The organism is Streptomyces sp. NPDC006314 (assembly GCF_040613075.1).
GTDB lineage: Bacteria > Actinomycetota > Actinomycetes > Streptomycetales > Streptomycetaceae > Streptomyces.
Map to the genome: position 1 here is coordinate 1 of NZ_JBEXRL010000007.1, position 56,306 is coordinate 56,306.

Genomic DNA, 56,306 nt, shown 5'->3' on the forward strand with positions numbered 1-56,306 from the left:
ACGAGATCGGCATGGGCGACAACATCTGGCTCGGTGACCGCGACGCGGTGCGCACCCCCATGCAGTGGACCCCCGACCGCAACGCGGGCTTCTCGACGTGCGATCCGGGACGCCTCTCCCTGCCGGCGATCATGGACCCGGTCTACGGCTACCAGGTCACCAACGTCGAGGCCTCCATGTCCTCCCCGTCCAGCCTGCTGCACTGGACCCGCCGCATGATCGAGATCCGCAAGCAGAATCCCGCCTTCGGGCTCGGCTCGTTCACGGAACTGCAGTCCTCCAACCCGGCGGTCCTGGCGTTCCTGCGCGAGTACGGCGACGACCTGGTGCTGTGCGTGAACAACTTCTCCCGGTTCGCACAGCCCACCGAACTCGATCTGCGGGCCTACGACGGACGGCATCCGGTCGAGCTGATCGGCGGGGTGCGCTTCCCCGCCATCGGTGAACTGCCCTACCTGCTGACCCTGCAAGGTCACGGCTTCTACTGGTTCCGGCTCACCCGAGTCGCATCCCGCATCGGCCGCCGCCGCTGACCTCCCGGCGCCGAGGAAAGGACGCGTCACCATGCCGAAGACCATCACTCCCCGACCGAGAACCGCTGCCGGCGTCGACGGCCTCCTGGTCTCACTCGGTGCGCTGTTGCGTGAGTGGTTGCCGAGGCAACGCTGGTTCGCGGGCAAGGACCGGCCCGTCACCGATCTGTCGGTGCTGTCCGTGACCGAGTTGTTCCCCGCGTGTCTGCATCTGCTGGTGCACGCCTCGCACGCGCCCGTGCCCACACCGGGCGGCACTCCCCCGCCCGGGGACTGCTACCAGTTGCTGCTGGGCCTGCGCGAGCACCTGGCGCCGCGGCTCGAGCGGGCGTTCATCGGGCGGGCGAGCGAGGGTCCGCTGGCCGGGCTGGCGGTCTACGACGCGCTGCACGACCCGCGCGCGGCCCATCTGCTGCTGGAGCGGCTGCGGCAGCCCGGTGCTGCCGGCCCGCTGCGCTTCGAGGCGGATCCGGCCGCTCTGCTGCCCGGAGGGCTGCCGCCGCGCCTGCTGGACGCAGAGCAGTCCAACACCTCGATCGTGTACGGCGACGCGTACATCCTGAAGCTCTTCCGCCGCATCCAGTCGGGCGTCAACCCGGACCTGGAGGTGTCGGCCGCGCTGGCCGCGCAGGGCTGCACGCGGGTGCCCGCGCCGGTGGCCTGGTTCGGGACGACGGCGCCCAGCCCGGCCACACTCGGAGTACTGCAGCCGTTCCTGCCGGACGCCACCGACGGCTGGACGCTGGCGTTGCGGGCCCTCGCCGCCGGCGACCACTTCACCGCGGAGGCCCGCGAACTGGGCCGGGCCATGGCCGAGGTGCACCTGGCGCTGGCCGAGGCGTTCCCGCCGGCCGGACCGGGCGAGAACGGCCGTACGGCCGACGCGATGTGCGTGCGGCTGGACGCCGCCGCGCACGCCGTACCCGGGCTGCGGCCCTTCGTACCCGGTCTGCGAGCCGCGTTCGGGGCACTCACCACGTGCGACACCGGGCCGCCCGCGCAGCGCATCCACGGCGATCTGCACCTCGGGCAGGTGCTGCGGGCCGGCCGCGACTGGTTCGTCATCGACTTCGAGGGCGAACCGTCCCGGCCGCTCGCCGAGCGGCGGGCCCCGCAGTCCCCGGTGCGGGACGTGGCCGGAATGCTGCGCTCCTTCGACTACGCGGCCCGGCAGCGCCGCCCCTGGCGACCCGAATGGGCGCGCCGCTGCCGGGAGGCGTTCTGCGCGGGCTACGCGGCCCGTGCCGGTTGGGATCCCCGCAAGAAGCACGCGCTGCTGCGCGCGCACGAGACGGACAGGGCGGTCTACGAGGTGCTGTACGAGGCGAGACACCGACCGGACTGGCTGCCGGTACCGATGGCGGCGATCAAGCGACTCGCCGTGTGGAGAGGCTGACGTCATGGCACTGCGCGACACCACACGTCCCGGGACCGCGGGCCCCAAGCCGCCCGCGGCCGTCCCTCCCCCGGACTTCGTCCGCGGGGACCCCCATCTCGCTGCGCTCGACCCCGCCGACCGCGGCCGCCTGCTGGGCGGCGCCCACCACGATCCGCACGCCCTGCTGGGCGCCCACCCGGTCCCGGGCGGGACCCTGTTCCGGGCGCTGCGCCCGAACGCCCGGGCGGTCAGCGTCGTGGTCGACGGCATGCCCAACAAACTCGAGTCGGAGGGCGACGGCCTCTTCGCGGCCGTCCTCCCCTACCCGGAGATCCCGTCCTACACCCTGCTGGTGGCGTACGACGACGGCGAACAGGAGGTGCACGACCCGTACCGCTTCCTGCCCGCCCTCGGCGAGCTGGACCTGCATCTGATCCGGGAGGGCCGGCACGAGCAGCTGTGGCACGCACTCGGTGCCGAGCCGATGACCCACCAGGGTGTGGCCGGTACCCGCTTCACCGTGTGGGCGCCCAACGCCCAGGGCGTGCGGGTGGCCGGGGAGTTCACGTACTGGGACGGCACGCAGTACCCGATGCGCTCGCTCGGCGCGTCCGGGGTCTGGGAGCTGTTCCTGCCCGGGATCGGCGAGGGCGCCCGGTACAAGTTCGAGATCACCTCCCGCTACGGCCACCGTTTCCTCAAGGCCGACCCGATGGCGCGGCGTACGGAGGTGCCGCCGGACACGGCGTCGATCGTGACGGCCTCGCACTACGAGTGGGGTGACGCGAAGTGGATGGCACATCGCGGTGACACGCCGGTGCACGAGGCACCGTTCTCGGTGTACGAAGTTCATCTGCCGTCCTGGCGACCCGGATCGACATACCGTCAGCTGGCGGAGGAACTTCCCCCGTACGTCGCGGAGATGGGCTTCACGCACGTCGAGCTGATGCCGGTCGCCGGGTATCCGTTCAGCGGCTCCTGGGGCTATCAGGTCACCTCCTACTACGCGCCGACGCCCCGGCTCGGTTCGCCGGACGACTTCAAGTACCTGGTGGACGCGCTGCACCGGGCCGGCATCGGCGTGATCATGGACTGGGTGCCGGCACACTTCCCGAAGGACGACTGGGCGCTGGCCCGGTTCGACGGGGAACCGCTGTACGAACCCGGGGACTGGCGGCGGGCCGAGCACCCGGACTGGGGCACGTACGAGTTCGACTACGGGCGGACCGAGGTACGCAACTTCCTCGTCGCCAACGCGGTGTACTGGTGCGAGGAGTTCCACATCGACGGCCTGCGCGTGGACGCCGTCGCCTCCATGCTGTACCTCGACTACTCGCGGGACTCCGGCCAATGGGAGCCGAACGTCTTCGGCGGGCGGGAGGACCTGGACGCGGTGGCCTTCCTGCAGGAGATGAACGCCACTGTCTATCGCCGCTGCCCCGGTGTGGTGACCATCGCCGAGGAGTCCACCGCCTGGGAGGGGGTGACCCGGCCGACGGACAGCGGCGGGCTCGGCTTCGGGCTGAAGTGGAACATGGGCTGGATGCACGACTCGCTGGAGTACGTCCAGAAGGAGCCGGTGCACCGCAAGTACCACCACAACGAGATGACCTTCTCGATGGTGTACGCCTACAGCGAGAACTACGTGCTGCCCATCTCGCACGACGAGGTCGTGCACGGCAAGCAGGCGCTGGTGTCGAAGATGCCGGGCGACTGGTGGCAGCGGCGCGCCAACCACCGCGCCTACCTCGGCTTCATGTGGGCCCACCCGGGCAAGCAACTCCTCTTCATGGGTCAGGAGTTCGCCCAGGGCGCCGAATGGTCCGAGGCGCACGGCCCGGAGTGGTGGCTGCTCGGTGACGACTACTGCTCCGCGGGCGACCACCGGGGCGTCCAGCAGCTCGTGCGGGACCTGAACGGCCGGTACCGGGCGACGCCGGCACTGTGGCAGCGGGACACCGACCCCGGTGGCTTCCGGTGGGTGCTGTGCGACGCGGCGGACGACAACGTCTTCGCGTTCCTGCGTTTCGACACCGAGGGGTCCCCGCTGCTGGCGGTGTCGAACTTCTCCCCCGTCGTCCGGCACGACTACCGGCTGTGGGTGCCCGGCGAGGTACCCGCCTGGCACGAGGAGCTGAACACGGACGACGTCCGCTACGGCGGCAGCGGGGTCGGCAACGAGGGGTCCCTCGTGCCGGCGGACGGGCTCCTGAGCCTCACGCTCCCACCGCTCGCCACGGTCTGGCTGACACCGGAGCGCTGAAAGCCGCAGGTGTCGGCGGCGGTACCAGGGGCAGTCGGGGTCTACAGACAGACCCGCGACTGCCCCTTGTGGCACGGACAGAAGGGCGGCACCACGTGCGCACCGTCGGAGTGGAGGAGGAACTCCTTCTGGTCGATCCGGACAGCGGCGACCCGAAGGCGCTGGCGGCGGCCGTACTCGCCCGGGCCGCCCATGACGATCCCGGACAGGACGTGTTCGAGAAGGAACTGTTCGGGCAGATGCTGGAGTTCGCCACGCATCCGCAGTCGGACATGGCGGCCCTCGGTGCGGAGATCGTGCGCTGCCGCAAGGAGGCGGCCCGGCACGCCGGGGAGATCGGCTGCGCCGTCGCCGCGCTCGCCACCTCCCCGCTGCCGGTCAGTCCCTCCCTCAGCATGAACGACCGCTACCGGTGGCTGGCCGAGCGGTACGGGATACCCACCTGGGAGCAGCTCGTGTGCGGCTGCCATGTCCATGTGTCGGTGGAGTCCGACGAGGAGGGCGTCGCTGTCCTCGACCGGATCCGCCCGTGGCTGGCGGTGCTCCGCGCGATCAGTGCGAACTCTCCGTTCTGGCAGGGTCAGGACACGGATTACGGCAGCTACCGCAGCCGGGTGTGGAACCGCTGGCCGTCGGCCGGCCCGACCGAGCTGTTCGAGTCCGCGGAGCGGTACCGCCGGCGGGTGTCCGACATGGTGGCCACGGGGGCCATCCTGGACGAGGCGATGGCCTACTTCGACGCGCGTCTGTCCGCCCGCTACCCGACGGTGGAGCTCCGGGTGGCCGACGTGTGCCTGCGCGCGGACACCGCCGTACTGATCGCGACGCTCAGCCGCGCGCTCGTAGAGACGGCCGCACGGGACTGGCGGGCGGGCCGCCCGGCGCACGACCACAGCGTGAGCCTCCTCAGGCTGGCCGACTGGCAGGCCGCGCGGTTCGGACTGGAGGAGAACCTCCTCGACCCGGCGACCATGCGGCCCCGGCCCGCCGCGCAGGTGCTGCGCTCCCTGCTGGAGCACACCGGGGACGCGCTGACCGACAGCGGCGACGCGGCCCGCGCCGAGCAGGCCGTCGAGGAGCTGCTGCGGACGGGCAACGGCGCGCGCGAGCAGCGCAGGCTGCTGGAACGCACCGACAGCCTGCGGGACGTGGTCACCGAATGCGTGCGGCTCACCCAGGGCTGAGCGCTCAGGTCAGAGGATCAGCATCAGGGCGTACACCAGGAAGAAGGCTGCGATCAGGGCGACGAGGACGAGGATCAGCGTCAGCGGCGCCTTGGCCCACCCTCTGCTCTGAACGTGCGGCTCGCGGGGCCCTGCCTCGGGCATGCTGCTCTCGGCGGGCGGGGTCTCGCCGGGCGGGACTCCGCCGCCGGGCTCCAGCCCGGTGGTGCGCTCCGGCTCGGGATCAGGGTTCACATGGCTCATGTCCCCCGAGTCCCCAGAACACGCCGACATCATCAGCCGATCACGACTTCCGCGTTCCAGACCCCGAACGCGCTCGCCTGGGCTACATTCGAGCACCGCCGACACCGAGCCGATCGGCGGAGTGACCCTCCGTACCCCCCGGGAGCAGTGCATGCGGGACGTCGCCCTCGCTCCAGCCGTCAGCCCGCCGCTCACCGGCGGCCTCGGCGACAGCGTCTTCCACACGGCGGACCGGAATCCGACCCTGCCACTCCTCGCGCGCCGCGCGGACCCCACCGCCACGGTGTGGGAGGAGGTGACGGCCGTCGAGGTACGGGACGAAGTGATCGACCTGGCCAAGGGGCTGATCGCCGCCGGTATCTCGCCCGGTCACCGGGTGGCCCTGATGGCACGTACCCGCTACGAGTGGACGGTGCTCAGCCACGCGCTGTGGGCCGTGGGCGCGGAGGTCGTGCCGATCCATCCGACCGCCGCGCGCGACCAGGTCGAGTGGATCCTGCGGGACGCCGGCTGCGTGGCCGTGGTCGTCGAGGACGAGCAGGGCGCGATGACCGTCGGCACCGTGTGCGTCAGGCTGCCGCGGCTGCGGCACGTCTGGCAGCTCGACGCGGGCGCGCTGCGCGAACTCGTCGAGCGGGGTGCGGTGGTGCCGTACACCACCGTGGAGTCGCTGCGCCGGATCGTGCTGCCGGACGCCACGGCGGCCGTCGTCTACACCTCCGGTACCTCGGGCCGCCCCCTGGGGTGCGCGCTGAGCCACCGCGGCCTCGCCTATCCCTGCGACACCCTGCTGGCCGGCTGGGCCCACACCGCGGCACCGCCGGGCGAACAGCCCTCCGTCCTGGCCTTCCTGCCGTTCTCCCACGTCTACGGCATCATGATCATGCTGACGTGCGTGCGCGGCGGCATCCTGATGGCGCACGAGCCGGAGATGACCGAGGCGGCGCTGGCGTCGGCGCTGTCCACGTTCCGGCCGACGTATCTGTACGGGGTGCCGTCGGTGTTCGAGAAGCTGTACAAGAATTTCCTGCGCGCCGCGGAACAGGAGGGCCGCGGCGCGCTGTTCGAGCGGGCCGCGCAGACCGCGCGGGACTTCGCCGCCGCCGAGGAACGCCGCCGGATGGGCAGCGGTGCGGGCCCGGGGTTCGACCTCAGGCTGCAACACGCCTTGTACGAGCGGACGGTGTACCGCAGACTGCGCGCGGCGCTCGGCGGCCGGGTCGTGCGCGGTACCTCCGGCGGTTCCTCGCTCAGCCGCGAACTGTCCCTCTTCTATGAGGGCATCGGCGTCTACGTCCACGACGGGTACGGGCTCACCGAGTCCTCCGGCGGGATCACCATGCAGCCGCTCGGCCGGGAGAAGTCCGGGACCGTGGGCCGGCCGCTGCCGGGCACCGCGATACAGGTGGCCGAGGACGGGGAGATCCTGGTGCGGGGGCCGTCGGTGTTCCAGGGGTACGTCAGCGACGAGGCGGCGACGCGGGCCGCGCTGCGCGGTGGCTGGCTGGCCACCGGGGACATCGGGCGGCTGGACTCCGAGGGCTATCTGACGATCACCGGACGCAAGAAGGACATCATCGTCACCAGTGGCGGCAAAAGCGTGGCCCCGGCCCCGCTGGAGGAGCGGCTGCGGATGCATCCGCTGATCCACCAGGCGGTGGTGATCGGCGACGACCGGCCCTGCGTCGGCGCCCTGATCACCCTGGATGCGGAGTTCCTCGCACACTGGCGGACCGCGCTGGCGCTGCAGGGCGACCTCCCGGGCCGCGAGACCCGGGAGGAGAACGCGCTGCGGGAGGAGCTCGCGCGGGCCGTGGCCTCGGCCAACAGCGCCGTGTCCCGCGCGGAGTCCATCAGGGTCTACCGCGTCCTCCCGGAACCGTTCGCCCCGGACAACGGGCTGCTCACGCCGTCCATGAAGCTGCGCCGGGACGCCATCGTGCGGCACTGTGCCGCCGAGATCGAGGCGATGTACCAGGCGCGCTCCCAGGCCCGGCGGGGACCGCAGGTGCCGGCCGACTGGGACGAGCCGGACGATGTCTTCCGCTGAGGGGGCGCACCCCCGCCGGAGCGACGTCCCGGAACGGACGGATAGCCTGCCGGGCTGTGGGAACCCGCCACGCACAGAGAGATCAGCAACGACGACCGTCCTGGCGGGAGGGGCCCGGGGGCCCCTCCCGGCCGGGACCGGGGAATGCGAGATGGCGACGGAGCCGCGTTGGGACGACACACCGCCCTCGGAGGAGAAGTACGAGCGTACGTTCTCCTTCGCAGGTGAGCTACGCAACGTCACGGAGGCGCGGCTCGCCGCGGAGGACTTCCTGTGCGCCCTGGCCAGAAACGCGCCGCCGGTCGCGCACGAGTACTGGGACGACATCCTGCTGGTCGTGACCGAGCTGGCCGCCAATGTGATCCAGTACGCGCCCGGCCCGTTCGACCTGCGGATGCGCCGCACCTTCGACGGCGTGCATGTGACGATGCGCGACACGAGCACCACCAAGCCGGAGCCACGGCCCTTCCACCCGCGGACGGGCGGTGGCGGGATCGGCTGGCATCTGGTGCACACGCTGTGCACCCAGGTCAGCGTGGTCGTCCACGACCGCGGCAAGGACATCCACGTGTTTCTGCCCTGGTGACGGCACACGTGGCCGGGCATGCCCGTCGCGTGTGCGACGTATGACTGTGCGAATACCGGTTACTCCATCCGGAGTGGGGGCATGTGGGTGTCCACGCGTTCGTCTGCCTGCCGCACCCAGCTGGCGGATCGGCTCCGGCCACGGTGGGATCGAAGTTGGCGCGCAGCGATCCAGGGCATGCGAACGGCGTCGAGTCGGACCGCCTGGAGCCGCAGAAAGGGATGAACACCGTGACACGACCCAGGATCCTGGTGGTTGGCGCAGGCTTCGCCGGAGTCGAGTGCGTCCGCCGCCTGGAGCGGAAACTCGCCCCCGACGAGGCCGACGTCACCCTGGTGACGCCGTTCGCCTACCAGCTCTATCTGCCTCTGCTGCCCCAGGTCGCCTCCGGCGTGCTCACGCCGCAGTCGATCGCCATCTCGCTGCGACGCAGCAGGAGGTACCGCACCCGGATCATCCCGGGCGGCGCGATCGGGGTGGACCTGAAGGCCAAGGTGTGCGTCGTCCGCACCATCACCGACAAGATCGTCAACGAGCCCTACGACTACATCGTGCTGGCACCGGGCAGCGTCACCCGCACCTTCGACATCCCGGGGCTGACCGAGCACGCCTTCGGGATGAAGACGCTCGCCGAGGCCGCCTACATCCGCGATCACGTCATCTCGCAGCTGGACCTCGCCGACGCCAGCGACGACCCGGTCGAACGGGCGGCGCGGCTGCAGTTCGTGGTCGTCGGCGGCGGATACGCCGGCACCGAGACCGCGGCCTGCCTGCAACGGCTCACGCACGCCGCCGTACAGCGCTATCCGCGTCTGGACCCGGGCCTGATCAAGTGGCACCTGATCGACGTCGCGCCCAAGCTGATGCCCGAACTGGGCGACAAGCTGGGCCGCAGCGCGCAGGAGATCCTGAAGCGGCGGGGTATCGAGGTCTCGCTGGGTGTGTCGATCGACAAGGCCGGACCGGAGGAGGTGACCTTCACCGACGGCCGGGTGGTGCCGACGCACACTCTCATCTGGACGGCGGGCGTGGTCGCCAGCCCGCTGATCGCCACGCTCGGCGCGGAGACGATCCGCGGCCGGCTGGCGGTCACGTCGCAGATGTGCCTGCCCGGCCACGACGGCGTGTTCGCGCTCGGGGACGCGGCCGCTGTGCCCGATGAGGCCAAGGGCCAGGAGGGCGCGGTCTGCCCGCCCACCGCACAGCACGCCATGCGCCAGGGCAAGAAGGTCGCCGACAACGTCATCGCGACCCTGCGCAACCAGCCGATGGAGTCGTACGTGCACAAGGACTTGGGCCTCGTCGTCGACCTCGGCGGCAAGGACGCCGTGTCCAAGCCGCTGGGCATCGAGCTGCGGGGGGTGCCCGCCCAGGCGGTGGCCCGCGGTTACCACTGGTCGGCACTGCGCACCAACGTCGCCAAGACCCGCGTGATGACCAACTGGCTGCTGAACGCCGTCGCGGGCAACGACTTCGTCCGCACCGGCTTCCAGGCCCGAAAGCCCGCCCGGCTGAAGGACTTCGAGTTCACGGACTCGTACCTGACGCCGGAGCAGGTACGGGCCCAGGTCGAGGGCAGGACCATCGAGAACCCCTGATGCGACGCGGATCACCGAGGGGCCGCCGATCACCGCCGATCATTTCTCACCGGGTCGGCGGTCTTCTCTGGTCGGCTGGCTGAAGTCCGGGCACGGCCTCGGGCACGGGCACGCCAACGCCCTGGTGGCGGCGACCCTGGCCGAAGGGAAGTAGCCCGGGCCCTCGTGCGATGCTGGGTCGGAGATCGATTTCCGGCACGGGAGAGAGCGCGGCGGCGTGAGGGCAGCGGCACGGTCGGGGCGGGTACGGATGTGGGACCGGCTGGCGGCGTCCGATCCCGGCCTGCTCCGGCTCACCGCGGGGCTGCGCACGGTCACCGCCATCGCCCTCACCCTCGCCGTTCTCGGTGTGCTGCGGGTTCCGGTGCCCCAACTGGTCGCCGGCGCCATGACGGCGATGGTCTCCACCTTCGCCATCCGGGAGAAGCAGCGCGCCCGGCAGGCCGTCACACTCGCCCTCGGTCTGCCGGTGGCACTGGCCTCGGTCTCACTGGGCGCACTCCTCGACCAGCGCGTCCTCGCCGGGGACCTGTTCTTCGTCGTCCTGATCTTCTGCGCCGTCTACAGCCGCCGGTTCGGCGACCGCGGCACGGCGCTGGGGCTGATCGGCTTCCAGATCTACTTCCTCTCCCTGTTCGTGCACGCCACCACGTCCGCGCTTCCCGGGCTGTGCGGCGTCATCTGCGTGGCGTTCGCGTGCAGCGCCACCGCCCGCTTCCTGCTGCTGCCGCAGACCCCTGCGGGCACCCTGGACCGGCTGCGGCGGGCTTTCCGCGCCCGGCTCGCCCAGCTGATCGACGTCCAGATCCAGCTGCTCGACGCCGGGCCCGAGGAGGTGGACAAGGCCCTGGAGGAGCTGCGCACCGGCACCGCGCGGCTGCACGAGACGGCGCTGATGATCCAGGGACGGTTGGAGGACGGCACCTCGGACGCGTCGGTGGCCCGGCTGCTGCAGCGCCGGATCGCGGACGCCGAGATCGCCGCCGAGCGGCTCGGTCTGCTGCTGCTCACCGCGCGCAGCGCCGAGCGGACCCACACCCTCACCCTGCATCTGCCGGGCGCTCCGCTGCCCTCGGGGGGCGAGTCGCCGGTGCGGGACGAGGCGAAGGACGCGCTGCGCCGGGACCTGCGGGCACTGCGGCTGCTGGTGCTGCGGCCGGCCGGTGAGGCCTCCGGGACGGCGCTCGCGCAGGTCCGCAACCGGCTGCTCGGCTACCGGGACGAGGAGAACCTGCCCGTGGCCTCCCCGGCGGTGCAGGACGTCTTCCGGGGCCTCGGCGAGACCGCCCGGGCCGCGCTGGGGTTGCGGCTCGTCCTCGACGGGCCGCAGGACGAGTCGGAGGACAGCCCGGCGGCCGCCCGCTCGCGCGAGGAACTGGACGCGGAGGACGCCGCGATCGAGGTCAGCGAGGAGATGAGCGGGCCGAAGGAGGCCGAGCCGGCCGGCCTGAGGCGGCCCACCACCCGGGCGGCCGTCCAGGTGGCCGTCGGCTCCTCCCTGGCCATCGCAGGTGGCGAGCCCCTGTCCGGCCAGCGCTGGTACTGGGCGGTGCTGACCTGCTGGATCGTGTTCATCAACACCGCCTCCACCGGCGAGATCCTGGTGAAGGGCTACCGGCGGCTGCTCGGCACGATACTCGGCGTGGTCGCCGGCATCGGGCTCGCCGGCCTGGTCGGGCACCACACCTGGACGGCGTTCGCGCTCGTCCTGGTGTTCGTCTTCGCCATGTTCTACACGGCGCCCCTGTCGTACACACTGATGTCGTTCTTCGTCACTGCGGCGCTGGGACTGCTGTACACACTGCTGAACACCTACAGCACGGAGGTGCTGGTGCTTCGGGTGGAGGAGACGGCGCTGGGCGCGGCCTGCGGGGTGATCGCGGCGGCGCTGGTGCTGCCGATCCACACCGACCGCCGTACCGATGAACTCCTCGTGGAGGTCCTGGACCGGCTCACCGCCGTCACCCGGGCCGCCGTCGACCAGCTGAGCGGCGGGACCGGGGCCGATCTCGTGGAGCAGGCGCGCGACCTAGACCAGGCGCTGGCCGACCTGCGCGGGGCCACCCAGCCGCTGACCCATCCGATCACCCCGCTGCGCTCCCGCCGGGACACCGCCCGGTACGTCGTGGCGCTGCTGGAGACCTGCGCGTACCACGCGCGTTCGCTCGCGGCGACGGCCGAGCTGCTGCCGACGCACCCGGCGATCGCGGCGGACCCCCGGCTGCGCGGGGCGTGCGGGCGGATCGTGCACAACATCGAGGCGATCGCCGCGCACGTCACCGATACGCGGTCCTCGGCCCGGATCGAGACCGGCCCCAGCATCGCCTCGATGCTGGAGCCGGGAACCCTGCGCACCCCGCGCTACGGGCGGGTGACCGACCGGGTGCTGCGCCATCTGCAACGCCTGGACGAGGCTGTCTCCGGTCTGGCGCGGCCGCTGGGCATCATCCCCACCGGTACGGCCGAGCCGAAGAGGTGACCCCCGGGGACCCTCGGCCTCACAGCGGTCCTGTGCCGCCCGTGCGGCGGCCCAGCACCTCGTCGCGGACGCGGGCGCAGCTGCGGCTGATCAGCCGGGAGACGTGCATCTGGGAGATGCCGAGCCGGTCGGCGATACGGCTCTGGGTCATGTCCTCGAAGAAGCGCATGTACAGGATCGCCCGTTCCCGCTCGGGCAGGCGGCGCAGCCCTTCTTTGGCGGCCTCGCGGTCGACGACGACGTCGTACGAGGCGTCCGTGGCGCCGAGGGTGTCGGCGAGGCTGTAGCCGTCGTCGCCGGCGGCGAGTTCGGCGTCCAGCGACAGGGTGCTGAAGCTCTCCAGCGCCTCCATGCCCGCGGACACCTCCTCCTCGCTGAGCCCGGTGTGCGCGGCGATGTCGGCGACGGTGGGTTCCGGGCTGCCGGGGTTCTGGGTGAGTTCCCGTCGGGCCACTCGCACCCGGTTGCGCAGCTCCTGCACCCGGCGGGGCACCCTCAGGGCCCACATCCGGTCGCGGAAGTGCCGCTTGACCTCTCCGGTGATGGTCGGCACGGCGTAGCTCTCGAACGCCCCGCGCGACGGGTCGAACCTGTCGATCGCCTTCACGAGCCCGAGCGCGGCGACCTGGCGCAGGTCCTCGACGGACTCGCCGCGGTCGCGGAAGCGACCGGCGATCCGGTGGGCCATGGGCAGCCAGGAGGTGACGAGTTCGTCGCGTACGGCGTCCCGCTCGGGGCCGTCCTCCAGTTCCGCGAGCCGGGCGAACAGCTCCGCGGTGTCGGGAGCGTCGTCATGGTTCCGTCGGGCGGGCGCCGCGGCGGCGGGGGTGGCAGGCGTGCCGTGAGGGCTGGTCGGCATGTCGGTCAGCATGCGGAATCGCTCCTGAACGTGGTTTCAGGGCACGGCCGGAACAGGGTCCCGGGTTCTGGCCCGAACGGTGGTGTCAGGGTTCGCCGCGGGGTGAACCGCCCGGCCCGCCGGTAGGGGGCCCAGGCAGCAGTCTCCCCGCTGGGCGCGCGCCTCCGGTCCGAAGCACGAGATTCCGTCTGCCCCCCGGCCCCGGGGACAAACGCCGGCAGGCGGAACTTCCAAAACCGCTTCAGTGCAGCGGTACCACGGCCGTGATGCGCTTGCCACCCCAGGGCAGCTCGGCCACCCGGACGTCCCGCGCCAGCCGGCAGACGATGGGCCAGCCGCGCCCGCCCGGCCGGGACCGGCCGCGTTCGTCCACGGGTGCGACGGCCACCGGCACGTCGTCGCTGCGGTCGCTCACCGACACCCGGACGCCGCTGGAGTCGATGTCGACGTCGAAGCCGGTGATCCCGCCGCCGTGCAGTATGGCGTTGGTGGCCAGTTCCGAAGTGACGAGCAGGGCGTCCTCCATGGCCTCGGGTGCGCACGGGAGGGCCTCGGCCCGGCACCGCTCGGCCACCACTCGCCGGACCGTTCTGCGGGCGTCGGCTGGCCCGCACGGCAGTCGGCGGCATGGTTCCCGCAGTGTCGCGGAGGAGCTGGTCCGGTGCTTGTCGAGCATCCCTTTCCTCCCTGCGCGGTGCCCGGATTGACTGGTTCTCTCCTCTTTCGGCTGACCCTTGCTGGCGTTGTCAAACACCCTCGATGCCGATGCCATCACCAGGGAACGGCCGGGTACCCGACCGTCATGACCGATGTGGTGGACGCGGACGAGTTGTTGCGGCGCCTCCGGCGGGGCAGGGAGCGCGCGGCGGAGGAGGAACGTGCCTGGCGGGAGCGCTCGCAGAGCCTGACGGCGACCGATCCGGACGGCGCGCGGGAGGCGGCGGACCGGGCGCGGGCGTACGAGGCGGTACTGATGGTGCTGGAGGAGATCGTCAACCCGGGCGGGCAGCCGGCGGCGGCGGAAGGAGTGAAACGGGTCACCTGACCTGCTTCTGGCTACACATAAGCACGCGAGCTGGTTTACCGTTCATCCATACGTGATGCCGGAGTGGACCGGAACCGTCCTTCCTCCCTCCTCGCGCGTCACCGCATACGGCCCTGGCTGGATTCCCCCGTCCAGCCAGGGCTTTTTGCCGCCCGGAACCGGTCGGCAGGCGCACGCCCACATGCTTCGAGGTGCCCGGGGCGGCGGCAGCGGCTGAAATGGGCTTAAGCACAGCATCCGGACCGCCGCCGGCGAGGAGCCCCGCGCCATGACCAAAGCGATCAAACTGCTCACCGCCCTGCCCCAGGCGCAGCGCGAGCGCCTGATGGAGCTGGCCAGGGAGGTCTCCTTCCCCGAGGACACCCGCATCTTCGAGGCGGGCGGCACGGCCGACCGGTTCTGGGTGATCCGCTCCGGCGCGGTCCACCTGGACCAGCAGGTCACCTCCCGGCAGCGGGTGACCGTGGCCACGCTCGGCGCCGGCGACCTGCTCGGCTGGTCCTGGTTGTTTCCGCCGTACGAGTGGGACTTCGGCGCGGTGGCCTTCAGCAACGTACGGGCCTACGAGTTCGACGGGCCCTCGGTGCTCGCCGTGTGCGTGGAGGACCCGCTGCTCGGCCTCTCCCTGGTCCGGACGGTGGCCGAGATTCTCGCCAGCCGCCTGGAGACGACCCGCGGCAAGCTGATGGACCAATACGCGATCCGGAGGCGCAGCGGCCCGCTCTAGGGTTCAGATCCGGTAGCGGCGCAGCGCCGGGACCGCGCAGGCCAGGGTCAGCATCACCACGACGACCAGGGCGCCGCCACCTGCCACGGCGGCCCGCGGGCCGAATACCGAGCCGGCGGTGCCGTGCAGCACGTCGGCCAGACGCGGGCCACCCGCGACGACGACCGTGAACACCCCTTGCATCCGTCCGCGCATCTCGTCGGTCGCGGCCGACAACAGGATCGCGCCCCGGAACACCATCGAGACCATGTCCGCGACACCGGCCGCGGCGAGGAAGGCCATCGCGATCCAGAGGTTGCCGCTCAGCCCGAACCCGGCGATGGCCACGCCCCAGCCGACGACCGCCCCGATGACCATCCACCCGTGCCGGCGGGCCCGCGAGAACACCCCGGAGAACAGACCGCCGAGCACCGCGCCGACCGGGATGCCGGCGAACAGCACGCCGAGCGCGAGTCCTTCGCCGTAGGAGTCGTAGGTCTGCGCGGCGAGCTGCGGGAACAGGGCGCGGGGCATGCCGAGCACCATGGCGACGATGTCGGCGAGGAAGGAAAGCAGCAGCACCTTGTGCCGGGAGACGTAGCGGAAGCCGGCCGCCACCTCCCGTACCCCGGCCCGGCGGGTGGAGGCGCCGGCGAGCGGCGGCAGCGGGGGCAGCCGGAAGACGGCCCACACCGTCGTGCACAACGCCAGGGCGTCGATGAGGTACAGCTCGGGCAGCCCGATGACCGGGATGAGCGCCCCGGCGAGGAGCGGGCCCGCCACCAGGCCGGTCTGCGTCACCGTGGAACCGAGCGCGTTGGCCGCGGCCAGTTGCCCGGCGGGCACCAGGCGGGCGATGGAGGCGTTGCGCGCCGGGGCGTTGAGGCCGAAGAAGGCCTGCTGCATCGCGAGCAGGACCATGAGGACGACGACCGAGTCGAGTCCGGTGACGGCCTGCGCACAGAACAGCAGCGAGGTCACCGCGATACCGCTGTTGGTGACCAGCAGCAGCTTGCGGCGGTCGACGGTGTCGGCGACCGCCCCGCCCCACAGCGCGAACGCCACCATGGGCACGAGACCCGCCAGGCTCGCGTAGCCGACCCAGGCCGACGAGTGCGTGATGTCGTAGATCTGCTTGGGTACGGCGACGGCGGTGAGCTGGCTGCCGACGGCGGTGACGATGGTCGAGGACCACAGCCGCCGGTAGGCGGGGATGCGCAGGGGGCGGGTGTCCATCGCCCAGCGGCGCCAGCCGCGCCGCGGCGGGGCCTCGGCCGCCGGCGCGGCCGTGCCGGTCGCGGTGGCGCTGCTCTCGCTCGTGTCCACGGGTGTCCCGGTTGCTCGATCGTCTTTTCGCTTCGCGAGCCTGACCGTCCCGGCACAGTCCGTGCACGGCCGAACGGATTGTCTCAGGATCCGGCGACGAGTGTGGCCCCCAGCGCCAGCATGGTGAGGGCGACCAGGCCGTCCAGGATCCGCCAGGCGCCGGGCCGGGCCAGGTACCGGCCGAGTAGCCGGGCGCCGAAGCCGAGCGCGGCGAACCAGCACAGGCTGGCGAGCGCGGCGCCGAGCCCGAAGGTCCAGCGCAGCGGGCCCCGGTCTGCGGCGAGCGAGCCGAGCAGAAAGACGGTGTCCAGATAGACGTGCGGGTTGAGCCAGGTCATCGCCAGGCAGGTGAGCACCGCCCGTCTGCGGGAACCGGCGGTCTCCCCCTCGGCGCGCAGCCCGGTGCCGGGTCTGAGGACGCGGCGGGCGGCGAGGGCGCCGTAGCAGAGGAGGAAGACACCGCCGACGATCCCGACCGCCCTGAGCGCGCCGGGCCAGGCCACCACCACCGCACCGACCCCGCCGACGCCGAGCGCGATGAGCACCGCGTCGGACAGGGCGCAGATGCCGACCACGGCGAGCACGGAATCACGGCGAACCCCCTGCCGCAGAACGAAGGCGTTCTGTGCGCCGATGGCGACGATGAGGGAGAGGCCGGTGCCGAATCCGGCTGCCGCGGCGGTCAGTGCGTGGTTCATGCGGTCGACGCTAGGCAAGGGCACCTACCAAGTACAGCTAAAGATTTTTACGTAGCATTAGCTGTCGTGATGATGGAACTTCCTCTGGAGCAGGTGCGGACGTTGCTCGCCGTGGTCGACGAGGGCACCTTCGACGCGGCGGCCGCGGCCCTGCACGTGACGCCGTCGGCGGTCAGCCAGCGTGTCAAGGCCCTCGAACAGCGCACCGGCCGGGTGCTGCTGCAGCGCACCAAACCGGTGCGGCCCACGGAGTCCGGCGCGGTGCTGGTGCGGTTCGCCCGGCAGCTCGCCCGGCTGGAGCGGGACGCATGGGGCGAGCTGGGGCTGAGCGGCGCCGGCGAGCCGACGCGGGTGTCGGTCGCGGTGAACGCCGACTCGCTGGCGACCTGGTTTCTGCCGGCCCTGACCCGAGTGGCGGGGCTCTGCTTCGAGCTGCACCGGGAGGACGAGGCCCACACGGCGGCCCTGCTGCGCGAGGGGCTGGTGATGGCCGCGGTGACCTCCTCGGCCGACCCGGTGCCCGGCTGCACGGTCCGACCGCTCGGGCGGATGCGCTATCTGCCGGTGGCCGCACCGGAGTTCACCCGGACCCACCTCGCGGGTCAGCCGCTGCCTGAGGCTCTCCCCCGGGCCCCCGTCGTGGTCTTCGACCGCAAGGACGACTTCCAGGACGGGTTCGTGCGCCGGCTGGGCAGCAGGTCCGCCGGTCCGCTGCGGCACCATGTGCCCACGTCGGAGGGGTTCGTGGACGCGGTCGCCGCGGGGCTGGGCTGGGGCATGGTCCCGGAGGCCCAGGCGGACCCACTGCTGGACGAGGGCCGGCTGGCCCTGCTCGCCCCCGGGGAATGGGTGGACGTCACCCTGTACTGGCAGCAGTGGAAGCTCGACTCCCCCGCGCTCTCGGCGCTGGCCGACGCGGTGACGGAGACCGCGGCACAGGCGCTGCGCCGCTGACGGCGGGCACCTCGGCACCGGCGACCGATGGCCTCCGGCGGAGTACCCGGTTGTGCCACGGTGCCGAGACGACCGGTGTTTGCGCGTGCGACGTCCCCCCAACTCCCCGCCCGCGGTGCCCGATCGGGCACGAACCGCTCGGTCGGGACGCCTCCGCCGCCCCGCCCCCTCCCCCAACCTGCCTACCGCGTACGGCTCCTCGCGGGACCGCGCGCACCTGACCGGATCGCGGTCGTCGCCCGATTCCCTGCCGGTTGCGTTGTTTCACACCGTCCCGACCGGTCACCCGAACCCGGACAACGCATTCGACAGGGCACGGACGCCTTCGATCCGAAACCAGGAGACTTCGATGGACAACTGGCGCGACCATGCCGTGTGCCGTGACGAGGACCCCGATCTGTTCTTCCCCATCGGCACCACCGGCCCCGCTCAGGTGCAGGCCCAGCAGGCGAAGGCGGTGTGCGGGCGCTGTCCCGTCCGGGAACAGTGCCTCGACTGGGCGCTGGACACCGGCCAGAGCATCGGCGTATGGGGCGGAACGACCGAACTGGAACGCCGGGCGCTGCGGCGCCGCGCGCGCTCCCGGCAGCGTTCCGGCTGACCCGGCGGCAGAAGTGGGGGGCTCAGCGGCCACCGCGGCGCAGGGCCCCCACTCCCGCTCCGGCCGGGCAACATCCGCCTTGCCCCGTCGATCACGTCGTCGGCGATCCAGCACAACGGCTCGACGCCGGCCACCAGCGGCTCGTCGCAGGGGCCCCGGCCCGTCTCCCGGCCCGCGAGGCCCAGGGCGCACACCGGGGCCCTTGGCCGTGCGGCGGACACGCATGGTCGTACAGCCGGCGCGCCACCCGCAGTTCCACGGACCGGTCCTCCCACCGGTCCTCGACGTCAAGGGGGTTGGCCGACAGGCCGGGCATGGGCACACCGTGAGTTCGTCGGTGCCGCAGACGTCGTCGGAGCCGGTGCCGGGGCCTGGACCACCACACGTACAGGCCCCGATGCCGTTCCACCGGGCGGGCCACTCGGCGAGCGTGGACACGACCGGCAGGTCCCTCCGCTGTGCCCATGACATGACCTCCCTCGACTGTACTGAGCGACCGAGTGCCCCGGCGCGCGCCGGACATGGGACCGAGCGCCTCCGCTGTCAGGGCTCCTCGCGCGGCTGCCGGCCGGCCGGCAGCCGCAGGGTGAAGACCGCGCCCGCGCCGGGCTCGCTCGCGGCCTCGGCCGTACCCCCGTGGGCCGCGACCAGGTGGCGGACGATCGGCAGGCCGAGGCCGCTGCCGCCGGTGCGGCGGCTGCGGGACTTCTCCGCACGCCAGAACCGGTCGAAGACATGCGGCAGGTCCTCGGGCGCGATCCCCGCACCGGTGTCGGTGACGGTGAGGACTAGGTCGTCCCCCTCCCGGCGGGCGGCGAGCGTGACGGCACCGCCGGCAGGGGTGTGCCGCAGCGCGTTGGAGACCAGGTTCCCGAGGACCTGCCGCATCCGCACCGGATCCGCGTCCAGCCAGGCGGCGGGGTCGGCCTCGACACCCAGGGCGACCCCGGCACCGTCGGCGGCGACGCGGTGGGCTGCCGCCGCCTGCTCGAGCAGGTCGCCGGCCCGCAGCGGCTCGCGGTGCAGGTGCAGGGTGCCGGCGTCGACGGCGGCGAGGTCCTGCAGGTCGTCGATGATCCGCTGGAGTACGAGCGCCTCCTCGTGCAGCGAGTCCAGCAGCGCCGGGTCGGGGTCGACGACGCCGTCCCGGACGACCTCCAGCCAGCCGCGGATGTTGGTCAGCGGGCTGCGCAACTCGTGCGCGATGTCACTGACCATCGCCTTGCGCTGGGCCTCCAGGCGCTCGCGGCGCCCGGTCAGGTCGTTGAAGGCCTCAGCGAGGATGCCGGTCTCGTCCCGGGTGGTCACCGGCACCCGGACATGCAACTCGGGCGGGGCCCCCGCGGCCTCGGTCAGCGCGCGCAGGGGCCGGACGAGCCGGACGGCCACGACGGCGGTCACGGCGACGGTGACGGCGAGGACAAGGCCGGCCGTGCCGACCACCTTTGCCTTGTTGGCGGGCGACATGTCGAATCGGGAGGGGTTCTGGTCGCCGATGCCGAGGAACAGCTCGGCCGCCGGGGCGACGTACGGCTCGAGCTGGATGCGGCGGGCGGCCAGGATGCAGTGCTGGGCCGCCCGAGCCGACGCGCCCTTGCCCAGCTTCGCGTACTTGGTGACCAGATAACCGCCGCCGAAGGGGTCCTTGCCGCTGGGGTCGAAGGAGAGGAACAGCCGCCCGCCGAGGTCCGTGCCCGCCTGCTCCAGACAGGGCCGGGCAAGATCCGACAGCGCGTCCAGGGCTTTCCGTTCCGTCGGCGAGGGGATGTTGAGCTGTCCGTCCTCGCACACCGTCGCGCCGTAGCCGGAGGAATCGGTGCCGTCCGGGGCGGTGACCATCGGCCGCCCGTTCGCGGCCCGCACGACCGTGGTCTGCAGGCCGTAACGCCCGTAGCATCGCTTGCGCCGGGCGGCCAGCGCGTCCAGCTTCGTGCGGTCCTTCCCTCGCAGCCGGTAGGGGCCCACCACGCGCGGGTCGATGCCGCTGAGCTGGGCGCCGGACTCGGTGTAGGTGTCGGTGCGCAGCGGGTCGACGGTGGCGGCGGGCCGGGGCGGCAGCGGCGTGCCACGGGGCGCGGAGTCGGCGACCAGGGTGCGGTCGGCGGTGGTGAGGGCGATACGGCGTCCCGTCCTGGCGGCCAGGACCCGGACGGTGTGCCGGGCGCCCGACCAGTCGGGGTGCGTGGCGGCGTACCCGCTGAGCTGGGTGAGGATGCTGTTGTCGGCGGCCAGATCCTGGCCCTGCTCCTCCTTCAGTGCGCTGGTGGTGGTGGTCACCGCGAGCCAGGCGGTCGCCGCCACCGAGCAGACCGCGATCAGAGCGGAGACGAACAGCAGGCGGACGAGGAGCCGTTTCCGCAGCGGGATCCGCCGCTTCGGTGTCCGGCCCTGCGGCATCCGGCGCTTCACGGTCGCGTGCCGCTCAGCTTGTAGCCGACGCCGAAGACGGTCAGCAGCCGTACCGGCCGGCGCGGGTCGGCCTCGATCTTGCGGCGCAGGTTCATGATGTGCACGTCGACGGCCCGCTCGGTGGAGGCCCGGTCGAAGCCGCGTGTGCACCGCAGCAGCTGGCGCCGCGTGAACACCCGGTCCGGCTCCCCGGCCATGGCCAGCAGGATCTGGAACTCGGCCGGTGTGCACTCCACCGGCACGCCGTCGCGGCGCACCTCGTGCCGTACCGGGTCGACGCTGATCCCGGCGGCCTGCACGACGGCGTCGTCGTCCCGGGCGCCGGCGCCCCGCCCGCTGCGCCGGAGGACCGTGCGGATGCGCGCCATCAGCTCGCGCGGACTGTACGGCTTGGTCATGTAGTCGTCGGCGCCCAGTTCGAGGCCGAGCAGCACGTCGTCCTCGGCGGAGCGGGCGGTGAGCATCACCACGGGGATGTCCGGGTCCCCGCCGCGGCGCAGCACCCGGCACACACCGAAGCCGTCGACGACCGGGAGCATCAGGTCGAGGACGACGAGGTCGGGCCGCAGCCGGCGGGCCGCGTCCAGCGCGGCCGCGCCGTCGTGCACCACCGTGGCGGTGTGTCCCTCGGCCAGCAGGGAGCGGCGGATCAGCTCGGCCTGCTTCTCGTCGTCCTCGGCGACCAGTACATGTGCGCACACGGGTTCGGATCCTAGGCCGCTCAGCGGGCGAGCCAGTCGGCGTACCCCATGACGACGGCCGGGTGCCGGTGCGGGTCGAGGCTGCGCAGGAGTTCCTTCATGTGGGCCCTGGCGACGCTGACACAGCCGTGCGTGGGCCCGCCGTGGTCGATGTGCAGCCAGACTCCGCCGCCCCGGCTGAGGCCGAGCGGCCGGGTCCAGTCCAGGGGCGAGGTGCCGGGCTCGCGGTTGTAGTCGATGGCGATCACGTAGTCGAAGGATCCCTCGAGCGGTTCGCCCTCGAAGCCGGTGCCGGGCGAGTGGAAACCGCCGGAGTGGTGGTACGGGAGCTTGCTGCCGGGGTCGGGGAGCAGGCCTCCGGCGTCGGAGAGGGTGTAGACGCCGAGTGGGGAGCGCAGGTCGCCGGACATGTGGTGCGCGCTCCAGCCGTGCAGCGCGTTGTGGGCGGGCCAGGAGGGTCCGGCCTGCCAGCCGGAGGAGATGCGCTCGTGCAGGACGACCGTGCAGAGCGGGGAGTTCTTCGCGCGCCCGGTGACCACGACGGCCTGCCCGCAGCGCTCCGGTATCGCAGCCGACCGCTTCGGCCCGAGGCCGGGTATGCCCTGCGGCGCCTGCTCCGTCTCGATCTCGGGAGTGGGAGTGGGGGCGGGGGCGGCCGGGGACGCCGGACGGCCGGCCGGCGTCCGGCGCTCGGTCGCCTCGGCTCCGCCGCCGCAGCCGGTGAGCAGCAGCGGGGAGGCGAGGAGTGTGACAGCGGTTCTGCGTCGGATCATGGGTCGACCTTGTCCGACGGTTGTTTGGATCCGGTCAGCGTTCAGGCGCTGTTCGGCTTGCCCTTCGCATACAGCCAGGTGTGGAACAGCCCGTCCAGCTGCTTCCCCGACTTCTGCTCGGCCAGCCGCACGAACTGTGCGGTCGTCCCGTGCCCACCGCGGTGCTCGGCCGCCCACGTGCGCAGGATCCGGAAGAAGTCCCGGTCGCCGACGGCGTTGCGCAGCTCGTGCAGGGTCATGGCGCCGCGCGCGTAGACGGGCGTGCCGAAGATGTACTTGCCGCTGCCCGGATCGCCGGGCGGGTAGGCCCACAACGCGTTGCCCGCGGGGCGGGCGTAGAGGGCGTCGAACCTCTTCTGGGCGCTGTCGCCGCCGTGCTGCTCGGCGTAGAGCCACTCGGCGTAGGTGGCGAAGCCCTCGTTGAGCCAGATGTCCTTCCATGCGGTGAGTGAGACGGAGTCGCCGAACCACTGGTGGGCGCTCTCGTGCACGAGAGTGCTCAGGCTCGGCGCGGAGTCGTAGACCGGCCGGGTCTGGGTCTCCAGGGCGTAGCCGACGCTCGGGGCGTGGTCGACGATCGCGCCGGCGGCCCGGAAGGGGTACGGGCCGAACAGCTTGCTCTCCCAGGCGAGGACGGAGGGCAGCTTCTTCAGCACCGGCGCGGCGGCCCGCGCCTCCCGCGCGTCGACGGCGTTGTAGACCTGGATGCCGTCGCGGGTGGTGTACCGCTCGACGTTGAACCGGCCGATCGTGGCGGTGGCCAGATAGGCGGCCATGGGCTGGGTCTCACGCCAGCGGAAGGTGGTGCGTCCGTGCGCGGTGCGCTGTCCGAGCAGCACCCCGTTGGCGACGGCGGTGCGCCCCTTCGGCACGGTGATGGTGAAGTCGTACGACGACTTGTCCTTGGGATGGTTGTTCGCCGGGAACCAGGTCATCGCGCCCTGCGGCTCGCCGGCGACGAAGGCGCCGTCGTCGGTGGGGATCCAGCCGTCCGCCGAGCCGTCGGGGTCGGTGACCGGCTTCGGGGTGCCGTGGTAGGCGACGGTGACGCGGAACTCCTGGCCCGCGCGCAGGCTGTGGCGCGGGGTGACGACGAGTTCCTGGCCGTCGCGCCGGAAGGCCGCCGCCCTGCGGTCGACGGTGACCGAGGTGACCTCCAGGCCCTTCAGGTCGAGGTCGAAGCGGGTGAGCTTCTGGGTGGCGCGGGCGGTGAGAACGGCCTTGCCGTCGAGGTGGCCGGCCGCGGTGCCGTAACGGAGCGTCAGGTCGTAGTGGCCGACGTGATAGCCGCCGTTGCCGCTGAGCGGGAAGTAGGGGTCGCCGGCGCCGGACGCGCCGGTGGTGCCCGCCGCCGCGGGGCCTGCGGCGGCGAGGAGCGCCGCCATGGCGACGGGCACGGTGGCGAGGACCGCCTCGCGGCGGAGGACGGCGGTAGGGCGCCGCGGGGGCTGTCTGCGGGATGGCGTCACAGGCGCTCCTCAGGGGGGTGGTGGGTGATCGACTGGCTCACAGACTAGGGCGGGCGGGGGCCCGGCTTCCCTCTTGTTCAGGTCAGTCACGTCGCGTCGCCGCCCGGTGGGCGGGGCCGGCCGCAGTACGCTCGCGGGACCGTCCGCGATCAGAGAGGGGGCCCTGCCGTGAGCGTGCGCGTGCGCCGGGTCTACGAACCGCCCGAGCCCGACGACGGCCTCCGTGTCCTGGTCGACCGGCTGTGGCCGCGCGGCGTCGCCAAGGACGCGGCCCACGTGGACGAGTGGCCCAAGGTGCTCACCCCATCGACCGAACTGCGCAAGTGGTACCACGGCGGCGAGGGCTCCTACGAGGAGTTCCGCCGCCGCTACGAGGCGGAGCTGGACGCTCCTGAGGCCGCTGAACTGCTCGACGGTCTCAGGAAGTCGGCCCGCGAGGGGCGCGTGACGCTGCTGACGGCGTCCAAGACGCCGGAGGAGAGCCACGCGCAGGTGCTGGCGGAGCTGCTGAGGGGCTGACGCCGACCCGCCCGTCACACACGAAGCCGGCGAAGCCGCACAAGGACCGGGGTCAGCCCGCCCGTCACACACGAAGTGGGCGAAGCCGCACAAGGGCCGGGGTCAGCCTGTCTGGCGGGCCGCGTGCCGGCCCGCGGCCCGTCCGGAGAACAGGCAGCCGCCGAGAAAGGTGCCTTCCAGGGCGTTGTAGCCGTGGACACCGCCACCACCGAAGCCGGCCACCTCGCCCGCCGCGTACAGCCCGTCGATCGGCGAGCCGTCCGTGCCGAGGGCGCGGGAGTCGAGGTCGGTCTGGATGCCGCCGAGGGTCTTGCGGGTCAGCATGTGCAGCCGCACACCGATCAGCGGGCCTGCCGCCGGGTCCAGGATGCGGTGCGGGCCTGCCACCCGGCCGAGGCGGTCGCCGATGTAGCGGCGGGCGTTACGGATGCCCTGGACCTGGGAGTCCTTGCTGTACGGGTTGATGATCTGCAGGTCGCGGGCCTCGATCTGGCGGCGCACCTCGGCCGCGTCGAGCAGCGGCTTGCCGGTCAGGCCGTTCATCTTCCCGACCAGCTGCTCCACGGTGTGCGCGGTGACGAAGTCCGCGCCCTTGTCGAGGAAGGCCCGCACCGGTGCGGGGGCGCCCTTGCCGAGCAGCCGGTCGCGCAGCACGGCCTTGCGGTCCTTGGCGGTGATGTCGGGGTTCTGCTCGGAGCCGGAGAGCGCGAACTCCTTCTCGATGATCTTCCGGGTGAGGATGAACCAGGAGTGGTCGTAGCCGGCGATGTCCTCGGTGGTGCGCAGGTACTTGAGCGTGCTCAGGGTGTCGTAGCCGGGCAGGCAGGGATCGGGCAGCCGGCGGCCGAGGGCATCGAGCCAGATGGAGGACGGGCCGGGCAGGATGCGGATGCCGTGGCCGGGCCAGACGGGGTTCCAGTTCTGCAGGCCTTCGGTGTAGTGCCACATGCGGTCGCGGTTGACCAGCCGTACGCCGGCCCGGGCGCTGATGTCGAGCATGCGGCCGTCGACGTAGGCGGGGACGCCGGTGACCATCTCGGCGGGAGGCGTGCCGAGCCGCTCGGGCCAGTAGCGGCGGACGATGTCGTGGTTGGCTCCGATACCGCCGGTCGTGACGATCACGGCCTGCGCGGTGAGTTCGAAGTCGCCGATCCGGTCGCGGCGGGAGGCGACACCGCGCGGTGACTCGTCGGCGGCGAGGACGGTGCCGCGCACCCCGCGTGCCGTGCCGTCCTCGATGACCAGCTCGTCCACCTGGTGGCGGTGGTGGAAGGTCAGCAGTCCGTCCCGGGCGGCCTGCCGGGCGTACCGGACGAAGGGTTCGACGACTCCGGTGCCGGTGCCCCAGGCGATGTGGAAGCGGGGTACGGAGTTGCCGTGCCCGTCGGCCCTCAGGTCACCGCGTTCGGCCCAGCCGACGGTCGGCAGCAACTCGACGCCGTGCCGCTGGAGCCAGGTCCGCTTCTCGCCGGCCGCGAACTCGACGTAGGCGCGGGCCCAGCGCACCGCCCAGGAGTCCTCGTCCGCCGGCCGGTCGAACTGGGCGCTGCCACGCCAGTCGTTCCAGGCGAGGGCGAAGGAGTCCTTGATGCCGAGCCGGCGCTGCTCCGGGGAGTCGACGAGGAAGAGCCCGCCGAAAGACCAGAACGCCTGGCCGCCGAGGTTGGCGGCGTTCTCCTGGTCGACCAGGGCCACGCGGCGGCCCCGGCTGGTGAGTTCGTGCGCCGCGACCAGGCCGGCGAGACCCGCTCCGACGACGATGACGTCCGCGTCCATGGCGACTGTGTCCTTCCTGACGGTGCTCATAGCTGGGCCGTGTCGGTGCTCACGGGGGTCCGGCCGCCGCCGGTCAGCAGCGCGGTGAGCAGTTGCCTGAGCCAGCCCCGGGCGGCCTCGATGTCCCTGTCCAGCAGCAGTTGGGTGGTGACCCCGTCGTACGCGGCGACCACGGCGTGCGCGGCGCCGTCGACGCCACCGAGCACGACGGGCAGTTCGGTGTGACCCCGGGCCCGGAGAAGCCGGTCGGCGATGGCCTCCCGGAGTCTGGCCCGGTGGTCGAGGAGGGCCCGGGCGACGGCCGGGTCGCGGGCCGCGTGCACCAGGAAGTCGGTCTTCACCAGCAGCCAGTCCACGTCGAGCAGCAGCACCTCGGTGACCCGGTCCACCGAGGCGGGTACGTCGAGGTCGGGGCCCTCCTGGGCGAGGGCGTCGGCCACCTGGGAGGCGATGAGATCGGCACGCTCCCGGTAGAGCGCGAAGAACAGCTCGTCCAGGGTCGCGAAGTTCGAGTAGAAGGCGCCTCGGCTGAACCCGGCCGCTTCACAGATCTCCTCGATGGAGACCCGCCCGAAGCCCTTGGCGGCGAACACCTCGAACGCGGCGTCGAGCAGCCTGGCCCGGGTGCGGACCCGGCGCCGGGTGACGCGCTTGGGTGTCTCTTCCATCGGCACCGGCCTCCCCGTTCGATACGTGAATGTATCCGATACACCAACGTATCGAAAGAGGGCTCCTCAGGCACCGGACTCACCCATGGGAACGAACTTTCGATTGCGGAGTACGCTGGGTTCATGGCCACGCACCTCCAGGGCTCCCTGTTCGACCAGACCGACGAGCTGCGGCTCGGCCCCCTGGACGGGCTACGCCGGACCGTCCTGGGCGCCGGCGCCTGGATCGACGTCCTGCCGGGCTGGCTGAGCGGCGCCGACGCGCTGTTCGAGAAGCTCGCGGCGGAGGTCCCGTGGCGAGCGGAGCGCCGGAAGATGTACGACAACGTGGTGGCCGTACCCCGCCTGCTCGCCTTCTACAAGACGCACGACCCACTGCCCCACCCGGTGCTGGACGAGGCGCGCACCGCCCTGTCCCGGCACTACGCGGAGGAACTGGGTGAACCGTTCACCACCGCCGGGCTGTGCTTCTACCGCGACGGCCGGGACAGCGTGGCCTGGCACGGGGACCGGATCGGGCGCGGCGCACACGAGGACACCATGGTCGCGATCCTCTCCGTCGGCACACCCCGCGACCTGCTGCTGCGCCCGGCCGGCGGAGGCGGCACGACGGTACGCCGACCGCTCGGCCACGGCGACCTCATCGTGATGGGCGGCTCCTGCCAGCGCACCTGGGAACACTGCGTACCCAAGACCACCCGCGCCACGGGCCCCCGCATCAGCATCCAGTTCCGGCCGCACGGAGTGCACTGACGCGTCCGCCACCCTCTTGCCAGGGGGGCCGCCCCGTCTGGTTGGCTGTCTTCGACGATCAGCCGTCCAGGGGCCTGGGGAGATCATGACCGCGGACGTACACCAAGTCGCCGACGGCACCTATCTGGTGCACGGCCACCACACCAACTGGGTCATCCTCAAGGACGGTGACGCCGTCACGCTGGTGGACACCGGGTACCCCGGGGACCGGCAGGGACTGCTGGAGTCCCTCGCGGCGGTGGGCAGCAGGCCCGAGGCGGTCGCCGCCGTACTGATCACACACGCGCACAACGACCACCTGGGCTCGGCCGAGTACCTGCGCGCCGCCCACGGCACCCCCGTCTATCTGCATCCGGCCGAAGTCCCGCACGCGCGACGGGAGTTCCTTCAGCAGGCCACCATCGCCGACGTGGTGCGCAACGCCTGGCGGCCGGGCGTGCTGCCCTGGGCGGTGCACGTGATCCGGGTGGGCGGCACCGAGCATCATCCCGTGACCGCGCCCGAGCCGTTCCCCAGCGGGGGCCCGCTCGACCTGCCGGGCCGGCCGGTCCCCGTGCACACTCCGGGTCACACGGACGGACACTGCGTCTTCCACCTGCCCGCTGCGGGTATCGTGATCTCCGGGGACGCCCTGGTCAGCGGGCACGCGACCTCGCGGATCGAGGGTCCGCAACTGCTGCTCGACTTCTTCCACCACGAGCGCACGCGGGCGCGGGCCTCCCTGGAGCTGATCGGCGCGCTCGACGGCGACACCCTGCTGCCCGGACACGGGCCGGTCCACCGGGGGCCGGTGCGCGCGGCGGCCGAGCTGGCCCGGGAACGAGCCGCCTCGAACACCCGCGCGGCGCCGTAAGGTTCATGCCATGGCCTTGCAGATCAACGCCACGAACCCGGAGCATCCCGCGCTCCTGCTCGCCCTGCCCTGGGACGTGCCCCTGGAGGAGTGGCCCGAGGAGTACCTCGTACCGCTCCCCCGCGGCATCTCCCGGCACGTCGTGCGTTACGCGCGCGCCGGTGACGAGGTGATCGCCGTCAAGGAGCTGGCCGAACGGCCCGCGCTGCGCGAGTACGAGCTGCTGCGCGGCCTTGACCGGCTCGGCATCCCCGCCGTCGACCCCCTCGCCGTGGTCACCGGCCGCACCGACGGCTCGGGTGCCCCCCTGGAGCCGGTGCTGATCACCCGCCATCTGCGTGGCTCGATGCCGTACCGGTCGATGTTCGAGACGACCATGCGCCCGGCGACCATGCACCGCCTGATGGACGCGCTCGCCGTGCTCCTGGTCCGGCTGCACCTGACCGGGTTCGCCTGGGGCGACTGCTCGCTGTCCAACACCCTGTTCCGGCGGGACGCCGGCGCCTACGCCGCCTACCTGGTCGACGCCGAGACCGGCGACCTGCATCCCCGGCTGAGCCCCGGGCAGCGGGAGTACGACCTCGACCTGGCCCGGGTGAACATCAGCGGGGAACTGCTGGATCTGGAGGCGTCGGGCGCGCTGCACCCGTCCGTCGACCCCATCGACTTCGGCCACGAGATCTGCACCCGCTACAACGGGCTGTGGCAGGAGCTGACCCGCACCTCGGTGTACCCGGCGGGCAAGTACCACTACATCGAGCGCCGGATCCGCCGCCTCAACGAGCTGGGCTTCGACGTGGCCGAGATGCAGATCGAGCACTCCCCCGACGGCGACACGGTCACCTTCGTGCCGAAGGTCGTCGACGCCGGCCACCACCAGCGTCAGCTGCTGCGGCTGACCGGCCTGGACGCCGAGGAGAACCAGGCGCGGCGGCTGCTCAACGACCTGGAGAGCTGGATGGCCACCCAGGACGACTACGCCCCGGGCGACCCCCTCGCCGCCCGACCCGAGGTACTGGCCCACCGCTGGGTGCGGGACGTGTTCCGGCCCACCGTCCGCGCGGTCCCGCTCGACCTGCGGGGCTCCATGGACCCGGCCGAGATCTACCACGAGCTGCTCGAACACCGCTGGTACCTGTCCGAGCGCGCCCAGCGCGACATAGGGCTCGACACGGCCGTCGAGCACTACATCGAGAACGTGCTTCCGAAGGCCCGTGCCACGCTGGAGCCGACGACCCCCGGCTAGGTCACTCGTGCGGGACCACGGCCACCGGGCAGTCGGCGTGGTGCAGCACCCCGTGCGCGACCGAGCCGATCCGGGCGCCGACGGCCGTACGGTGTGCCCGGCGTCCGACGACCATCAGCTGGGCTCGGCCGGCCATCGACAGCAGCACCTGGCCGGCGCTGCCCATCTCGATGTGCTCGGCCACGGGCACATCGGGGAACCGCTCCCGCCACGGCTGGAGCGCCTCGGCCAGCGCCTGCTTCTCGTACGGCTCCAGACCGCCCGCGTCGTCCAGGAGTCTGAGCGAGCCGGGGCTGTAGGCGAAGACCGGTGGCAGGGTCCACGCGCGTACCGCCCGGACGGTCGCGCCCCGGGCCGCCGCCGTCTCGAACGCGAACCGCAGCGCCGCCGCGCTGTCCTCGGGGCCACCCTGCTGGCCGACCACGACGTCCCGTCCGGCGGCCTCCGCCGTCGGCCGGTCGCCGGCGCGCACCAGGACCACGGGCCGGTCCGCCTCCGCGATCACCTGCTGGCCGACCGAGCCCATCAGGAACCCGACGACCGGGCCGTGCCCGCGGGAACCCAGCACCAGCATCTCGGCCTCCGCCGCCGCACCGGCCAGCGTGCGCGCGGCCCCGCCCTCGACCACGTCGACGCTCACCTCGAGCTCCGGATGCCGCTCGGAGACGGTACGCACGGCCTCCGCCGCACCATCCGACGCCCAACGCTGCTGGGTGTCCCGGTCGGCCGTGGCGAGTGCCTCGGCGTAGCGCCACGCGTGCACCACGCGCAGGGGCAGGCCCCGGCGTACGGCCTCCCGGGCCGCCCAGTCCAGCGCGGCCAGACTCTCCTCCGTACCGTCCACCCCTGCCGTGATCGGGCGTGTCATGCGTGGGCCTCCTCGTCGTCGCGCGCTCTCGTGGTGCTGGTGCCCACTATCGGGCACCGGCGCGCACCGGCACGATGATCTCGTCCACGAGCCGCCGCACAGCCCCCGGGGCAGCGCCCGCGGCCCGAGCACGATGTGCCTGCCGCGGGCGGGTTCGGCGCTGAACTACGCTGCCGGCATGACCTTGGAATGGGAACAAGTGAACGTCGACGCGGCCGACCCCGTGGCGCTCGGCCGCTGGTGGGCCGAGGCACTCGGCTGGGTCGTGGTGAACGACGCCGCCGACGAGTACGAGATACGGCCCGCGCCGGACCGGCTGCCGGGACTGCTGTTCGTGCCCGTACCCGAGACGAAGACGGTCAAGAACCGGCTGCACCTCGACTTCCGGCCGGAGGACCAGGCCGCCGAGGTGGCCCGGCTGCTCGCGCTCGGCGCCCGGCACGCGGACGTCGGACAGGGCGAACAGCCGTGGGTCGTGCTCACGGACCCCGAGGGCAACGAGTTCTGCGTGCTCGGAGAACGCGTGGGCTGACGGCGGGGCCGCCGCACGGACGTACGGCCGGGCCCCGTCCTCGCCCGCACAGCCGGGCACCTGATCCCGGCTGGCACCATGCGGCCGGTCCGCCTGATCACGGTCGTCGCCATGGCCGGTACGGCTGACCAGGGCTCCTGCCGTGTACCGGAGCGAACCAGGGCGATCGAACATACGATGGCTTCGAACCGGTGCGGTGGTCCCCACGACGCCGACCCGGGTGATCCGACTCGGGGTGGGAGACGTATGGCACAGGCCGCCGACGCTGCGCGGACCGTCATCCTGACCGTGGACGACGACCCGGGCGTCTCCCGTGCCGTCGCCCGCGATCTCAGGCGGCGCTACGGCCAGTCGTACCGGATCGTTCGCGCGGAGTCCGGCGAGTCCGCGCTGGAGGCGCTGCGCGAGCTGAAGCTGCGCGGCGACCTGGTGGCGGTGATCCTGGCCGACTACCGCATGCCGCAGATGAACGGCATCGAGTTCCTGGAGCAGGCCCTGGACGTGTATCCGGGGGCGCGGCGGGTGCTGCTGACCGCCTACGCGGACACCAACGCGGCGATCGACGCGATCAACGTGGTCGATCTGGACCACTATCTGCTCAAGCCCTGGGACCCGCCGGAGGAGAAGCTCTATCCGGTGCTGGACGACCTCCTGGAGGCCTGGCGCGCCAGCGCCTACAAGCCCGTGCCCAGCACCAAGGTCGTGGGGCACCGCTGGTCGGCGCGGTCGTCGGACGTGCGGGAGTTCCTGGCCCGCAACCAGGTGCCCTACCGCTGGTACTCCGCGGAGGAGCCGGAGGGGCAGCGGCTGCTGGCGGCCGCCGGGCAGGACGGGCAGCGACTGCCGCTGGTGATCACCCCGGACGGCACCGCCCTGGTCGAGCCCGAGGCGCCGGAACTGGCGGCGCGGGTGGGCCTGGCGACGACACCGACGGCCGACTTCTACGACCTCGTCGTCATCGGCGGCGGGCCGGCCGGGCTCGGGGCCGCCGTGTACGGGGCCTCCGAAGGCCTGCGTACCGTGCTGGTGGAGCGGTCGGCGACCGGAGGGCAGGCCGGGCAGAGCTCGCGGATCGAGAACTACCTCGGCTTCCCCGACGGCGTCTCCGGTGCCCAGCTCACCGACCGGGCGCGCCGGCAGGCCGCCAAGTTCGGCGCCGAGATCCTCACCGCGCGCGAGGTGACGGGCCTGGAGGTCAACGGCGGCGCACGCGTCATACGGTTCGCGGACGGCTCGGCCATCGCCGCGCACAGCGTGATCCTCGCGACCGGGGTGCAGTACCGGCAACTGGACGCCGCGGGCTGCACCGACCTCACCGGGTGCGGGGTGTTCTACGGCTCGGCGCTGACCGAGGCGAGCGCCTGCCAGGGGCAGGACATCTACATCGTGGGCGGTGCCAACTCGGCGGGCCAGGCCGCGATGTACCTGTCGCGGGGCGCGAAGTCGGTGACGCTGCTGGTGCGCGGCCCGGACCTGTCGGCGTCCATGTCGTACTACCTGATCCAGCAGATCAACGAGGCGCCGAACATCTCGGTGCGCGCCCACACGGTCGTGGACGCGGCCCACGGCTCGGACCGTCTGGAGCAGCTGACACTGCGTCACACGGTGACCGGCGAGACCGAACAGGTCGACGCCCAGTGGATGTTCGTGTTCATCGGTGCCGCCCCGCTGACGGACTGGCTGGGCGAGACGGTGCTGCGCGACGAGCGCGGGTTCATCCTGGCGGGCCCCGATCTGACCCGCGGCGGGCGGCCGCCGGCCGGCTGGGAGCTGGAGCGGCCGCCGTACCACCTCGAGACCAGCATTCCCGGCGTGTTCGTGGCGGGCGACGCGCGCGCCGAGTCCGCCAAACGCGTCGCGTCCGCCGTCGGAGAGGGAGCCATGGCCGTGATGCTCGTCCACCGTTATCTGGAGCAGTCATGAGCGGGCGGCTCATGCCGTGCAGCCCCCGGGAGATCAGCTCGCTGTTCCTGTTCGAGAAGCTGAGCCCCGAGCAGTTGGGGCGGCTGTGCAGCGAGGGCCGGGTGGAGCTGTTCCAGCCCGGTCCGGTGTACACCGAGGGCGACCCCGCCACCTGCTTCTTCGTGATGGTCGAGGGCACGGTGGTGCTCTCCCGCCGGGTCGGCGGTGACGATGTGGAGGTCACCCGGACCTCGCAGCCCGGGGTGTACGCGGGCGCGATGCAGGCGTACCTCGGCGACCGCGTGCAGCAGGTGTACAACAACTCGATGCGGGTCACGGAGCCGACCCGTTTCTTCGTACTGCCCGCGGACCTCTTCGCGGACGTCATGCACGAGTGGTTCCCCATGGCCGTGCACCTGCTGGAGGGCCTGTTCTTCGGTGCGAAGAACACCCAGGCCGCCATCGGGCAACGGGAACGGCTGCTCGCGCTCGGTTCGCTGTCGGCCGGGCTCACCCACGAGCTGAACAACCCGGCGGCGGCAGCGGTCCGGGCCACCGCCACCCTGCGGGAACGGGTCGCGAAGATGCGGCACAAGCTCGCCATGATCGCCGAAGGCCCGTTCTCCCGCGACGCTTTGGCGAACCTGATCGATATCCAGGAGCGCACCGCCGAGCGGGTCGCCAAGGCACCGGCGCTCAGCCCGCTGGAGGCCTCGGACCGGGAGGACATGCTCACCGACTGGCTGGAGGACCACGGCATCGGCTACGGCTGGCAGCTGTCCCCCACTTTCGTGCAGGCCGGACTCGACGTCGACTGGCTGGAGCAGGTCGCCGCGGCCGTGGACGAGGAGATCCTGCCCGGCGCGATCGGCTGGCTCAACTACACCGTCGAGACAGAGCTTCTGATGAGCGAGATCGAGGACTCCACCACCCGCATCTCGCATCTCGTCGACGCGGCCAAGCAGTACTCGCAGCTGGACCGGGCGCCCTACCGGGTGGTGGACGTGCACGAACTCCTCGACAGCACCCTGCTGATGCTGTCCGGCAAGACCGGCCCCGGCATCAAGGTCGTCAAGGAGTACGACCGCACGATCCCGCCGATCCCCGCCTACCCGGCGGAACTGAACCAGGTATGGACCAACCTCATCGACAACGCGGTCTCCGCCATCTACAGCGCGGGCGGTCAAGGCACGTTGACCGTACGGACCGCACTCGACCACGAACAGGCGCTGGTGGAGTTCCGGGACACCGGGCCCGGCGTCCCACCCGCGATCAAGGGCCGGATCTTCGACCCGTTCTTCACCACCAAACCGGTCGGCGAGGGCACGGGGCTCGGCCTGGACATCTCCTGGCGGATCGTCGTCAACAAGCACCACGGCACCCTGCGGGTCGAGTCGGTGCCCGGCGACACCCGCTTCCAGGTGCTGCTCCCCCTGACCGCCGAGGCGCCCCAAGAGGAAGCGGAGGAGCCCGTATGAGCGTCGACGGAATCGACCCGAGCGTCCCACCGAGCGGCACCGGCTGCGTGGAGTGCGAGGAGGCGGGCGGCTGGTGGTTCCATCTGCGCCGCTGCGCGCAGTGCGGGCACATCGGCTGCTGCGACGACTCCCCCGCCCAGCACGCCACCGCCCACTACCGGGAGACGGGGCACCCGGTCATCCAGAGCTTCGAGCCGGGCGAGAGCTGGTTCTGGAACTACGCCACCGGCGAGTTGTACGACTCCGGTCCGCGACTCGCTCCCCCGGCCGGCCATCCCGCGGACCAGCCGGCACCGGGCCCGGCGGGGCGGGTACCGGTGAACTGGGCGCAGACGCTGCGCTGAGACGGAACACGGGCAGCGGGTCCGGCAGCACTCACGGACCGCGGGACAAGAGCCCGCTGTCGCCCGTGTCAGGATGGGGACGTGTCGCAGATCGCCTTCACCACACCGCCGTTGATCGGCCGGGACGAGGAACTGACCCGGCTGACGGGTCTGCTGGAGCGCTCCCGGAGCGGTGAGGCGCGGGCCGTGCTGATCGCCGGGGACGCCGGGGTCGGCAAGACGCGCCTGCTGGACGAGGTCGCGGGGCGCGCGGCGCGGGCGGGGGCGACCGTGGTCACCGGGCACTGTGTGGACCTCGGGGACGTCGGACTGCCGTACCTGCCGTTCACCGAGATCCTCGGAGTGCTCGCCTCCGACGAGCGGTTCACGGCCGTGCTGGGCGCTCATCCGGCGGTGGACAGGCTGCTCGGCGCGGGCACGGACGCGGCACGGGACCCCGACGGGCGGCTCAGGCTCTTCGAGGACGTCGCCGGGCTGCTGGCCGACCTGGCCGCTGTGGCACCACTGGTGCTCGTGCTGGAGGACCTGCACTGGGCCGACCAGTCCTCCCGGGACCTGCTGCGCTTCCTGCTCAGCCGGGGCGTGCTGCACCGGCCGGGCGGCGGCGCCCCGGGCCGGCGGCTCGCCGTCCTCGCCTCCTACCGCGCCGACGATCTGCACCGCCGTCACCCGCTGCGCCCCCTGCTCGCCGAACTGGTCCGGCTGCCGGCCGTGGAGCGCCTGGAACTGCGGCCGCTGCCCGATCCCGAGGTCGCGCGCCTGGTGCGGGCCCTCGGGGTGCGCCCGCTGCCCGAGGCGGTCGTCCACGGCATCGTGGCCCGCGCGGAGGGCAACGCGTTCTACGCCGAAGAGCTGCTCGCCGCGGACGGCGCGGACGGCGTCGGTGTGCCCAGCGGGCTCGCCGACCTGCTGCTCATCCGGGTCGAGCAGGTGTCCGAGACGGCCCAGCAGGTGCTGCGGACCGCCGCCGTCGCCGGGCGCCGGGTGGAGCACGACCTGCTGCGGGAGGCGGCCGGGCTGCCCGAGGACGAGCTGGAGCGGGCGCTGCGCGAGGCCGTCGGACGGCAACTCCTCGTCCCCGGGGACGGCGACACCTACGCCTTCCGGCACGCCCTGACGCGCGAGGCGGTCTACGCCGACCTGCTGCCCGGTGAACGGTCCCGGCTGCACGGCGCGTACGCCCGGCTCCTCGCCGCCCGTGGCCGTGCCGCGGAGACCGCAGCCGAGCGCGCCCATCACTACCACGAGAGCCACGACCTGCCCGAGGCGCTCGCCGCCTGCCTGGAGGCCGCCGATCACGCCCGGCGGCTGGGCGCGCCCGCGGAGGAGCTGCGGCACCTGGAGACCGCTCTGGACCTGTGGCCGTCGGTGCCGGCCTCCGCCCGGCCCGCCGTCGAGGAGGGCCTGAACCGGGTGACCCTGACGCTGCGCGCCTCGGCCGCGGCCGCGCACGCCGGGGAGTCCCACCGCGCGGTCTCCCTGACCCGCGCGGCGCTCGCCGGGGTCGACCAGGACACCGACTCCGAGCTGGCCGCCCGGGTCCGGTACACGCTCGCCGGGAACCTGCTGACCGTGGACAGCCTGACCGCGGCATACCGCTACAGCAGCGAGGCACTGGCGATGATCCCCGCCGAGCCGCCGTCGCGGACGTGGGTGTGGGCGGCGGCCACGCATGTCACGGCTGCCCGTCAGGTCGGTGACCGGGAGACCGCGTTGCGTATCGCCGGGCAGGCCCTGCGCGTCGCCGGGGAGCTGGGCCTGACCGGGGCGCGGGCCGATCTGCTGATCTCCCTGGCCAACATCGAGGGCGGCGGCCGGAGCTCGCGGGAGGGCCGGGAACGGCTGCGCGAGGCGCGGGAAATGGCCCGCACCGGGGGGAACGCGCCCGTGGAGATGCGTGCTCTGTTCAACCTGGCCGTGGCCGCCTTCGAGTCGGGCGACCTCCACGAGTGCCCGGCCCTGCTGGCCGACGGTCTCGACCGGGCCCGCCGCGCCGGGCTGCTGTCCTCGCCGTACCCGGTGGAGATGCGCTATCTCCAGCTGCTGGTGATGTACACGCTGGGCCGCTGGGACGACTGTGTGCGCACGGCGTCCGAGGCGGCCGCCGAACTGCCTGCGGTGGGCGGCGGTTTCGCGAGAAGTCCCGCCCTGTACGTGGCGCTGGCCCGCGGCGACGAGACGGCGGCCCACCGGGCCCGCGCCCTGTTGGAGGGCCCCTTCGACTGGATGGGCACGCTCGTCGCCGGGGTCGTCCTCACCGACGCCGCCGCGCAGCGTGGCGATGTGGAGGAGGCCGTCGAGCGGATGCGGGCGGCGGTCGCGGCCCTGGGGGACGGCACGACGCGCCGTCCGGCGGTCGCGGTCCGGCTCGCCGCGCTGTGTCTGGGCGCGCTCGCGGACCGTGCCGCCGAACTGCGCCGCACCGGCCGTGACCGGGACCTCGCCCGCTGGACGGACACCGCGGCCGAGCTGGTGGAGCTGGCGCGCGCCACGGCCGGAGACGACGAGGAGGGCCGTCCGCAGGGCCCGGAGGGGCAGGCCTGGCTGGAACGCGTGGAGGCGGAGTGGGCGGCGGTCGGGGCCAGCCCGGACCCTGCGGCCTGGGAGAAGGCGGTCGCCGCGTTCGCGTATGGTGACGTGTACGAGCAGGCGCGGTGCCGACTGCGGTACGCGCAGGCGCTGCTGGCGGCCGAGCGCCGCGAAGAGGCGGCGGAGCAGGCTCGGCTGGCCCGCGAGACGGCGGCCGGGCTGGGCGCGGCGCCGCTGCTGGAGCGGATCGACGCGCTGACCGGACGCGGCCGCCTCGCGGCCACGCCCACGGCTGCGGACCACGTGACGCCGCTCACCGCACGCGAGCAGGACGTGCTGCGGCTCCTCGCGCGGGGCCGCAGCAACCGGCAGATCGGCGAGGAACTGTTCATCAGCGGCAAGACGGCCAGCGTGCACGTGTCCAACATCCTCGCCAAGCTGGGCGCCGCGAGCCGTACGGAGGCGGTGGCGATCGCCTACCGCCAGGGGCTGATAGCGCCGGAGCCGGCCGGTTCGGGGTGACCCGGCCGGTACGGCTTCAGCGGGTGCGGTCCAGACTGCCCGGGTCGACGGCGCCGGCCACGGCCTCACAAGCTCGTAGACCTTGCCGGTCTTCAGCCGGGTCCAGTACAGGGCGCGCCAGGCGTTGGCCCAGCCGCATCCCTCCATGCCGCGTGCGGTGGGCAGGGCGGTGCGCCGGTGACGGTACCGGCGGGGGTCGTGGTGCCGTGGACTCATGGTGTTCCCACCGGGAGTCGCACAGCCAGGCGTTGCCTGCCGGGTGCCACCACCGGCTGCCGGCGCCCTGGGGTTTGCTGGAGGTGGCGATCGTCCGGCCGGCGTTCTTGCCGTTGGCGTTGCGGTAGCGGTTGCGGGAGTCCTTGAAGAGCCTCCTGGGGGGTCGGTCCAGGAGAGGGGCTGAGCGACGCAGTGGTCGGTGAAGGCGTCGAAGCAGGAGGCAGGCCGACCCGGTCGGGACATGCGGATGCCCCGCGCGGGGCGGGGCATCCGGTGGTGCTGGTGTGCGCTGCCGTCCGTCAGTGGCGGGCGGCCGGCGTGTTGGCGGCGGTGACGTTGACCGCGGACCACGCCTTGTTCACCGTCTTGTACTCGGTGCTGTTCGCGCCGTACAGGTCCTTGGCCGCCTTCAGGGTCGCGATGCGCGCCTGGTGGAAGTCGGTCGTGGAGACCATGTAGCGGGTGAGCGCGCGGTAGAAGATGGCGGTGGCCTTGCTCCGGCCGATGCCCTTGACCGCGATGTTGTGGTAGGTCGGCGAGTTGTAGGTGACGCTGCCGATCTTCTTCTTGCCGCTGCCCTCGGCGAGGAGGTAGTAGGCGTGGGAGGAGACGCCGGAACCGGCGTGCACCTCGGTGCCGTACACCTCCGGCGACCAGTAGTCGATGGTGCCCTCGAGCTTGTCCAGCGACGGGTGGTCGAGGCGGCGCAGGAACTTCTGGGCGAGGCCCAGCTTCTCGCCGACGAGGTAGTCCGGGGTGTCCTTCGCGTTCTTGGCGTAGAACTCGACGTTCGAGCCGAAGATGTCCGCGAGCGACTCGTTCAGCGAGCCCGGCTCGCCGTACTGGTTCCCGGCGGAGTCGACGAAGGTCGGCTGCAGGTTCGCGGTCGCCTCCACCACGCCGTGGGTCAGCTCGTGACCGGTGACGTCGAGGACGACGAGCGGCTTCTTGAACATCTGGCCGTCGCCGTCGCCGTACAGCATGCAGTTACAGGTCGGGTCCCAGAAGGCGTTGGCGACCTTCTTGCCCCAGTGGACCATCGCCCGGGCGGCCTTGCTGTTGCCCGCGATGCCCTTGCGCTTGAAGGTGTTCTTGTAGAAGTCCAGCGTCTTGGTGACGCCGTACTGGGCGTCGGCGGCGGCGCTGGCCCGGCTGGTGGTCTTGCCGTTGCCCCACACGTTGGTCGTGTTGGTGAACTTCGTACCGGCGCTGAACTTCTCCGTGTACGAGCCCTTGGCGTCCCGCGTCTCGGTGCCGTACCGGGTCGGGTCCTTGAGCTGGTAGTGGCCGCGCGAGGTCTGCGTCGTGGTGAGGCCGACGGTGCCCACGAAGAGGGTCTTGCCGGTGCCCTTGGCGGTGGCCGGGTAGCGCGTGGCGCCGGAGACGCCCGAGCCCAGCAGCCCCGCCGGGGCGGGAGAGCCGACACCGGTCTCCGGGTCGGCGCTCTCGCCGCGCTCGCGCAGGGTCTCGAGCAGCTTCGGCGACAGGAACTCGTCGCTGACGGGGGTGTTGCTGCGCACCTTGCCGGTGACGGCGTCGACGACGACGGTGTGGGCCCCGCCCTGACCGGTCACGGTCACCTGGTAGGCGAGGGCGGAGGCGCCACCGCGGGCGTCGACGACCAGCTGGGTGCCGCTCGCGTCGCCCTTGGCGGCCTGGGCGGCCTTCGTGGCGGCCTGCTGCGCGGTCAGCTTGGCCTTCGAGGCGGCCGGCTTGACGGTGTGGTCGGCCGCGCGGGTCACGCCCGTGTAGGCCAGCTTGTGGTCGAGGTGGACGATGAGGTCGCCGCCGAGCACCGGCAGGTTGCCGTGCGTCCGGACGAAACGGACGTGCCGGGCGCCCTCGGGGTCGATCAGGACATCCTGGGCCTGGAGTTCGTCACCCTTGGACACGCCGGTCGCCGAGGCCTGGGCGAAGGCCGCGGTGCGTGCCGCCTCCACCACCGCCGTGGCGCTCGTAGGGACGGACGCGGCGGTCCGCTCCACCCCCGTGGTGGAGGGACCCGCGAAGGCCGTGCCGGCCAGGCCCGTGGCAGCCGTCGTCACCGCGACGGCGACCGCCACGGAGCGTATGTGCGGTCTACGCAATCTGATCAGGGTTCCTTCGTACGCAGGCGGCCGGGATCACCAACCGCCCAAGGACGTGGCGCAGTTGGGCGCCACGGGGACCGGTAGGGCCCCGAGGGTCACCCTTACGGATCAGTCATGTCCACGTAAAGCCGGAATGATCCATTTCGCAAATTTCTATGGCATTCCTTTACGAAAGAGCGCCACAGAGTGATCACGAGTCGACCAACTGTGTGTCGACTGTGGAGACGCCGCCCTGATCGCCTAGGTTCCGAGGTCGGAATGTGACCGATATCGCATCAGGACACGTACGGATGGGAGTGGGTGCCGGATGGTCTCAGCAACGGTGGGCCGGGGTGCGGTCCTCGGAGCGGTCGTACTGTCGCTCCTCGCGGTCCCGGCACGGGCCGCGACCTCGGAGCCGGACACCCCCACGGCAGCGGCGCTTCCGGCGCCCGACACCACGGGCCTGGCCTCGGTGCTGCGCACGGCCCTGAACCAGGGCGCACCGGGCGCGCTGGCCCGGATCGACGACCACGGCAAGACGTACCGGGTCACCAAGGGCGTCTCCGATCGCAGCACCCAGCGGGCCATCGCCACCGGCGACCGGTTCCGCATCGGCAGCGTCACCAAGACCTTCTCGGCCGTGGTCCTGCTGCAACTCGCCGACGAACACCGGCTCGTGCTCGACGCGCCGGTCAACCGCTACCTGCCGGGGCTGCTGCCCGACGACCGGATCACGGTCCGCCAGGTGCTCGGCCACCGCAGCGGTCTGTACGACTACGCCAACGATATGTTCGCCAAGAGCGTCTCCGGCTTCGAGGCGGTGCGCAAGAAGGTCTTCACCTACCGGCAGCTGGTCGAGCTCTCCCTGAAGAAGCCCCGCACCAACGCGCCCGGAGCCGCCTACTCCTACTCCAACACCAACTTCGTCATCGCCGGCCTGCTCATCGAGAAGCTCACGGGGCACTCCGTGAAGGCCGCGTACGAGAATCGCGTCTTCAAGCCGCTGAAGCTGCGCGACACGTTCTACGTCCACCCGGACACCGCGATCCCCGGCCGGTACGCCCGCGGGTACCTCACTCCGGACGCGGCCGGCGCCCAGCTGGTGGACGCGACCGCCCAGACGGTCTCCTGGGCGCAGAGCGCCGGCGCCATCATCTCCAGTGCCAGGGACCTGAACTCCTTCTACTCCGCCCTGTTCGGCGGAAAGCTGCTGTCCCCGGCACGGCTCGCCGAGATGGAGCACTTCACACAGGTCAACAGCACGACGGCCTACGGACTCGGGCTGCGACGCCGCGATCTGTCCTGCGGGGTCTCGGTGTACGGCCACACGGGTGCGGTGCAGGGCTACTACACGTACGCCTTCGCGACGAAGGACGGCAAGCGCAGTCTCACGGCCGTCACCAACACCTCCAACAACGGGAAAGTCCTGAACACGTTGGCGGGGGCGTTGGAGTCGGCGTTCTGCGGGAAGTCGGCGAAGACGCTGCGCGGCTCGGCGGTGGTGGAGCGGAACGGGGACGTCGCTTCGGCGGGCGGGTGACAGGAGTGAGCGCGGTGGCCGGGTGCGGGTGTGGGGAGCTGGTCACGCGGTCCCCCGCACCCCGTACTGGACCCGGCTGTCCGGTGGCGGAACCGGCACGTCCGGCGATCTTGGCGGAATGACATCGTCCGGGACACCATGCCCCGTATGAAGGGTGATCTCTTTTCCAGTCAGCACGTGGTGCAGCCGGCCGTGGAGCCGGGAATGTCCGCGGAGAACGCCAAGTGCCTCAAGTACGCGGTGAACGGCGAGATGCACGCGCGCCAGGGCGCGATGATCGCCTACCGCGGTGACCTCAGGTTCGAGCGCAAGGGGCAGGGCGTCGGCGGCATGCTCAAACGTGCGGTCACCGGTGAGGGACTGCCCCTCATGGCGGTACGCGGGCAGGGCGAGGCCTGGTTCGCGCACGAGGCGCAGAACTGCTTCATCGTCGAAGTCGAGCCCGGCGACCAGTTCACCGTGAACGGCCGCAACGTATTGTGTTTCGACGCCTCGCTGTCGTACGAGATCAGGACGGTGAAGGGGTCGGGCATCGCCGGCGGCGGCCTGTTCAACAGCGTGTTCAGCGGGCAGGGCCGGCTCGGTCTGGTCTGTGAGGGAAACCCGCTGGTCATTCCGGTCTCGGCACAGGCCCCGGTGTACGTCGACACGGACGCGGTGGTGGGCTGGACCGCGCATCTGCAGACCTCGCTGCACCGCTCGCAGTCCCTCGGCTCGATGCTGCGCGGCGGCTCCGGTGAGGCCGTGCAGCTGATGCTCCAGGGCGAGGGGTACGTCGTGGTGCGGCCCAGCGAGGTGACGCCCCAGAAGGCGACGCAGCACTGAACCTTCACAAGTGATCCGTGCCGCGCGGGCAACCCCCGCCGCCGTACCGGCGTCTTGATCCACAACAGACCGAGCCCCGGCCCCTCGGGCCGGGGCGTATTTCCGAGACGCTATACACGACATGTATACACTCCGTGTATAGAAGGGTACGCATGTACGGCAAGGCTTTCGCCCCGGAGTACCAGGGCACCCTGACCACCCTGTCCGTGAACTCCTCGCTGGTCGACGTGCTGGCCGAGGGCACCGAGCGGCTGCGCCAGGCCGAGCGGTCCGGGCGCCCCGGCGAGGCGGCCCGCTGCGGGCTCGCCGTCGCCGAGGCCCACCGGCGGCTCGGCCATGTGCGGGACGCGGACCGGGCCTGGAAGGCGAGTTACCGCGCGGCCCGGGAGGCCGGGGATATGGCGGCCATGGCCTGGGCGCTGTGGAGTGGCGGCACCCTGGCCCGGCAACGCGGGGCGTTCCCGCTGGCCTGGCGGCTGCTGGGGCTCGCGGCCGAGCTGGGCGAGCGCGGCGGGGACGTCGTGGTCCGCGGGTACTCGCTGGCCGGGCTCGCGGAGACCGGCCGCATCCAGGGCGACTACGAGGCGGTCGGCCGGCTGCACGAGCAGTTGCTGGCCGAGGCCCGCAAGCGGGGGGAGGCCCGGCACACGGTGTGGGCCCTGGAGGGCATCGCGCAGATGCACCGCAACACCGGCGACCACGACAAGGCCTACGCCCTGTTCGAGGAGGCCGCGGAGATAGCCCGGCGGGCCGAGGACCGGCGCGGGCACGCCTGGGCGCTGCGCGGACTCGCCGACGTCCTGTCGGTGCGTGACGGCGACACCGAACGGGCGCTGGAGCTGCTGTCCGAGGCGGAGGCCACGTGCCGGGCGATGAACCTCTCCAGCGCGCTCGCCTACAACCACAAGATGCGCGGCAACGTCTACTACCGGGCCGGACGTTACGCCGAGGCGAGGGAACTGTACGAGCTGGCGCTGGAGGAGTTCCGCGCGATGAGCGAGCCGCGCGGTGAGGCGCTGGCCCGGCTGGGCCTGGCCAAGTCGCTGGCCCGCCTCGGCCGGGACCGCGCCGAGACGGCGGCCGAACTCGCCGATCTGGCACGGACGTTGGACCGCAGTGGCCTGAAACACGCGCGGGAGATGGTGACCCGGGCCCAACGGGAGTTCGGTCTCGACACGGAGGTCGTACGGTGACCGCGCCGCCCACGGCGGTACGGGCGGCGCTCTCCGCTCCCGAGACCCTCGCCCGCTGCCGGGATCTGGTGCGGCCCGCGCTGACGGAGGCGGTGGGGCGGCTGCACCCCTGGGTCGCCGAGATGGCCGCGTACTCCTTCGGCTGGTGCGAGGTCGGCGGGGCACCCGCCGCGGCGCCGGGCGGCAAGGGCGTACGGCAGGCGCTGGCGGTGCTCGGCGCCGAAGCGGCGGGCGCCGAGGGAGGGGCCGGCATCCCGGCCGCGGTCGCGGTGGAGCTGGTGCACGCCTTCTCACTGCTGCACGACGACATCATGGACGGCGACGCGACCCGGCGACGCCGCCCCGCCGTGTGGAAGGCGTACGGCACCGGTCCGGCGGTGCTCGCCGGGGACGCTCTGTTCGCGCTGGCGGTGGGCACGCTCGCCGCCGCGCCGCAAGGGGCGGAGGCCGTACGGCTGCTCTCGGCGGCGCTCGCCGACCTGGTCCGCGGGCAGGCCGACGACCTGCTGTTCGCCGCCCGGCCGTGCACCGGCCCGGAGCGGGTGGCACCGGAGGAATACCGGGCGATGGCGGAGGGCAAGACCGGCGCGCTGCTGGGCTGCGCCGCCGCGCTGGGTGCCGCGCTCGGCGGGGCGCCCGAGGCCACGGTCACCACGCTGGACCGGGCCGGACGGCACCTCGGTATCGCCTTCCAGCTGGTCGACGACGTGCTGGGTATCTGGGGGGACCCGGCGGTCACCGGCAAGCCCGTGGGCGGTGATCTGCGGCAAGGCAAGAAGACGTTTCCGGTGCTGGTCGCGCTCGGCTCCCCGGCGGCCCGGCGGCTGCCCGCCCTGCTCGGCTCGCCGGGACGGGCCGAGGAGGCGGCCGTGCTGATCGAGGAGGCGGGCGGTCGTACGGCGGCGCTGGCCGAGGCCCGTGCGCACACGGCCGCCGCGCGGGCCCTGCTCGCTGACGCGCCCCTCGCCGCCGGAGCCGCCGAGGAGTTGCACCGGCTGCTGGACCTCCTGGTGCACCGCATCCTGTAGCCATGCTCCGAAACGGCGTTGACCTCGACTGTCGAGGCAGGTCAAGGTGCGTGAGGCGCGGTCCTCACCCCGCGCCGGAAGGGTGAGGCACCTTGATCGGCATCTCGGACATCGAAGCCGCCGCGCAGCGGATCGCCGGACACATCGTGCGGACGCCGACCGTACCGAGCCCCGGCCTGAGCGCGCTGCTCGGCGTCCCGGTCACCGCCAAGCTCGAACTGCTGCAGCGCACCGGTTCGTTCAAGGCCCGCGGGGCCACGGCGAAGCTGCTGTCGCTGAGCGAGGCCGAGCGGACCGCGGGCGTGGCCGCGGTCAGCGGCGGCAACCACGGGATCGCGCTTGCGGTGATGGCGGCGGCCCTCGACGTGAAGGCGACCGTGGTGATGCCCCGGACCGCGTCCGCGCGCTCCATCCGTCTCGCGCAGGAGGCCGGGGCGTCGGTGCGGCTGACCGACGGCATGGACAACGCGTTTCAGCTGGTGGCACGGCTGCGGGACGAGGGACTGACCCTGGTCCACCCGTTCGACGACCCGGTCGTGATCGCCGGACAGGGCACCGTGGGGCTGGAGTTGGCGGAGGACGTCGAGGGCAGCGCCGAACTGACGGACGTCGTCGTCAGCATCGGCGGCGGTGGCCTGATCGCCGGGATCGCGGCGGCGCTGCGCGTCAAGCGGCCCGGTGTCCGTGTGTGGGGCGTGGAGACCGAGGGCGCCGAGGCGATGTCCGCCGCGCTCGCGGCGGGCGGACCGGTACCGGTGCCGCTGTCGTCCCTGGTCACCACGCTCAGCGCGCCCTCGGTGTCGCAGTTGACGTACGACCATGTGTCGGCGCTGGTCGAGGAGGTCCTGGTGGTCACGGACCGGGACGCCGTGCAGGGCTGCCTGGACCTCGCCGACCACGCCAAGGTGTGGGCCGAGCCGGCCGCGGGCTGCCTGCTGCCCGCGGCCCGGCAGGTGAGGGCCCGCGTCGGCGAGGGCGCCCGGATCGGACTCGTGGTGTGCGGGGGCAATACGGCACCCCGGGAACTCACCGGATGGGCCGACCGCTTCGGCCTGGTGTGACACCGGTCGTGCGCCTTGGCCGCCGCGGGGGATTTACCCTCGGTTACCCGCAGTTCGAAGAGCCGGTGGCGGCGATCAACCCCAACCAGCAAGCCCTTTCGGACGATTGAATAAAAGGCAGGAACGGGCCCGAGTTGAGGATTCTTTGAACGCTCCCCCGCGCGCCCCGCGTACCTCTGGGAAACACCAGGCAGGGGTTGCAGCGAGGGATGACCATGGCCAAGGCGCACGTCTCCGCACACGAGTTGGTGGCCGGGCGGTACCGGCTCCTCGAGGTGTTCGCCCGCGAGACGAACCGCCAGTGGTGGTACGCCGAGGACGTGACGGCGGAGCAGCCCCGGCTGGTGACGCAGACCGCCCTTCCGGAGCCCTCCGCCGACGACAGCGCGCGCCGCGTCACCGCCCGGATCATCCGGGCCTCCGAGACCATGCGGCTGCTGCGCCCCGGCCGGGTCGCCACCGTCGTCGACGCCGTGGTCGAGGCCGGCACCCTGTGGACCGTCACCGAGTGGATCGACGGCAAGCCCCTGAGTGAAGTCCTCGGGCGCGAGGGCTCCTTCCACGCCGTACGGGCGGCGCGGATCGGCCTGGATCTGCTCGATGTGCTGCAGGCCGCGCACGACGAGGGCATCACACACGGGGAGCTGAGCCCCGCCCAGCTCTTCCTGCCGGAGGACGGCCCCGTCGTCGTCACCGGGTTCGGGCTGGCGGGGTCGACCCTCGTCCCACGGCTCACGGCGCCGTCGTACGCCTCGCCGGAGCAGGCTCGCGACGAGCGCATCGGCCCGGCCGCCGACCTGTGGGCGCTGGGCGCCCTGCTCTACACGATGGTCGAGGGCCGGCCGCCGTTCCGTGATCGCGGCCGGGCGGACGCCACCCTCAAGGCCGTGGACCGGCTGCCGCTGCGCACCCCGCTGCGGGCGGGCCCGCTGACCCAGACCGTGCAAGGGCTGCTGCGCAAGAACTCCGTCGAGCGGCTGACCCGGCCGGTGGTCCACGAGGCCCTGACCCGGGCCCTGACCGGGGACACGGACACGGACCGGGAACCGTCCCCCGTGCCCAGGGTGCGCGCCGCGTACCGGGGCGTGCACCTCGCCGGACCGGGGCGGGGCAGACGCGCCCTTGCCGCGGGCACCGTGCTGGCCACGGTCACCGTCACGGCCGCGGTCCTGGCGGCGACCCACCGGCTGCCCGGCACGGACACGGCGGACGGGCCCGGCGCCGCCACCGTCCCGGCCGCCCCGGCCGCCCCCGCCGACCCGTCCGCCGGCGGCGGCACCCCCGCCGGCACCCCCACGCCGACCGCCACCCCCACGCCGACCGCCTCGGCCTCCCCCGTCCTGCCGGCCGGTTACCGGCGCTACACCGCCCCGGAGGGCTTCTCGGTGGCGCTCCCCGACGGCTGGAAACGGCTGACCACCTCCCGTGTGACCGACCTCGCCTACCGCGTCACCTTCGGCGACAGCGGCGACTCCCCCACGCTCGCCGTCACCTACAGCGCACGTGTCGGCCCGGACCCGGTCGCCGTCTGGCGGAACGACGTCGAGCCGGGACTGGCGAAACTGCCCGGCTATCACCGTGTCGGCGAAGTCCGGGCCACCGCCTACCAGGGTCACAAGGCAGCCGACATCGAGTGGCTGGCGGGGTCCGGGGACGCGCGGGTGCACACCTTCGGACGGGGGTTCGTGCTGGGCGGCCGCCGGGGGTTCTCCCTGCGCTTCACCACCCCGGCCGCGACCTGGGACGAAGCGGCCAACCGGCTGGCTCTGAAGACGTTCCTGCAGACGTTCCGTGAGCCGAAGGACTGACCCGGGCCCTTCGGCCGTTTTCTCGCGGCCGCCCCGGGGACTCGCCTCTCATGGTGCGAATCGGATACACGATGATGACCGAGCAAGCCGGTCCCCGGGACCTGGTGGACCACTTGGTGCGGGCCGAGGAGGCCGGGTTCGACTTCTCGGTGACCTCGGACCACTACTTTCCGTGGCTGCGCTCGCAGGGGCACTCCTCGTACGCGTGGAGCGTGCTCGGCGCCGCCGCCCAGGCCACCTCGCGCATCCCCCTGATGACCTACGTCACCTGCCCCATCCTGCGCTACCACCCGGCGATCGTGGCGCAGAAGGCGGCGACGGTGCAGCTGCTGTCGGAGGGCAGGTTCCGGCTCGGCCTCGGCTCCGGCGAGAACCTGAACGAGCACGTCGTGGGCGGCGGCTGGCCGCCCGTGGACGTACGGCACGAGATGCTCGAAGAGGCGGTGCAGATCATCCGCGCGCTGTTCGAGGGTGGCCATGTCACCCACCACGGACAGCACTACGACGTGGAGTCGGCCCGCCTGTGGGACCTCCCGGACGAGGCCCCGCCGATCGGCATCGCCGTCTCGGGCGAGCGGTCCTGCAGGCTGGCCGGCCACCTCGCCGATCTGGTCATCGCGACCGAGCCCAAGGCGGGCCTGCTGGAGGCCTTCGACCGGCACGGCGGCACCGGCAAGCCCCGGGTCGGCCAGCTGCCGGTGTGCTACGACCCGGACCGGGAGACGGCGATCAAGCGCGCCCACTCCCAGTTCCGCTGGTTCGGGCTCGGTTGGAAGGTGAACGCCGAACTGCCGCACCCGGATTCCTTCGAGGCCGCGACGCAGTTCGTGACCCAGGACGACGTCGCCTCCGCCATTCCGTGCGGCGACGACCCCGACGCCTTCGTGGAAGCCGTACGGCCCTACGCGGAGGCCGGTTTCGAGGAGGTCGCCCTCGTGCAGATCGGCGGCGACACGCAGCCGGAGTACCTGGACTGGTCGGCGAAGACCCTGCTGCCGGCCCTGCGGGACGCGTTCGGCTGACGGCCCCTGCCCTTCCGTGGGCATGCCCCGGGGCCCCCAACTCCGGAGCGCAGGGCCGCCCCAGCATGGCCGAGGGGGCCATACAGCGCTGGAGGCCGCCGAGAACCCGGCCGCGCTGTGCGCGGCGATCCTCGCCGACCCCTCCGGCCTCGTTGCGGGGAGCCCCCGGGAATCAATCACTCGTGTGAGCATTCCGGGCTCGATGGGGGTACTAGAGGGCTCTACGCCGATTGTTCCCGGAGGCCCTCGCGTGAACTCGTTCGTGCACAAGACCCTGGTGGTACAGCTCCGCGCGGGAGGTACCGAACGGTGTCCCGTGCTCGCTCATCTCAGCTACGACGCCGAAGACCCGTTCGCCGTCACCGCCGTCTTCGGTCACGACGGCCGTGTGCTGGCCCGCTGGCGGCTGGACAGGGAGATGCTCTCCGACGGCCTGACCAGGCCGGTCGGTGTGGGCGACGTACGGGTGCGGCCCGCCGCCACCGGGATGTGGCACGAGCTGCGCCTGGACTTCCTGGGGGACTACCGGCCCGACGGAAGCCGGCACCACGCGGTGGTGTTCGCCTGGGCACCCGCGATCGCCGCGTTCCTGCGCGAGACCCACCAGATCGTCCCGCCCGGGCACGAACACGTTCCGGTCGACGAGCTGCTGGCGGAGATCCTCTCCGGGGCTGAGTAGCCGTACTCATGCCCACGGCCCTGGCCGACGCCACGATGGGGGCTCCTACGACGCCTTGAGGCAAGGAGCCCCGCCGTGACCGCAGCGCACCCCGCCCCGCTTCCCGTGCCGCGCCGCGTGCCGCCCGCCGTGTTCGCCGGGGCGGTGGCCGTCGGGCTCGCCGTGTCGGCGTGGGGCGTGCGCGACCGCACGACCTGGTTCCTGGAGACCGTGTGGGCGTTGGTGGGCCTGCCCCTGGTGGTGCTGACCCGGCGGCGCTTCCCGCTGACGGGGTTGCTGTGCGGGCTGCTGGCCGTGCACGCACTGGTCCTCGCGGTGGGCGGCCACTACACCTACGCGCAGGTTCCGGTGGGCGACTGGGTGCGCGACTCGTTCGGCCTCGAACGCAACCCGTACGACCGCTTCGGGCACCTCATGCAGGGCTTCGTACCCGCCGTCCTGGTCCGCGAACTGCTCAGCCGTACCTCGCCGCTGCGCGGCAGCCGCTGGCTGGCCCCGCTCACCGTCTGCGCCTGCATGGCCTTCAGCGCCTGCTTCGAACTGCTGGAGTGGCTGGCTGCCGTGATCGGCGGGCAGGGCGCGGACGCGTTCCTCGCCACGCAGGGCGATGTGTGGGACACCCAGTGGGACATGTTCTGCGCCCTGGTCGGGGCCGTGCTCTCCCTGCTGCTGCTCAGCCGGGCCCACGACGGTCAGCTGCGGACGCTGGACCGGCGCCGACGGCCGTCGGCCGGGCGCCGGGATCCGGCCTAGTCGTCCGACCGGGCCGTGTGCCTGCGGCGGGCCCACAGCGGCAGGCCGTACCAGCAGACGAGGTACCAGGCGACGACGGCCGCCACCAGGTACGGCACGTAGCTGTCGTGTGTGGCCACCCGGAGGATCAGCAGCAGGGAGGCCGTCATCGTGGCGAGCAGCAGGACCAGCCCGACGAACGTCATCCTCGACGCCAGCCGCACCGCCTGTGGCTTGACCCGGCGGCCGGAGACCAGCCGGTGCAGGGAGACCGGGCCGATGAGGGCCCCGGTCGCGCAGGCACCGAGGACGACGGTCACGATGTAGATGGCCTGGTCGATGTCGGCGAGCTGGGCGTACTTCGGCTGGAAGACCACCGTCAGCAGGAAGCCGAACAGAATCTGCACGCCCGTCTGGGCCACGCGGACCTCCTGGATGAGTTCACCCCACATCCGGTCGGCCCGCTCCTCCTCGGTCTCGTCACGCCCTCGGCGTCGTCCTTCCTGCGTCATGCGGTTGCGTGTAACCGTCCGGCCGTTCGTTCAAACGGGTGCGTCCCAGCGTGGCCGCCGGCGCGGACGCTGTGCGCCACGGCCTTCACCAGCGGTGTTCGACCTGCGCCCTGATCCGGCGGTCGTACAGATCCTGGATCGCGGCGGACGTCTCCTTCGGCAGCGGCGGCAGCTTGGCCGCGGCCGCGTTCGCGCGGGCCTGCTCCGTGGTGCGCGCACCGGGGATCACCGTGGTCACGCCGTCCTGCTCAATGATCCAGCGCAGCGCCAGCTGGGCGGGTGTGCAGCCCTCCGGGGCGAGCGCGGCGAACTCGGCGGCCGCCTCGACACCGGTCTCGTAGTCGACACCGGAGAAGGTCTCGCCCTGGTCGAAGGCCTCGCCGTGCCGGTTGAAGGTGCGGTGGTCGTTGGCCGCGAACACCGTGTCCTTCGTGTACTTGCCGGACAGCAGGCCGGAGGCGAGGGGTACGCGCGCGATGATGCCGACGCCGGCCTCGCGGGCGGCGGGCAGCACCTCGCGCAGGGGCTTCATCCGGAACGGATTGAGGATGATCTGCACGCTGGCCACGTGCGGACGGGCGATCGCGGTCAGCGCCTCCGCACAGGTCTCCACGCTGACCCCGTACGCCGCGACGCGCTCCTCCTCGACCAGGGTGTCCAGGGCGTCGAACACCTCGTCCGAGGAGTAGACCGGGGTGGGCGGGCAGTGCAGCTGGACCAGGTCGATGCGGTCGACGCCGAGGTTGCGGCGTGAGCGGTCGTTCCAGGCGCGGAAGTTGTCCAGGACGTAGTTCTCCGGGATCTGCTCGACCCGGCGCCCCATCTTGGTGGCCACCAGCACATGCAGATCGGGCCGGCCGCGCAGGAACGAGGCGATGGTCTCCTCGCTGCGCCCGTCGCCGTACACATCGGCCGTGTCGAAGAAGGTGACCCCCGACTCGGCCGCCACCTCCAGGACGGACAGGGCCTCCTTGTCGTCCACGTCGCCCCAGTCGGCGCCCAGCTGCCATGTGCCGAGGCCGACCACCGATGCCCACTGACCCGACCTGCCGATTACGCGTTCGTCCATGGCGTCAGTGTGTCATCCGGTGCCGCGTCCCGCGGAGCGGACCGCTCCGGTCGGCGACCTGTGCGTTTCCCACCCACGCGGGTGACACGGTCCGACGGGAGGCAGAGGGACGTCGGCGACCCCAACCGCCTGCTCGCGGCCTTCCGCACGTCCGCCGAAGCCCTGCTGACCGGGCCCGGCGAGGGGCGGTGACAGCCCCGGGCGTCAACCGTGTTTGCACGAGCGGCCCGTACCGGTCGGCTATGACGTCGCCGTCCGGCTCCCGAAGGTGCGGGCCGCGCGCGATGCCGTACACGCGAAGGCGATCCGCGCAACGGGTCGGCGCCCCGCTCATGCTGGGCGGGCAGGAGGTGCCCGGACCAGTCCCGGCCGAGCTCGGGCAGCGGAGTGTCCAGCAGGGCGTCCGCGTCCGTGCCGCACGAAGTCGAGCAGGACGGCGGGGTACCGGCCCGCGGGCCCTCCTTGGGCACGGGCGGCCTTCACCGCACCCACCCCTGACAGGCACTGACGTGCTCGATCGGCGCCGTTGGGCAGTACGGCAGGACCGCCCGATCGCGTCAGTTTGGCGCGGTGAGCCGTGCCACAGGGCGGGCGGCGCGCGAGAAAGATCATCGCGATCACGGCCGGCATCGCAAGGAATCTCCCGTTCCGTACTGGATCGAGCCACCGTCACAGCAAGATCATCTTTGTTCAATGCTGTACGGCATGTGACTAATTGTCCGGATCGTAGCCAACCGGTTCCGGAGGATTTCTTCCGTTCCCAGGCCCCCGGATAGGCATGCGTCGTCACCACCGCAACGATCTCCAGGAGGACCCGCATGCCCGGCATCACCCGGCGCCGCGCGCTCACCGCGGCAGCCGCCCTCGCCGCCACGACAGGAGCCGCCACCGTAGCCGCCTCCCATGCCTCGGCCCTCACCTCCCGCCCCTCGGCCGCCCGCCACGACCACACCGCGCCGGAGACCTTCGACGAGGTCTACAAGGGCCGCCGGATACAGGGCCGTCCGGCCGGCGGAGGCGGTCACCACCACGAACACGGCGGTGGCTACGCGGTGTTCGTGGACGGGGTGCAGCTGCATGTGATGCGGAACGCCGACGGCAGCTGGATCAGCGTCGTCAGCCACTACGACCCGGTACCCACCCCGCGCGCCGCCGCCCGTGCCGCGGTGGACGAGCTGCAGGGCGCACCGCTGCTGCCGTTCCCCGCCAACTGACCACCCGAGCAAGGATCACGGAGCACCGCGCACCATGACCGTACGCAAGAACCAGGCCGCCCTCACCGCCGGAGAGAAGAAGCGGTTCACCGACGCCCTCATCGAGCTCAAGCGCAGCGGACGCTACGACGAGTTCGTCCGCACGCACAACGCCTTCATCATGTCGGACACCGACAGCGGCGAGCGGGTCGGCCACCGCTCTCCGTCCTTCCTTCCGTGGCACCGCAGATTCCTGCTCGACTTCGAGCAGGCGCTGCAGGCGGTGGACTCCTCGGTGGCGCTGCCGTACTGGGACTGGAGCACCGACCGCACGGTCCGCGCCTCGCTGTGGGCGCCGGACTTCCTCGGCGGCACCGGGCGCAGCACGGACGGCCGGGTGATGGACGGCCCGTTCGCCGCGTCGACCGGCAACTGGCCGATCAACGTACGGGTGGACGGCCGTACCTTCCTGCGCCGCTCCCTCGGCACCAGCGTGCGCGAACTGCCCACGCCGGCCGAGGTGGAGTCGGTGCTGGCGATGGCCACGTACGACATGGCTCCGTACAACAGCGCCTCGGACGGCTTCCGCAACCATCTGGAGGGCTGGCGCGGGGTCAATCTGCACAACCGGGTCCACGTCTGGGTCGGCGGGCAGATGGCCACCGGGGTCTCCCCCAACGACCCGGTGTTCTGGATGCACCACGCCTACATCGACAAGCTGTGGGCCGAGTGGCAGCGGCGGCACCCGGACGCCGGGTACGCGCCCGCGGCCGGCACACCGGACGTCATCGACCTGAACGAGACGATGAAGCCGTGGAACAACGTGCGTCCGGCGGAGCTGCTGGACCACACCCCGCACTACACGTTCGACGTCTGATCAGGCCTCGGCGGTACGGCACTCCGGGTGGCCCCAGCCCTGCGCGTTCTTCGCGATGGACTCGCCGGCCGCGTAGGAGCGGCCGCATGGGCAGCGGCCGGGGAACTTCGCCTTGATGGTGCGGGAGGACGCTCCGCCGCCGGTGCGGCGGGGCGCCTTCTTGCGCGGGGCGGCCGCCTTCGGGGTGTCGGGCGACGGCGGCGGCTCCGGGGAGCCGAGCGCGCTGCCGGCCGCCTCCTGGACGGAGGCCGCCTGGCTGGCGGCGCGGTCGGCGAAGTCGTTCAGCGGGTCGCCGTCGACCTGGTGGGCCGGAACATAGCGGAACTCGACGGTCCGGCCGGCGAGGAGGCCGTCGATGCGGACCACCAGGTCCTGGTTGGCGACCGGCTTGCCGGCCGCCGTCTTCCAGCCGTTGCGCTTCCAGCCGGGCAGCCAGGTGGTGACCGCCTTCATCGCGTACTGGGAGTCCATCCGGATCTCCAGCGGCACATCCGGGTCGACGGCCGCCAACAGGCGTTCCAGGGCGGTCAGTTCGGCGACGTTGTTGGTGGCCCGGCCGAGGGGGCCCGACTCCCAGCGGCCCGGGGCCCGCTCGTCGTCGCCGGAGACCACCCACGCCCATCCGGCCGGTCCGGGGTTTCCCTTCGAAGCCCCGTCGCACGCGGCCACCACACGTTCACGCATGCGCACGATCATGCCATGGCCGCGCGGGCCGGCGTTCCGGGCACCGGTCAGACGTCCTTGACCTTGGGCATCTCGCCCTCGGTGGTGGTGATGTCGATCACCGAGAAGTTCGCGCCCTGCGGGTCGCTGAGCGCCGCGAACCGGCCGAAGGGGCTGCTCATGGGCCCGAAGCGGAGGATGCCGCCGAGCTTGGTGGCCCGGGCGACGGCCTCGTCGCAGTCGTCCACGGTGAAGTAGACGTTGATGTACGGGGGCACCTCGGGCGGGAAGTCGTCCGTCATCCGCATCCGGCCGAGGACCGTGTCCTCGCCGATGTCGAACAGGCGGAAGTCGACGGCGTGGTCCTCGATGTCCTTCATCCGGTAGGGGAAGACGGCGGAGAGGAAGCCGTCGGCCTTCTCCGGCTCGCGGGTGAAGACCTCGGCCCAGCAGTAGGCGCCCGGGGTCGCCATCGCCTCGAAGCCCTCGTGGGTGCCGGCCTGCCAGACCCCGAACACGGCTCCGCTGGGCTCGCGGGCCAGACACATGGTGCCGAAGTCGCCGACCCGCATCGGCTCCATGAGCACCTCGCCACCGTTCTCCCTGATCTTCGCCGCGGTGGCGGCGGCGTCCGGCGAGGAGAAGTAAAGGCACCACTGGGACTGGCTCTCCTGGCCGGGCATGGGGGGGACGACGGCGGCCACCGCCTTGCCGTCCACATAGGCCTGCGTGTAGTTGCCGTACTCCGACGACGTCTCGCCGAAGGTCCAGCCGAGGACGTCGCCGTAGAACCTCTTCGCTCCCTCGACGTCGCTGAACATCGCATCGGCCCAACAGGGCGTTCCTTCGGGTTGCACGGCCATGCTCGCGGCCCTCCTGATGTGGTATGCCCCGATTGCGGAGCTGGTGTCCCGATTGCCCACGCTAGCCATCCCCCGGTCGGCACGCGCGTCGAACCGGTCGGGCCGTGTGGCGTCGGGAATCCGGTCGACAGCCGGGGCCCCGGCCCGGTGGGATGGCCTTGATGAGTGTTGTGAAGATGCACGAGGACGAGATCGACATCGACGCGCCGCTGGTCCGCCGCCTGATCACCCGGCAGTTCCCTCGATGGGCGGCCCTGCCGGTGCGGCGCCTTCGGTCCTCCGGTACGGAGAACGCCATGTTCCGGCTGGGTACCGACCTGGTGGTGCGGCTCCCGCGGCATCCCGGCGCCGTCGGCGACGTGGCCCACGAGCAGCGCTGGCTGCCACGGCTGGGCCCGCTGCTGCCGGTCGCCACGCCCGAGCCGGCCGGGGTCGGCGCCCCGGAGGGGAACTTCCCCTGGCCCTGGTCCGTGTACCGGTGGCTGGACGGGCGGAACCCGGTCCCCGGCGCCGTCACAAATGCGGAGCGGCTCGCCGAGGACCTCGGGGCGTTCGTGGCGGCGCTGCGCCGGGTCGACCCGCACGACGGTCCGCCCGCCCACCGGGGCGTGCCGCTCGCCACCCGGGACGAGCCGACCCGCGCCGCGCTCGTACAGCTCACCGGCCGGATCGACACGGCAGCCGTGTCGGCCCTGTGGGTCGAGGCCCTGCGTGCGCCCGGGCACACCGGTCCGCCGGCCTGGGCGCACGCGGACCTGTCCCCCGGGAACATGCTGGTCGACGCGGGACGGCTGAGCGCGGTCATCGACTTCGGCTGCGCCGGGGTGGGTGATCCGGCCGTGGACCTCATCGTGGCCTGGAACCTGCTGCCCGCGACCGCCCGCAGCGCCTTTCGCAAGGCCGTCGGCGCCGACGACGCCGAGTGGGCGCGCGGGCGGGGCTGGGCGCTGTCGATCTCGCTGATCCAGCTGCCCTACTACCGGCGCACCAACCCGGCGCTGGCGGAGAACTCCCGGCACGTGATCGCCGAGATCCTCGCCGAGGCCGGGTAGCGGCCCGGCCGGCCGAGGTCCCTACTCCTCCCCCGCGTACGCCTTCTCCAGCGCGG

At 72.2% G+C, this 56,306-nt stretch carries 51 protein-coding genes and 2 pseudogenes (1 of these 53 running past the window's edge); 34 read left to right on the plus strand and 19 right to left on the minus strand.

The annotated features are described in order from the left end of the window. The 4 genes from ABZ079_RS14540 to ABZ079_RS14555 form a co-directional block, all read left to right on the plus strand. Positions 1-533, plus strand: a 533-nt coding sequence (locus ABZ079_RS14540) for an alpha-glucosidase C-terminal domain-containing protein (RefSeq protein WP_356939770.1), incomplete at its 5' end; no start/stop codon positions are given. Positions 534-564: 31 nt separating this feature from the next. Further along, complete coding sequence (locus ABZ079_RS14545; RefSeq protein WP_356939771.1) at positions 565-1,929, plus strand: maltokinase; 1,365 nt, start codon at positions 565-567, stop codon at positions 1,927-1,929. A gap of 4 nt (positions 1,930-1,933) precedes the next feature. Beyond that, on the plus strand, positions 1,934-4,174 hold the full coding sequence (gene glgB / locus ABZ079_RS14550) for a 1,4-alpha-glucan branching enzyme (protein ID WP_356939772.1): 2,241 nt from the start codon (positions 1,934-1,936) through the stop codon (positions 4,172-4,174). 95 nt (positions 4,175-4,269) lie between these two features. Continuing rightward, complete coding sequence (locus tag ABZ079_RS14555) at positions 4,270-5,358, plus strand: glutamate--cysteine ligase (protein ID WP_356939773.1); 1,089 nt, start codon at positions 4,270-4,272, stop codon at positions 5,356-5,358. A gap of 9 nt (positions 5,359-5,367) precedes the next feature. On the opposite strand, the gene ABZ079_RS14560 is transcribed toward ABZ079_RS14555, so the two are convergent. Next, positions 5,368-5,601, minus strand: coding sequence for a DUF6480 family protein (locus ABZ079_RS14560; RefSeq protein ID WP_356939774.1), 234 nt, complete (start codon positions 5,599-5,601; stop codon positions 5,368-5,370). Between the two features lie 151 nt (positions 5,602-5,752). On the opposite strand from ABZ079_RS14560, the gene ABZ079_RS14565 reads away from it, so the two are divergent. From ABZ079_RS14565 to ABZ079_RS14585, 5 genes and pseudogenes are all read left to right on the plus strand, one after another. Beyond that, positions 5,753-7,651, plus strand: coding sequence for an AMP-dependent synthetase/ligase (locus ABZ079_RS14565; protein ID WP_356939775.1), 1,899 nt, complete (start codon positions 5,753-5,755; stop codon positions 7,649-7,651). A 151-nt stretch (positions 7,652-7,802) separates the two neighbouring features. Next, positions 7,803-8,237 (plus strand): ATP-binding protein, encoded by a 435-nt coding sequence (locus tag ABZ079_RS14570; RefSeq protein ID WP_356939776.1) that lies wholly within the window; start codon positions 7,803-7,805, stop codon positions 8,235-8,237. Between the two features lie 221 nt (positions 8,238-8,458). Continuing rightward, entirely contained in the window at positions 8,459-9,835 is a 1,377-nt protein-coding gene (locus ABZ079_RS14575; protein WP_356939777.1) for an NAD(P)/FAD-dependent oxidoreductase, read from the plus strand. Between the two features lie 67 nt (positions 9,836-9,902). After that, a pseudogene (locus tag ABZ079_RS14580) lies at positions 9,903-9,989 on the plus strand (DUF4287 domain-containing protein); the annotation flags it as partial. A gap of 96 nt (positions 9,990-10,085) precedes the next feature. Next, entirely contained in the window at positions 10,086-12,314 is a 2,229-nt protein-coding gene (locus tag ABZ079_RS14585; RefSeq protein ID WP_356940070.1) for an FUSC family protein, read from the plus strand. Between the two features lie 19 nt (positions 12,315-12,333). Here ABZ079_RS14585 and ABZ079_RS14590 read toward each other — a convergent pair whose 3' ends face one another. Continuing rightward, on the minus strand, positions 12,334-13,185 hold the full coding sequence (locus tag ABZ079_RS14590) for a SigB/SigF/SigG family RNA polymerase sigma factor (RefSeq protein ID WP_356939778.1): 852 nt from the start codon (positions 13,183-13,185) through the stop codon (positions 12,334-12,336). Between the two features lie 229 nt (positions 13,186-13,414). Beyond that, on the minus strand, positions 13,415-13,849 hold the full coding sequence (locus ABZ079_RS14595) for an ATP-binding protein (protein WP_356939779.1): 435 nt from the start codon (positions 13,847-13,849) through the stop codon (positions 13,415-13,417). Positions 13,850-13,975: 126 nt separating this feature from the next. On the opposite strand from ABZ079_RS14595, the gene ABZ079_RS14600 reads away from it, so the two are divergent. Both ABZ079_RS14600 and ABZ079_RS14605 read left to right on the plus strand, forming a co-directional pair. Further along, positions 13,976-14,218, plus strand: a complete 243-nt coding sequence (locus tag ABZ079_RS14600) for a hypothetical protein (RefSeq protein ID WP_356939780.1) — start codon at positions 13,976-13,978, stop codon at positions 14,216-14,218. Between the two features lie 268 nt (positions 14,219-14,486). Next, on the plus strand, positions 14,487-14,945 hold the full coding sequence (locus ABZ079_RS14605; protein WP_356939781.1) for a cyclic nucleotide-binding domain-containing protein: 459 nt from the start codon (positions 14,487-14,489) through the stop codon (positions 14,943-14,945). A 3-nt stretch (positions 14,946-14,948) separates the two neighbouring features. Here the strand turns inward: ABZ079_RS14605 and ABZ079_RS14610 are convergent, their stop codons facing one another. Both ABZ079_RS14610 and ABZ079_RS14615 read right to left on the minus strand, forming a co-directional pair. Beyond that, the gene (locus ABZ079_RS14610) at positions 14,949-16,250 is read right to left on the minus strand and encodes an MFS transporter (RefSeq protein ID WP_356939782.1); all 1,302 of its coding nucleotides are present in this window, start codon (positions 16,248-16,250) and stop codon (positions 14,949-14,951) included. Between the two features lie 83 nt (positions 16,251-16,333). Next, complete coding sequence (locus tag ABZ079_RS14615) at positions 16,334-16,948, minus strand: LysE/ArgO family amino acid transporter (protein WP_356939783.1); 615 nt, start codon at positions 16,946-16,948, stop codon at positions 16,334-16,336. A 66-nt stretch (positions 16,949-17,014) separates the two neighbouring features. On the opposite strand from ABZ079_RS14615, the gene ABZ079_RS14620 reads away from it, so the two are divergent. After that, positions 17,015-17,902, plus strand: coding sequence for a LysR family transcriptional regulator ArgP (locus ABZ079_RS14620; RefSeq protein ID WP_356939784.1), 888 nt, complete (start codon positions 17,015-17,017; stop codon positions 17,900-17,902). 349 nt (positions 17,903-18,251) lie between these two features. Next, positions 18,252-18,503 carry a WhiB family transcriptional regulator gene (locus ABZ079_RS14625; RefSeq protein ID WP_356939785.1) on the plus strand — a complete coding sequence of 84 codons (252 nt, stop codon included), beginning with the start codon at positions 18,252-18,254 and terminating at the stop codon, positions 18,501-18,503. Between the two features lie 128 nt (positions 18,504-18,631). Here ABZ079_RS14625 and ABZ079_RS14630 read toward each other — a convergent pair. The 5 genes and pseudogenes from ABZ079_RS14630 to ABZ079_RS14650 form a co-directional block, all read right to left on the minus strand. Beyond that, positions 18,632-19,026, minus strand: a pseudogene (locus ABZ079_RS14630) (DUF6098 family protein); the annotation flags it as partial. Positions 19,027-19,046: 20 nt separating this feature from the next. Further along, positions 19,047-20,900 carry a HAMP domain-containing sensor histidine kinase gene (locus ABZ079_RS14635; protein ID WP_356939786.1) on the minus strand — a complete coding sequence of 618 codons (1,854 nt, stop codon included), beginning with the start codon at positions 20,898-20,900 and terminating at the stop codon, positions 19,047-19,049. 8 nt (positions 20,901-20,908) lie between these two features. Continuing rightward, positions 20,909-21,613, minus strand: a complete 705-nt coding sequence (locus ABZ079_RS14640) for a response regulator transcription factor (RefSeq protein ID WP_356939787.1) — start codon at positions 21,611-21,613, stop codon at positions 20,909-20,911. Between the two features lie 20 nt (positions 21,614-21,633). Further along, a complete protein-coding gene (locus ABZ079_RS14645; RefSeq protein ID WP_356939788.1) occupies positions 21,634-22,386 on the minus strand; it encodes a L,D-transpeptidase family protein in 753 nt (250 codons plus the stop codon). Between the two features lie 41 nt (positions 22,387-22,427). Next, positions 22,428-23,855 carry a M1 family metallopeptidase gene (locus ABZ079_RS14650; protein ID WP_356939789.1) on the minus strand — a complete coding sequence of 476 codons (1,428 nt, stop codon included), beginning with the start codon at positions 23,853-23,855 and terminating at the stop codon, positions 22,428-22,430. A gap of 168 nt (positions 23,856-24,023) precedes the next feature. Here ABZ079_RS14650 and ABZ079_RS14655 point away from each other — a divergent pair, with 168 nt between their 5' ends. Further along, positions 24,024-24,374 (plus strand): DUF488 family protein, encoded by a 351-nt coding sequence (locus ABZ079_RS14655; protein ID WP_356939790.1) that lies wholly within the window; start codon positions 24,024-24,026, stop codon positions 24,372-24,374. Between the two features lie 102 nt (positions 24,375-24,476). Here ABZ079_RS14655 and ABZ079_RS14660 read toward each other — a convergent pair whose 3' ends face one another. Both ABZ079_RS14660 and ABZ079_RS14665 read right to left on the minus strand, forming a co-directional pair. Next, positions 24,477-26,150 carry an FAD-binding dehydrogenase gene (locus ABZ079_RS14660; RefSeq protein WP_356940071.1) on the minus strand — a complete coding sequence of 558 codons (1,674 nt, stop codon included), beginning with the start codon at positions 26,148-26,150 and terminating at the stop codon, positions 24,477-24,479. Positions 26,151-26,176: 26 nt separating this feature from the next. Next, entirely contained in the window at positions 26,177-26,818 is a 642-nt protein-coding gene (locus tag ABZ079_RS14665; protein WP_356939791.1) for a TetR/AcrR family transcriptional regulator, read from the minus strand. Between the two features lie 123 nt (positions 26,819-26,941). Between ABZ079_RS14665 and ABZ079_RS14670 the strand changes: the two genes are divergently transcribed. From ABZ079_RS14670 to ABZ079_RS14680, 3 genes are all read left to right on the plus strand, one after another. Beyond that, on the plus strand, positions 26,942-27,571 hold the full coding sequence (locus ABZ079_RS14670; protein ID WP_356939792.1) for an alpha-ketoglutarate-dependent dioxygenase AlkB: 630 nt from the start codon (positions 26,942-26,944) through the stop codon (positions 27,569-27,571). An 85-nt stretch (positions 27,572-27,656) separates the two neighbouring features. Then, positions 27,657-28,424: an MBL fold metallo-hydrolase gene (locus ABZ079_RS14675; RefSeq protein WP_356939793.1), complete on the plus strand. Its 768-nt coding sequence runs from the start codon at positions 27,657-27,659 to the stop codon at positions 28,422-28,424. A 10-nt stretch (positions 28,425-28,434) separates the two neighbouring features. Further along, positions 28,435-29,670, plus strand: coding sequence for a DUF4032 domain-containing protein (locus ABZ079_RS14680; RefSeq protein WP_356939794.1), 1,236 nt, complete (start codon positions 28,435-28,437; stop codon positions 29,668-29,670). Between the two features lies 1 nt (position 29,671). Here the strand turns inward: ABZ079_RS14680 and ABZ079_RS14685 are convergent, their stop codons facing one another. After that, on the minus strand, positions 29,672-30,538 hold the full coding sequence (locus ABZ079_RS14685) for a universal stress protein (RefSeq protein WP_356939795.1): 867 nt from the start codon (positions 30,536-30,538) through the stop codon (positions 29,672-29,674). A gap of 178 nt (positions 30,539-30,716) precedes the next feature. Between ABZ079_RS14685 and ABZ079_RS14690 the strand changes: the two genes are divergently transcribed. The 5 genes from ABZ079_RS14690 to ABZ079_RS14710 all read left to right on the plus strand — a co-directional run bounded on the left by ABZ079_RS14690 (position 30,717) and on the right by ABZ079_RS14710 (position 37,845). After that, the gene (locus ABZ079_RS14690) at positions 30,717-31,070 is read left to right on the plus strand and encodes a VOC family protein (RefSeq protein ID WP_356939796.1); all 354 of its coding nucleotides are present in this window, start codon (positions 30,717-30,719) and stop codon (positions 31,068-31,070) included. Positions 31,071-31,316: 246 nt separating this feature from the next. Further along, a complete protein-coding gene (locus ABZ079_RS14695; RefSeq protein ID WP_356939797.1) occupies positions 31,317-32,993 on the plus strand; it encodes an FAD-dependent oxidoreductase in 1,677 nt (558 codons plus the stop codon). Next, positions 32,990-34,450, plus strand: coding sequence for an ATP-binding protein (locus ABZ079_RS14700; RefSeq protein WP_356939798.1), 1,461 nt, complete (start codon positions 32,990-32,992; stop codon positions 34,448-34,450). Before ABZ079_RS14695 ends, ABZ079_RS14700 begins: the two co-directional genes overlap by 4 nt. Next, the gene (locus ABZ079_RS14705; protein ID WP_356939799.1) at positions 34,447-34,794 is read left to right on the plus strand and encodes a UBP-type zinc finger domain-containing protein; all 348 of its coding nucleotides are present in this window, start codon (positions 34,447-34,449) and stop codon (positions 34,792-34,794) included. The genes ABZ079_RS14700 and ABZ079_RS14705 overlap by 4 nt, the downstream gene beginning before the upstream one ends. Positions 34,795-34,875: 81 nt before the next feature. Then, on the plus strand, positions 34,876-37,845 hold the full coding sequence (locus ABZ079_RS14710; protein WP_356939800.1) for an AAA family ATPase: 2,970 nt from the start codon (positions 34,876-34,878) through the stop codon (positions 37,843-37,845). A 515-nt stretch (positions 37,846-38,360) separates the two neighbouring features. On the opposite strand, the gene ABZ079_RS14715 is transcribed toward ABZ079_RS14710, so the two are convergent. Continuing rightward, positions 38,361-40,124: a M4 family metallopeptidase gene (locus ABZ079_RS14715; protein WP_356939801.1), complete on the minus strand. Its 1,764-nt coding sequence runs from the start codon at positions 40,122-40,124 to the stop codon at positions 38,361-38,363. Positions 40,125-40,458: 334 nt separating this feature from the next. Between ABZ079_RS14715 and ABZ079_RS14720 the strand changes: the two genes are divergently transcribed. From ABZ079_RS14720 to ABZ079_RS14760, 9 genes are all read left to right on the plus strand, one after another. Next, positions 40,459-41,673 carry a serine hydrolase domain-containing protein gene (locus tag ABZ079_RS14720; RefSeq protein ID WP_356939802.1) on the plus strand — a complete coding sequence of 405 codons (1,215 nt, stop codon included), beginning with the start codon at positions 40,459-40,461 and terminating at the stop codon, positions 41,671-41,673. A 147-nt stretch (positions 41,674-41,820) separates the two neighbouring features. Continuing rightward, on the plus strand, positions 41,821-42,498 hold the full coding sequence (locus ABZ079_RS14725) for an AIM24 family protein (protein ID WP_356939803.1): 678 nt from the start codon (positions 41,821-41,823) through the stop codon (positions 42,496-42,498). A gap of 152 nt (positions 42,499-42,650) precedes the next feature. Beyond that, complete coding sequence (locus tag ABZ079_RS14730; RefSeq protein ID WP_356939804.1) at positions 42,651-43,691, plus strand: tetratricopeptide repeat protein; 1,041 nt, start codon at positions 42,651-42,653, stop codon at positions 43,689-43,691. Further along, a complete protein-coding gene (locus tag ABZ079_RS14735) occupies positions 43,688-44,719 on the plus strand; it encodes a polyprenyl synthetase family protein (protein WP_356939805.1) in 1,032 nt (343 codons plus the stop codon). Before ABZ079_RS14730 ends, ABZ079_RS14735 begins: the two co-directional genes overlap by 4 nt. 92 nt (positions 44,720-44,811) lie before the next feature. Beyond that, entirely contained in the window at positions 44,812-45,780 is a 969-nt protein-coding gene (locus tag ABZ079_RS14740; RefSeq protein WP_356939806.1) for a pyridoxal-phosphate dependent enzyme, read from the plus strand. Between the two features lie 209 nt (positions 45,781-45,989). Beyond that, the gene (locus tag ABZ079_RS14745) at positions 45,990-47,588 is read left to right on the plus strand and encodes a serine/threonine-protein kinase (RefSeq protein WP_356939807.1); all 1,599 of its coding nucleotides are present in this window, start codon (positions 45,990-45,992) and stop codon (positions 47,586-47,588) included. A gap of 50 nt (positions 47,589-47,638) precedes the next feature. Continuing rightward, on the plus strand, positions 47,639-48,610 hold the full coding sequence (locus ABZ079_RS14750; protein WP_356939808.1) for an LLM class F420-dependent oxidoreductase: 972 nt from the start codon (positions 47,639-47,641) through the stop codon (positions 48,608-48,610). A 250-nt stretch (positions 48,611-48,860) separates the two neighbouring features. Further along, positions 48,861-49,289: an SsgA family sporulation/cell division regulator gene (locus ABZ079_RS14755; RefSeq protein ID WP_356939809.1), complete on the plus strand. Its 429-nt coding sequence runs from the start codon at positions 48,861-48,863 to the stop codon at positions 49,287-49,289. Between the two features lie 117 nt (positions 49,290-49,406). Then, positions 49,407-50,042 (plus strand): DUF2238 domain-containing protein, encoded by a 636-nt coding sequence (locus ABZ079_RS14760; protein ID WP_356940072.1) that lies wholly within the window; start codon positions 49,407-49,409, stop codon positions 50,040-50,042. Here the strand turns inward: ABZ079_RS14760 and ABZ079_RS14765 are convergent. Beyond that, positions 50,039-50,533: a DUF6328 family protein gene (locus tag ABZ079_RS14765; protein ID WP_356939810.1), complete on the minus strand. Its 495-nt coding sequence runs from the start codon at positions 50,531-50,533 to the stop codon at positions 50,039-50,041. The genes ABZ079_RS14760 and ABZ079_RS14765 overlap by 4 nt on opposite strands. An 85-nt stretch (positions 50,534-50,618) precedes the next feature. Beyond that, complete coding sequence (locus tag ABZ079_RS14770) at positions 50,619-51,602, minus strand: aldo/keto reductase (protein WP_356939811.1); 984 nt, start codon at positions 51,600-51,602, stop codon at positions 50,619-50,621. An 818-nt stretch (positions 51,603-52,420) separates the two neighbouring features. Between ABZ079_RS14770 and ABZ079_RS14775 the strand changes: the two genes are divergently transcribed. Beyond that, positions 52,421-52,816: a tyrosinase cofactor gene (locus ABZ079_RS14775; protein ID WP_356939812.1), complete on the plus strand. Its 396-nt coding sequence runs from the start codon at positions 52,421-52,423 to the stop codon at positions 52,814-52,816. A gap of 34 nt (positions 52,817-52,850) precedes the next feature. Continuing rightward, positions 52,851-53,672, plus strand: a complete 822-nt coding sequence (locus tag ABZ079_RS14780) for a tyrosinase family protein (RefSeq protein WP_356939813.1) — start codon at positions 52,851-52,853, stop codon at positions 53,670-53,672. Here ABZ079_RS14780 and ABZ079_RS14785 read toward each other — a convergent pair whose 3' ends face one another. Beyond that, a complete protein-coding gene (locus tag ABZ079_RS14785) occupies positions 53,673-54,368 on the minus strand; it encodes a ribonuclease H (RefSeq protein WP_356939814.1) in 696 nt (231 codons plus the stop codon). A 35-nt stretch (positions 54,369-54,403) separates the two neighbouring features. After that, positions 54,404-55,198, minus strand: coding sequence for a VOC family protein (locus ABZ079_RS14790; protein WP_356939815.1), 795 nt, complete (start codon positions 55,196-55,198; stop codon positions 54,404-54,406). A 161-nt stretch (positions 55,199-55,359) separates the two neighbouring features. On the opposite strand from ABZ079_RS14790, the gene ABZ079_RS14795 reads away from it, so the two are divergent. Next, entirely contained in the window at positions 55,360-56,250 is an 891-nt protein-coding gene (locus ABZ079_RS14795) for an aminoglycoside phosphotransferase family protein (RefSeq protein WP_356939816.1), read from the plus strand. Between the two features lie 21 nt (positions 56,251-56,271). Here ABZ079_RS14795 and ABZ079_RS14800 read toward each other — a convergent pair whose 3' ends face one another. Beyond that, positions 56,272-56,306: the 3' end of a VOC family protein gene (locus ABZ079_RS14800; RefSeq protein WP_356939817.1), read on the minus strand. 451 nt of this gene lie beyond the right edge of the window; the window shows 35 of its 486 coding nt (coding positions 452-486); its start codon lies off the right edge, out of view — the gene reads right to left on this strand; the stop codon is at positions 56,272-56,274.

Coding starts and splice junctions, on each gene's coding strand:
- ABZ079_RS14605 (WP_356939781.1), top strand. CDS start 14,487: ATGACCAAAGCGATCAAACTGCTCACCGCCCTGCCCCAGGCGCAGCGC.
- ABZ079_RS14670 (WP_356939792.1), top strand. CDS start 26,942: ATGGCCACGCACCTCCAGGGCTCCCTGTTCGACCAGACCGACGAGCTG.
- ABZ079_RS14700 (WP_356939798.1), top strand. CDS start 32,990: ATGAGCGGGCGGCTCATGCCGTGCAGCCCCCGGGAGATCAGCTCGCTG.
- ABZ079_RS14695 (WP_356939797.1), top strand. CDS start 31,317: ATGGCACAGGCCGCCGACGCTGCGCGGACCGTCATCCTGACCGTGGAC.
- ABZ079_RS14730 (WP_356939804.1), top strand. CDS start 42,651: ATGTACGGCAAGGCTTTCGCCCCGGAGTACCAGGGCACCCTGACCACC.
- ABZ079_RS14780 (WP_356939813.1), top strand. CDS start 52,851: ATGACCGTACGCAAGAACCAGGCCGCCCTCACCGCCGGAGAGAAGAAG.
- ABZ079_RS14565 (WP_356939775.1), top strand. CDS start 5,753: ATGCGGGACGTCGCCCTCGCTCCAGCCGTCAGCCCGCCGCTCACCGGC.
- ABZ079_RS14690 (WP_356939796.1), top strand. CDS start 30,717: ATGACCTTGGAATGGGAACAAGTGAACGTCGACGCGGCCGACCCCGTG.
- ABZ079_RS14570 (WP_356939776.1), top strand. CDS start 7,803: ATGGCGACGGAGCCGCGTTGGGACGACACACCGCCCTCGGAGGAGAAG.
- ABZ079_RS14635 (WP_356939786.1), bottom strand. CDS start 20,900: ATGCCGCAGGGCCGGACACCGAAGCGGCGGATCCCGCTGCGGAAACGG.
- ABZ079_RS14665 (WP_356939791.1), bottom strand. CDS start 26,818: ATGGAAGAGACACCCAAGCGCGTCACCCGGCGCCGGGTCCGCACCCGG.
- ABZ079_RS14680 (WP_356939794.1), top strand. CDS start 28,435: ATGGCCTTGCAGATCAACGCCACGAACCCGGAGCATCCCGCGCTCCTG.
- ABZ079_RS14595 (WP_356939779.1), bottom strand. CDS start 13,849: ATGCTCGACAAGCACCGGACCAGCTCCTCCGCGACACTGCGGGAACCA.
- ABZ079_RS14790 (WP_356939815.1), bottom strand. CDS start 55,198: ATGGCCGTGCAACCCGAAGGAACGCCCTGTTGGGCCGATGCGATGTTC.
- ABZ079_RS14645 (WP_356939788.1), bottom strand. CDS start 22,386: ATGATCCGACGCAGAACCGCTGTCACACTCCTCGCCTCCCCGCTGCTG.
- ABZ079_RS14545 (WP_356939771.1), top strand. CDS start 565: ATGCCGAAGACCATCACTCCCCGACCGAGAACCGCTGCCGGCGTCGAC.
- ABZ079_RS14675 (WP_356939793.1), top strand. CDS start 27,657: ATGACCGCGGACGTACACCAAGTCGCCGACGGCACCTATCTGGTGCAC.
- ABZ079_RS14585 (WP_356940070.1), top strand. CDS start 10,086: ATGTGGGACCGGCTGGCGGCGTCCGATCCCGGCCTGCTCCGGCTCACC.
- ABZ079_RS14625 (WP_356939785.1), top strand. CDS start 18,252: ATGGACAACTGGCGCGACCATGCCGTGTGCCGTGACGAGGACCCCGAT.
- ABZ079_RS14705 (WP_356939799.1), top strand. CDS start 34,447: ATGAGCGTCGACGGAATCGACCCGAGCGTCCCACCGAGCGGCACCGGC.
- ABZ079_RS14615 (WP_356939783.1), bottom strand. CDS start 16,948: ATGAACCACGCACTGACCGCCGCGGCAGCCGGATTCGGCACCGGCCTC.
- ABZ079_RS14720 (WP_356939802.1), top strand. CDS start 40,459: ATGGTCTCAGCAACGGTGGGCCGGGGTGCGGTCCTCGGAGCGGTCGTA.
- glgB (WP_356939772.1), top strand. CDS start 1,934: ATGGCACTGCGCGACACCACACGTCCCGGGACCGCGGGCCCCAAGCCG.
- ABZ079_RS14795 (WP_356939816.1), top strand. CDS start 55,360: ATGAGTGTTGTGAAGATGCACGAGGACGAGATCGACATCGACGCGCCG.
- ABZ079_RS14590 (WP_356939778.1), bottom strand. CDS start 13,185: ATGCTGACCGACATGCCGACCAGCCCTCACGGCACGCCTGCCACCCCC.
- ABZ079_RS14785 (WP_356939814.1), bottom strand. CDS start 54,368: ATGATCGTGCGCATGCGTGAACGTGTGGTGGCCGCGTGCGACGGGGCT.
- ABZ079_RS14575 (WP_356939777.1), top strand. CDS start 8,459: ATGAACACCGTGACACGACCCAGGATCCTGGTGGTTGGCGCAGGCTTC.
- ABZ079_RS14770 (WP_356939811.1), bottom strand. CDS start 51,602: ATGGACGAACGCGTAATCGGCAGGTCGGGTCAGTGGGCATCGGTGGTC.
- ABZ079_RS14725 (WP_356939803.1), top strand. CDS start 41,821: ATGAAGGGTGATCTCTTTTCCAGTCAGCACGTGGTGCAGCCGGCCGTG.
- ABZ079_RS14560 (WP_356939774.1), bottom strand. CDS start 5,601: ATGAGCCATGTGAACCCTGATCCCGAGCCGGAGCGCACCACCGGGCTG.
- ABZ079_RS14745 (WP_356939807.1), top strand. CDS start 45,990: ATGACCATGGCCAAGGCGCACGTCTCCGCACACGAGTTGGTGGCCGGG.
- ABZ079_RS14660 (WP_356940071.1), bottom strand. CDS start 26,150: ATGGACGCGGACGTCATCGTCGTCGGAGCGGGTCTCGCCGGCCTGGTC.
- ABZ079_RS14600 (WP_356939780.1), top strand. CDS start 13,976: ATGACCGATGTGGTGGACGCGGACGAGTTGTTGCGGCGCCTCCGGCGG.
- ABZ079_RS14765 (WP_356939810.1), bottom strand. CDS start 50,533: ATGACGCAGGAAGGACGACGCCGAGGGCGTGACGAGACCGAGGAGGAG.
- ABZ079_RS14775 (WP_356939812.1), top strand. CDS start 52,421: ATGCCCGGCATCACCCGGCGCCGCGCGCTCACCGCGGCAGCCGCCCTC.
- ABZ079_RS14750 (WP_356939808.1), top strand. CDS start 47,639: ATGGTGCGAATCGGATACACGATGATGACCGAGCAAGCCGGTCCCCGG.
- ABZ079_RS14685 (WP_356939795.1), bottom strand. CDS start 30,538: ATGACACGCCCGATCACGGCAGGGGTGGACGGTACGGAGGAGAGTCTG.